63 protein-coding genes and 3 tRNA genes (2 of these 66 only partly in view) are annotated in these 55,711 nt (G+C 42.6%); 35 read left to right on the forward strand and 31 right to left on the reverse strand.

The window, feature by feature from the left end; translation table 11 throughout:
* Positions 1-796, forward strand: partial view of an NAD-dependent epimerase/dehydratase family protein gene (locus GSY63_RS15500; protein ID WP_166586715.1) — the 3' portion only. It extends 95 nt beyond the left edge of the window; 796 of the gene's 891 nt are visible here — the last part of the coding sequence; the start codon falls outside the window, past its left edge; it ends in the stop codon at positions 794-796.
* A gap of 184 nt (positions 797-980) precedes the next feature.
* Here GSY63_RS15500 and GSY63_RS25010 read toward each other — a convergent pair whose 3' ends face one another.
* The 3 genes from GSY63_RS25010 to GSY63_RS15510 all read right to left on the reverse strand — a co-directional run bounded on the left by GSY63_RS25010 (position 981) and on the right by GSY63_RS15510 (position 1,674).
* Positions 981-1,115 carry a hypothetical protein gene (locus GSY63_RS25010; RefSeq protein WP_262887366.1) on the reverse strand — a complete coding sequence of 45 codons (135 nt, stop codon included), beginning with the start codon at positions 1,113-1,115 and terminating at the stop codon, positions 981-983.
* Entirely contained in the window at positions 1,084-1,389 is a 306-nt protein-coding gene (locus GSY63_RS15505) for a PAS domain-containing protein (protein WP_166586716.1), read from the reverse strand. The genes GSY63_RS25010 and GSY63_RS15505 overlap by 32 nt, the downstream gene beginning before the upstream one ends.
* A gap of 84 nt (positions 1,390-1,473) precedes the next feature.
* Entirely contained in the window at positions 1,474-1,674 is a 201-nt protein-coding gene (locus GSY63_RS15510; RefSeq protein ID WP_166586717.1) for a hypothetical protein, read from the reverse strand.
* A gap of 435 nt (positions 1,675-2,109) precedes the next feature.
* Here GSY63_RS15510 and GSY63_RS15520 point away from each other — a divergent pair.
* Positions 2,110-2,182, forward strand: a tRNA-Lys gene (locus tag GSY63_RS15520).
* 69 nt (positions 2,183-2,251) lie between these two features.
* On the opposite strand, the gene GSY63_RS15525 is transcribed toward GSY63_RS15520, so the two are convergent.
* Positions 2,252-2,656 (reverse strand): RidA family protein, encoded by a 405-nt coding sequence (locus GSY63_RS15525; RefSeq protein WP_166586719.1) that lies wholly within the window; start codon positions 2,654-2,656, stop codon positions 2,252-2,254.
* 151 nt (positions 2,657-2,807) lie between these two features.
* On the opposite strand from GSY63_RS15525, the gene GSY63_RS15530 reads away from it, so the two are divergent.
* The 5 genes from GSY63_RS15530 to GSY63_RS15550 all read left to right on the forward strand — a co-directional run bounded on the left by GSY63_RS15530 (position 2,808) and on the right by GSY63_RS15550 (position 6,411).
* The gene (locus GSY63_RS15530; protein WP_166586720.1) at positions 2,808-3,386 is read left to right on the forward strand and encodes an HPP family protein; all 579 of its coding nucleotides are present in this window, start codon (positions 2,808-2,810) and stop codon (positions 3,384-3,386) included.
* A gap of 166 nt (positions 3,387-3,552) precedes the next feature.
* Positions 3,553-4,005 carry an SRPBCC family protein gene (locus GSY63_RS15535; RefSeq protein WP_166586721.1) on the forward strand — a complete coding sequence of 151 codons (453 nt, stop codon included), beginning with the start codon at positions 3,553-3,555 and terminating at the stop codon, positions 4,003-4,005.
* Positions 3,986-4,309, forward strand: coding sequence for an ArsR/SmtB family transcription factor (locus tag GSY63_RS15540; RefSeq protein ID WP_166586722.1), 324 nt, complete (start codon positions 3,986-3,988; stop codon positions 4,307-4,309). Before GSY63_RS15535 ends, GSY63_RS15540 begins: the two co-directional genes overlap by 20 nt.
* Before the next feature lie 11 nt (positions 4,310-4,320).
* Entirely contained in the window at positions 4,321-4,770 is a 450-nt protein-coding gene (locus tag GSY63_RS15545; RefSeq protein ID WP_166586723.1) for an SRPBCC family protein, read from the forward strand.
* Positions 4,771-4,905: 135 nt separating this feature from the next.
* Positions 4,906-6,411, forward strand: coding sequence for an apolipoprotein N-acyltransferase (locus GSY63_RS15550; RefSeq protein ID WP_166586724.1), 1,506 nt, complete (start codon positions 4,906-4,908; stop codon positions 6,409-6,411).
* Positions 6,412-6,474: 63 nt separating this feature from the next.
* Here the strand turns inward: GSY63_RS15550 and GSY63_RS15555 are convergent, their stop codons facing one another.
* Complete coding sequence (locus GSY63_RS15555) at positions 6,475-7,350, reverse strand: NAD(P)H-binding protein (RefSeq protein ID WP_166586725.1); 876 nt, start codon at positions 7,348-7,350, stop codon at positions 6,475-6,477.
* Positions 7,351-7,501: 151 nt separating this feature from the next.
* Positions 7,502-8,083 (reverse strand): HdeD family acid-resistance protein, encoded by a 582-nt coding sequence (locus tag GSY63_RS15560; protein WP_166586726.1) that lies wholly within the window; start codon positions 8,081-8,083, stop codon positions 7,502-7,504.
* Positions 8,084-8,390: 307 nt separating this feature from the next.
* Between GSY63_RS15560 and GSY63_RS15565 the strand changes: the two genes are divergently transcribed.
* Both GSY63_RS15565 and GSY63_RS15570 read left to right on the forward strand, forming a co-directional pair.
* The gene (locus tag GSY63_RS15565; protein WP_166586727.1) at positions 8,391-9,029 is read left to right on the forward strand and encodes a hypothetical protein; all 639 of its coding nucleotides are present in this window, start codon (positions 8,391-8,393) and stop codon (positions 9,027-9,029) included.
* Between the two features lie 133 nt (positions 9,030-9,162).
* Positions 9,163-9,732 carry a hypothetical protein gene (locus GSY63_RS15570; protein WP_166586728.1) on the forward strand — a complete coding sequence of 190 codons (570 nt, stop codon included), beginning with the start codon at positions 9,163-9,165 and terminating at the stop codon, positions 9,730-9,732.
* Between the two features lie 8 nt (positions 9,733-9,740).
* On the opposite strand, the gene GSY63_RS15575 is transcribed toward GSY63_RS15570, so the two are convergent.
* Complete coding sequence (locus GSY63_RS15575; RefSeq protein WP_166586729.1) at positions 9,741-10,184, reverse strand: KTSC domain-containing protein; 444 nt, start codon at positions 10,182-10,184, stop codon at positions 9,741-9,743.
* A 212-nt stretch (positions 10,185-10,396) separates the two neighbouring features.
* Between GSY63_RS15575 and GSY63_RS15580 the strand changes: the two genes are divergently transcribed.
* Positions 10,397-11,590: an anhydro-N-acetylmuramic acid kinase gene (locus GSY63_RS15580; RefSeq protein WP_166586730.1), complete on the forward strand. Its 1,194-nt coding sequence runs from the start codon at positions 10,397-10,399 to the stop codon at positions 11,588-11,590.
* Between the two features lie 138 nt (positions 11,591-11,728).
* Here the strand turns inward: GSY63_RS15580 and GSY63_RS15585 are convergent, their stop codons facing one another.
* From GSY63_RS15585 to GSY63_RS15605, 5 genes are all read right to left on the reverse strand, one after another.
* Positions 11,729-14,665 (reverse strand): FAD-binding and (Fe-S)-binding domain-containing protein, encoded by a 2,937-nt coding sequence (locus GSY63_RS15585; protein ID WP_166586731.1) that lies wholly within the window; start codon positions 14,663-14,665, stop codon positions 11,729-11,731.
* A gap of 157 nt (positions 14,666-14,822) precedes the next feature.
* Positions 14,823-15,716, reverse strand: a complete 894-nt coding sequence (locus GSY63_RS15590) for a hypothetical protein (protein ID WP_166586732.1) — start codon at positions 15,714-15,716, stop codon at positions 14,823-14,825.
* A 96-nt stretch (positions 15,717-15,812) separates the two neighbouring features.
* Entirely contained in the window at positions 15,813-17,027 is a 1,215-nt protein-coding gene (locus GSY63_RS15595) for a family 16 glycosylhydrolase (protein ID WP_166586733.1), read from the reverse strand.
* A 29-nt stretch (positions 17,028-17,056) separates the two neighbouring features.
* Positions 17,057-18,943, reverse strand: coding sequence for a glycoside hydrolase family 30 beta sandwich domain-containing protein (locus GSY63_RS15600; protein WP_166586734.1), 1,887 nt, complete (start codon positions 18,941-18,943; stop codon positions 17,057-17,059).
* A gap of 300 nt (positions 18,944-19,243) precedes the next feature.
* Positions 19,244-20,641, reverse strand: a complete 1,398-nt coding sequence (locus GSY63_RS15605; protein ID WP_166586735.1) for an MFS transporter — start codon at positions 20,639-20,641, stop codon at positions 19,244-19,246.
* A 96-nt stretch (positions 20,642-20,737) separates the two neighbouring features.
* On the opposite strand from GSY63_RS15605, the gene GSY63_RS15610 reads away from it, so the two are divergent.
* From GSY63_RS15610 to GSY63_RS15625, 4 genes are all read left to right on the forward strand, one after another.
* Positions 20,738-21,172, forward strand: coding sequence for a GNAT family N-acetyltransferase (locus GSY63_RS15610; RefSeq protein ID WP_166586736.1), 435 nt, complete (start codon positions 20,738-20,740; stop codon positions 21,170-21,172).
* 210 nt (positions 21,173-21,382) lie between these two features.
* Positions 21,383-21,745: a response regulator gene (locus GSY63_RS15615; RefSeq protein WP_166586737.1), complete on the forward strand. Its 363-nt coding sequence runs from the start codon at positions 21,383-21,385 to the stop codon at positions 21,743-21,745.
* 456 nt (positions 21,746-22,201) lie between these two features.
* A tRNA-Leu gene (locus GSY63_RS15620) sits at positions 22,202-22,285 on the forward strand.
* A gap of 60 nt (positions 22,286-22,345) precedes the next feature.
* Positions 22,346-22,429, forward strand: a tRNA-Leu gene (locus tag GSY63_RS15625).
* 33 nt (positions 22,430-22,462) lie between these two features.
* Here GSY63_RS15625 and GSY63_RS15630 read toward each other — a convergent pair.
* The 5 genes from GSY63_RS15630 to GSY63_RS15645 form a co-directional block, all read right to left on the reverse strand.
* A complete protein-coding gene (locus GSY63_RS15630) occupies positions 22,463-22,939 on the reverse strand; it encodes a hypothetical protein (protein ID WP_166586738.1) in 477 nt (158 codons plus the stop codon).
* A 3-nt stretch (positions 22,940-22,942) separates the two neighbouring features.
* Entirely contained in the window at positions 22,943-23,107 is a 165-nt protein-coding gene (locus tag GSY63_RS24690; protein WP_208094556.1) for a hypothetical protein, read from the reverse strand.
* 155 nt (positions 23,108-23,262) lie between these two features.
* On the reverse strand, positions 23,263-23,841 hold the full coding sequence (locus GSY63_RS15635; RefSeq protein ID WP_166586739.1) for a hypothetical protein: 579 nt from the start codon (positions 23,839-23,841) through the stop codon (positions 23,263-23,265).
* A gap of 24 nt (positions 23,842-23,865) precedes the next feature.
* Positions 23,866-24,774: a hypothetical protein gene (locus tag GSY63_RS15640; protein ID WP_166586740.1), complete on the reverse strand. Its 909-nt coding sequence runs from the start codon at positions 24,772-24,774 to the stop codon at positions 23,866-23,868.
* 89 nt (positions 24,775-24,863) lie between these two features.
* Positions 24,864-25,631 carry a hypothetical protein gene (locus GSY63_RS15645; RefSeq protein WP_166586741.1) on the reverse strand — a complete coding sequence of 256 codons (768 nt, stop codon included), beginning with the start codon at positions 25,629-25,631 and terminating at the stop codon, positions 24,864-24,866.
* Positions 25,632-25,756: 125 nt separating this feature from the next.
* Here GSY63_RS15645 and GSY63_RS15650 point away from each other — a divergent pair, with 125 nt between their 5' ends.
* Both GSY63_RS15650 and GSY63_RS15655 read left to right on the forward strand, forming a co-directional pair.
* Positions 25,757-26,458 (forward strand): S24 family peptidase, encoded by a 702-nt coding sequence (locus GSY63_RS15650; protein ID WP_166586742.1) that lies wholly within the window; start codon positions 25,757-25,759, stop codon positions 26,456-26,458.
* A 126-nt stretch (positions 26,459-26,584) separates the two neighbouring features.
* Positions 26,585-26,947, forward strand: a complete 363-nt coding sequence (locus tag GSY63_RS15655) for a hypothetical protein (RefSeq protein ID WP_166586743.1) — start codon at positions 26,585-26,587, stop codon at positions 26,945-26,947.
* On the opposite strand, the gene GSY63_RS15660 is transcribed toward GSY63_RS15655, so the two are convergent.
* The gene (locus GSY63_RS15660; RefSeq protein ID WP_166586744.1) at positions 26,948-27,295 is read right to left on the reverse strand and encodes a response regulator; all 348 of its coding nucleotides are present in this window, start codon (positions 27,293-27,295) and stop codon (positions 26,948-26,950) included.
* 220 nt (positions 27,296-27,515) lie between these two features.
* On the opposite strand from GSY63_RS15660, the gene GSY63_RS15665 reads away from it, so the two are divergent.
* A complete protein-coding gene (locus GSY63_RS15665; RefSeq protein ID WP_166586745.1) occupies positions 27,516-27,875 on the forward strand; it encodes a helix-turn-helix domain-containing protein in 360 nt (119 codons plus the stop codon).
* Between the two features lie 3 nt (positions 27,876-27,878).
* On the opposite strand, the gene GSY63_RS15670 is transcribed toward GSY63_RS15665, so the two are convergent.
* Complete coding sequence (locus tag GSY63_RS15670) at positions 27,879-29,141, reverse strand: metallophosphoesterase (RefSeq protein WP_166586746.1); 1,263 nt, start codon at positions 29,139-29,141, stop codon at positions 27,879-27,881.
* Positions 29,142-29,262: 121 nt separating this feature from the next.
* Between GSY63_RS15670 and GSY63_RS15675 the strand changes: the two genes are divergently transcribed.
* Positions 29,263-29,904, forward strand: a complete 642-nt coding sequence (locus GSY63_RS15675) for an HAD family hydrolase (protein ID WP_166586747.1) — start codon at positions 29,263-29,265, stop codon at positions 29,902-29,904.
* Between the two features lie 101 nt (positions 29,905-30,005).
* Positions 30,006-30,503 (forward strand): DUF2147 domain-containing protein, encoded by a 498-nt coding sequence (locus GSY63_RS15680; protein WP_166586748.1) that lies wholly within the window; start codon positions 30,006-30,008, stop codon positions 30,501-30,503.
* Positions 30,504-30,571: 68 nt separating this feature from the next.
* Here GSY63_RS15680 and GSY63_RS15685 read toward each other — a convergent pair whose 3' ends face one another.
* Positions 30,572-30,814, reverse strand: a complete 243-nt coding sequence (locus GSY63_RS15685; protein WP_166586749.1) for a hypothetical protein — start codon at positions 30,812-30,814, stop codon at positions 30,572-30,574.
* A gap of 157 nt (positions 30,815-30,971) precedes the next feature.
* Between GSY63_RS15685 and GSY63_RS15690 the strand changes: the two genes are divergently transcribed.
* The 4 genes from GSY63_RS15690 to GSY63_RS15705 all read left to right on the forward strand — a co-directional run bounded on the left by GSY63_RS15690 (position 30,972) and on the right by GSY63_RS15705 (position 32,772).
* Complete coding sequence (locus tag GSY63_RS15690) at positions 30,972-31,307, forward strand: cupin domain-containing protein (protein ID WP_166586750.1); 336 nt, start codon at positions 30,972-30,974, stop codon at positions 31,305-31,307.
* Positions 31,308-31,410: 103 nt separating this feature from the next.
* A complete protein-coding gene (locus GSY63_RS15695; protein WP_166586751.1) occupies positions 31,411-31,617 on the forward strand; it encodes a hypothetical protein in 207 nt (68 codons plus the stop codon).
* A gap of 138 nt (positions 31,618-31,755) precedes the next feature.
* On the forward strand, positions 31,756-32,268 hold the full coding sequence (locus GSY63_RS15700) for a GNAT family N-acetyltransferase (protein ID WP_166586752.1): 513 nt from the start codon (positions 31,756-31,758) through the stop codon (positions 32,266-32,268).
* Positions 32,269-32,352: 84 nt separating this feature from the next.
* On the forward strand, positions 32,353-32,772 hold the full coding sequence (locus GSY63_RS15705; RefSeq protein WP_166586753.1) for a BLUF domain-containing protein: 420 nt from the start codon (positions 32,353-32,355) through the stop codon (positions 32,770-32,772).
* Positions 32,773-32,774: 2 nt separating this feature from the next.
* On the opposite strand, the gene GSY63_RS15710 is transcribed toward GSY63_RS15705, so the two are convergent.
* From GSY63_RS15710 to GSY63_RS15720, 3 genes are all read right to left on the reverse strand, one after another.
* On the reverse strand, positions 32,775-33,683 hold the full coding sequence (locus GSY63_RS15710) for a cation diffusion facilitator family transporter (RefSeq protein ID WP_166586754.1): 909 nt from the start codon (positions 33,681-33,683) through the stop codon (positions 32,775-32,777).
* Between the two features lie 377 nt (positions 33,684-34,060).
* Positions 34,061-34,918 carry an NAD(P)-dependent oxidoreductase gene (locus tag GSY63_RS15715; RefSeq protein WP_166586755.1) on the reverse strand — a complete coding sequence of 286 codons (858 nt, stop codon included), beginning with the start codon at positions 34,916-34,918 and terminating at the stop codon, positions 34,061-34,063.
* Positions 34,919-34,956: 38 nt separating this feature from the next.
* Positions 34,957-35,619, reverse strand: a complete 663-nt coding sequence (locus tag GSY63_RS15720) for an MBL fold metallo-hydrolase (RefSeq protein WP_208094557.1) — start codon at positions 35,617-35,619, stop codon at positions 34,957-34,959.
* A gap of 129 nt (positions 35,620-35,748) precedes the next feature.
* Between GSY63_RS15720 and GSY63_RS15725 the strand changes: the two genes are divergently transcribed.
* From GSY63_RS15725 to GSY63_RS15735, 3 genes are read left to right on the forward strand one after another with little or no spacing between them, the layout of a single operon-like run.
* Entirely contained in the window at positions 35,749-36,711 is a 963-nt protein-coding gene (locus GSY63_RS15725) for a hypothetical protein (RefSeq protein ID WP_166586756.1), read from the forward strand.
* Between the two features lie 9 nt (positions 36,712-36,720).
* Positions 36,721-38,064 carry a flippase gene (locus tag GSY63_RS15730; protein ID WP_166586757.1) on the forward strand — a complete coding sequence of 448 codons (1,344 nt, stop codon included), beginning with the start codon at positions 36,721-36,723 and terminating at the stop codon, positions 38,062-38,064.
* Positions 38,061-38,876, forward strand: coding sequence for an alpha-1,2-fucosyltransferase (locus GSY63_RS15735; RefSeq protein WP_166586758.1), 816 nt, complete (start codon positions 38,061-38,063; stop codon positions 38,874-38,876). The genes GSY63_RS15730 and GSY63_RS15735 overlap by 4 nt, the downstream gene beginning before the upstream one ends.
* Here GSY63_RS15735 and GSY63_RS15740 read toward each other — a convergent pair.
* The 5 genes from GSY63_RS15740 to GSY63_RS15760 all read right to left on the reverse strand — a co-directional run bounded on the left by GSY63_RS15740 (position 38,833) and on the right by GSY63_RS15760 (position 46,669).
* Positions 38,833-40,053, reverse strand: coding sequence for a glycosyltransferase (locus tag GSY63_RS15740; protein ID WP_166586759.1), 1,221 nt, complete (start codon positions 40,051-40,053; stop codon positions 38,833-38,835). The genes GSY63_RS15735 and GSY63_RS15740 overlap by 44 nt on opposite strands.
* 202 nt (positions 40,054-40,255) lie before the next feature.
* Positions 40,256-42,547, reverse strand: a complete 2,292-nt coding sequence (locus tag GSY63_RS15745) for a TonB-dependent receptor (protein ID WP_166586760.1) — start codon at positions 42,545-42,547, stop codon at positions 40,256-40,258.
* Between the two features lie 63 nt (positions 42,548-42,610).
* Positions 42,611-42,931: a hypothetical protein gene (locus tag GSY63_RS15750; protein ID WP_166586761.1), complete on the reverse strand. Its 321-nt coding sequence runs from the start codon at positions 42,929-42,931 to the stop codon at positions 42,611-42,613.
* A gap of 247 nt (positions 42,932-43,178) precedes the next feature.
* Entirely contained in the window at positions 43,179-43,733 is a 555-nt protein-coding gene (locus GSY63_RS15755) for a hypothetical protein (protein ID WP_166586762.1), read from the reverse strand.
* Between the two features lie 101 nt (positions 43,734-43,834).
* Positions 43,835-46,669 carry a TonB-dependent receptor gene (locus GSY63_RS15760; RefSeq protein ID WP_166586763.1) on the reverse strand — a complete coding sequence of 945 codons (2,835 nt, stop codon included), beginning with the start codon at positions 46,667-46,669 and terminating at the stop codon, positions 43,835-43,837.
* Positions 46,670-46,683: 14 nt separating this feature from the next.
* On the opposite strand from GSY63_RS15760, the gene GSY63_RS15765 reads away from it, so the two are divergent.
* The 3 genes from GSY63_RS15765 to GSY63_RS15775 all read left to right on the forward strand — a co-directional run bounded on the left by GSY63_RS15765 (position 46,684) and on the right by GSY63_RS15775 (position 48,722).
* The gene (locus tag GSY63_RS15765; protein WP_166586764.1) at positions 46,684-46,848 is read left to right on the forward strand and encodes a hypothetical protein; all 165 of its coding nucleotides are present in this window, start codon (positions 46,684-46,686) and stop codon (positions 46,846-46,848) included.
* A 63-nt stretch (positions 46,849-46,911) separates the two neighbouring features.
* Positions 46,912-48,000, forward strand: a complete 1,089-nt coding sequence (locus tag GSY63_RS15770) for a sensor histidine kinase (RefSeq protein ID WP_166586765.1) — start codon at positions 46,912-46,914, stop codon at positions 47,998-48,000.
* Complete coding sequence (locus GSY63_RS15775; RefSeq protein ID WP_166586766.1) at positions 47,997-48,722, forward strand: LytR/AlgR family response regulator transcription factor; 726 nt, start codon at positions 47,997-47,999, stop codon at positions 48,720-48,722. The genes GSY63_RS15770 and GSY63_RS15775 overlap by 4 nt, the downstream gene beginning before the upstream one ends.
* A 400-nt stretch (positions 48,723-49,122) precedes the next feature.
* On the opposite strand, the gene GSY63_RS15780 is transcribed toward GSY63_RS15775, so the two are convergent.
* The gene (locus tag GSY63_RS15780) at positions 49,123-50,175 is read right to left on the reverse strand and encodes a linear amide C-N hydrolase (RefSeq protein ID WP_208094558.1); all 1,053 of its coding nucleotides are present in this window, start codon (positions 50,173-50,175) and stop codon (positions 49,123-49,125) included.
* A gap of 164 nt (positions 50,176-50,339) precedes the next feature.
* On the opposite strand from GSY63_RS15780, the gene GSY63_RS15785 reads away from it, so the two are divergent.
* On the forward strand, positions 50,340-51,902 hold the full coding sequence (locus tag GSY63_RS15785) for a carboxylesterase/lipase family protein (RefSeq protein WP_166586767.1): 1,563 nt from the start codon (positions 50,340-50,342) through the stop codon (positions 51,900-51,902).
* A 237-nt stretch (positions 51,903-52,139) separates the two neighbouring features.
* On the opposite strand, the gene GSY63_RS15790 is transcribed toward GSY63_RS15785, so the two are convergent.
* Entirely contained in the window at positions 52,140-52,346 is a 207-nt protein-coding gene (locus GSY63_RS15790; protein ID WP_166586768.1) for a YtxH domain-containing protein, read from the reverse strand.
* A gap of 486 nt (positions 52,347-52,832) precedes the next feature.
* Between GSY63_RS15790 and rpsF the strand changes: the two genes are divergently transcribed.
* The 5 genes from rpsF (at position 52,833) to GSY63_RS15815 (ending at position 55,340) form a co-directional block, all read left to right on the forward strand.
* A complete protein-coding gene (gene rpsF, locus GSY63_RS15795; RefSeq protein ID WP_166586769.1) occupies positions 52,833-53,198 on the forward strand; it encodes a 30S ribosomal protein S6 in 366 nt (121 codons plus the stop codon).
* Positions 53,198-53,461 carry a 30S ribosomal protein S18 gene (rpsR, locus tag GSY63_RS15800; RefSeq protein ID WP_074487626.1) on the forward strand — a complete coding sequence of 88 codons (264 nt, stop codon included), beginning with the start codon at positions 53,198-53,200 and terminating at the stop codon, positions 53,459-53,461. The genes rpsF and rpsR overlap by 1 nt, the downstream gene beginning before the upstream one ends.
* 18 nt (positions 53,462-53,479) lie before the next feature.
* Positions 53,480-53,923 carry a 50S ribosomal protein L9 gene (gene rplI, locus GSY63_RS15805; RefSeq protein WP_166586770.1) on the forward strand — a complete coding sequence of 148 codons (444 nt, stop codon included), beginning with the start codon at positions 53,480-53,482 and terminating at the stop codon, positions 53,921-53,923.
* 128 nt (positions 53,924-54,051) lie between these two features.
* Positions 54,052-54,741: a monofunctional biosynthetic peptidoglycan transglycosylase gene (mtgA, locus tag GSY63_RS15810; protein WP_166586771.1), complete on the forward strand. Its 690-nt coding sequence runs from the start codon at positions 54,052-54,054 to the stop codon at positions 54,739-54,741.
* A gap of 206 nt (positions 54,742-54,947) precedes the next feature.
* Positions 54,948-55,340, forward strand: a complete 393-nt coding sequence (locus GSY63_RS15815) for a group III truncated hemoglobin (RefSeq protein WP_166586772.1) — start codon at positions 54,948-54,950, stop codon at positions 55,338-55,340.
* Positions 55,341-55,455: 115 nt separating this feature from the next.
* On the opposite strand, the gene GSY63_RS15820 is transcribed toward GSY63_RS15815, so the two are convergent.
* Positions 55,456-55,711: the 3' portion of a hypothetical protein gene (locus GSY63_RS15820; protein WP_166586773.1), read on the reverse strand. The gene runs 128 nt beyond the window's last position; only the last 256 of its 384 coding nucleotides appear in the window; its start codon lies beyond the right edge, outside the window — the gene reads right to left on this strand; the stop codon is at positions 55,456-55,458.

The following is a 55,711-nucleotide window of genomic DNA, read 5'->3' on the forward strand; positions in this document are numbered from 1 at the left end:
GATGGATATAATTTGTGATCTACAAACAGACAAGCCTGTATTGCCAGCCATAAACTTAGTAGTTCATGCTGCCGGTAAAGCTCACTTTGTACCAAGAACACAAGCTGACAAACAAGATTTCTTCGCTGTAAATGTTACTGGTACCCAAAATTTACTTAATGGATTAGAAACTGCCCTGCAATTGCCTCAGTATATTGTTTTTATAAGCTCAGTAGCGGTTTATGGAGTTGAAACAGGTCGCCTGATAGCCGAGGATGCTCCCTTGTTGGCAGAGGATCCTTATGGAATGAGTAAAATACAGGCAGAGAAAATAGTTGAAGATTGGTGTGTAAAAAATGGTGTAATTTGTACAATACTCAGATTGCCTTTATTAGCAGGTGCTAATCCTCCTGGAAACTTAAGGGCAATGATAAAAGGTATAGAAAAAGGTTACTATTTCAATATAGCAGGTGGAAAAGCGAAAAAAAGTATAGTATTGGCGGAAGACGTAGCTAAGATGATTCCGGTAATAGCCAAAATTGGAGGTACTTACAATTTGACGGATCGTTTTCATCCCAGCTTTTACGAGCTTTCTGGTAAAATTGCAAAACAATTGCTTAAGGCAAAACCAGCAAGCATTCCATTATTTGCGGCAAAAATAATAGCGTTACTGGGAGATCTAATAGGAGACCAAGCCCCTATTAACTCTCGAAAATTAAATAAAATTATATCTGATCTAACTTTTGATGATAGTAAAGCAGTTAAAACTTTCGAGTGGAACCCAACCCCCGTTTTAGATCGATTTCGGATAAAATAGCTCTTTCAAATAACTGGTAATTATTCCTAATCGTCTTTTTTTATAGTTCTTTTCATCCGGGAAAAGAGCAGCATCTATAACGAACGTAAAATGGCTAAATTTACATGTGCCTCTTATACCTCCGCACTAGTCCGCTTGTAATCAAGTTAACCGCATTTTCCAGCTCTTGTGATGAGTTATAGAGTTACTCCATCAGTGTGCTCAGTTCGTCAGATGGGTTGGGGTATTCTTTGATCATACGGGCCAAGGCCAGGATGTTGGAGAGAGGGCGTCTTACCTCGTAAGAATTAATCCAGGTAACTTCTTCCAATTGTTTCATTGCGGCTCACCAATTCCTGTTTATACCGTTTTTGCTTATCAATGTCCTGCATAGCGCCAATGAGGCGGATTGGTTCACCGGCCTTGTTAAAAACCGAAAGGCCGTGGTCTCTTATATGTTTTATAGTCCCGTCTGCGCATCTAAATCGATATTCTAGTATCCAGTCTTTTTGTTTGCTGGATATAACATCCGCATATGGCCGGTTTTCTTCAGGGGAACCATAAATTTCTTCGAAGCCCTGCATCCAAGTAATTTTGTTTTCCAGCAGGGTCATAATCCCCAATTACATCATTTGTTGCCTGGTTTTCGGCTTTGTATAAATGCAGTGATTCACCAATGCGTGTCTCGTTTTAATGTTCTAATCAATATCCGTAATCATCACCAGCACCGCATCACGCTTTATTAATGGAATGTCGTGGGAATTTAACCTTACATAAAATTTCTCGCCATTCTTTTTCTGATGCAATGATTTGCCTGATTCGTCGGGTTCTTTTTCATTTCCTACATATCTCTTAAAAGATTCGTGGTATTCTTCGAGGCTTATATCAAGGGCTGTCATTTTTAAGAACCCTTTCTCGGTCTAGCCATTAAGTTTAACCATGGCCTTGTTTACATTTAATATTTTTAAACTGCCTTTGGTCATAATATAAATGGCGAGCGGGCTGCTATTAAACAGGTTTTCGTAACTCGATGTTGCCGTGCGTACACTTTTAATGTAAAACCAGACCGACAGCCCAAATAGGAACGCGATAATGGTTAACAATAATAAGTTCTTTCGAGAGAGGTTTGACGAAGCATGTTGTACCCTAAAATAGTAAGCATGGCCACTAATGAATTAGGAGATCTTAAAGTACACGAAAATTAACCGACGATCAACCTGTTTTTGTAATCTTTTGTCCAGTAAATGAGGGAGTTTTAGAAACTATAAAAAAAACCTTTTAAGGTACGGGCAATAATCCTATATTTGCACCTCCTTAATCGGAAACGATTAGATGATTCCGTAGCTCAGCTGGTAGAGCATTACACTTTTAATGTAGTGGTCCTGGGTTCGAATCCCAGCGGGATCACAGGAAAACAGAAAGCCTTAAGTCGAAAGATTTAAGGCTTTTTTGTTTTAGCCGCATAGGATTTCCGCCTTATCTCACCTTAATATTATTCAACACCGCAATGCATTCAATAGAAAACAATATGCCGCCCGGAAATGGCATTACCTGCGGTGCGCTGCGTGCAGGAGGCGAATCTGGGAAAAATTCACTGTAGTATTTATTGATAATGTTAAAAGTTGGGTCTTCGCCGCTAACCATAAAAACCGTGGTTTTTATTACGTTTGTTATACTGCTTCCGGCTTCCTCCAAAATTGTGCTGATATTGATAAACGCCTGTTTTACTTGCGACTCATAACCGCCCTCTATTAATTTACCAGTTGCAGGATCTACTCCTGTAGTGCCCGAAACAAATACGAAATCGCCTGCTATTACCGCTTGAGGAAAAACTGTGTTACTGCGTGGAACTTTGAGGGTGTTAAAGTTGTTAACTTTCATATTGTTAAGTGATTATGGTTTCTATATCAAATATAAAATATCTGTAACCGAAAAGCATAATCTTCTGGACAGCTGGTTTCGCCGGGTTTTGGTTATTTTTGCCCCCTCACATTTTTCTAACAGATCAACATAAATCTAATACCAATGTTAAATGCGCCATTATATTAAAAGAAGGTATCATAGTGCCAAAAGGATAGTGTACACCGAAACGCTAATTGATTTTAGGGAACACATATGGACTTTTATAGGGGCATTTTCGGGAATTGGTCTGATAGGGTTTTTAAACAGCTATTATTTACCAGGTGAGGCGAATATATTTTTAATCGGTTCTTTCGGAGCCTCGTCTGTGTTGATTTACGGTATCATTAATAGTCCGTTGGCGCAACCACGGAATTTAATAGGAGGGCATGTAATATCGGCATTTATAGGTGTGCTGACGTATAAAGTTGTTCCCGGCCCACCTTGGCTTTCAAGCGCACTGGCCGTTTCACTTTCTATTGTAATGATGCAAATTACCCAAACACTGCATCCTCCGGGTGGGGCAACCGCGCTCATTGCTACTTTACCGTCGGCCAAAATACAGTCGCTTGGGTTTTTATATGTACTTAGCCCCGTATTTAGCGGGGTAATGATATTATTGTTAGTGGCTATTGTTTGTAATAACGCCACTTCTCATCGTAGTTATCCTAAAAATAAGCATTGGTATAAGGTTTGGAAACGGAAGTATTAAACCGATTTTCACGAAGGGGCGCAAGCCTTAGTTTGACGATCTTCTGGTTTTTTAAACGGAACAATTGCTGGTTGCTTTTCCATATCGGCTCCAAAAAATAATTTAAAAAAATATTGCGTAACCCAGAAGTTACGTATATATTTGAGTAACTCAAAAGTTACCTATTATGACACAAGTTATCAGACATCAGTTTTTGTTCCCGCATCCGCCACAGGCCGTATGGGAATATCTAACCAAGCCCGAGTTGATGCAGCTTTGGCTTATGCGGAATGATTTTCAACCCATCGTAGGGTTCGACTTTCAATTTCGGACTAACCCCATACCGAGCCTTGATTTCGACGGTATTTTTTATTGTAAGGTATTAGAGATAGAACCATTCGAAAAGCTCTCTTATTCGTGGAAGAGCGGACCGGGTGATGGTGAGATTACGCTCGAGTCTGTAGTGGAGTGGAAGTTAGAAGCGACTGAAAAAGGGACTACGCTTTTCTTAGAGCACAGTGGTTTTGCCCGTCCTGAGAATCTGGTATTCTACAATGGCCTTGCCGATGGTTGGATCAAGAACTTACAGAAAATGGCTAATCACTTAAATACCGAAAAAGATGCCAACGCCAACGCTTGATGCTTTCCAGGTAATTGCAGACCCGAGCCGGAGAAGGATGTTGATGCTGCTATGCGACGACCGGATGACTATCAATAACCTGGCAGATAATTTCGATATGAGCCGCCCCGCCGTATCAAAGCACATTAAAATACTGCACACTGCTGGTTTTATTGGTATTGAAGACGTCGGCCGCGAACGTTATTGCACGTTGAAAAAAGATGGCTTTGAAGAACTGCAACGCTGGCTCACCTACTTCGACGCCTTCTGGGCATCGAAACTGAAAAAGCTGGAATCTTTATTAAACAACAAATTACCCAACTGAAAAATAGACAGATGACAACACCTGATTTTAATCTTACTTTTTCGGTAGATCAAACTCCTGAACAAGTGTTTAACGCCGTTACCAATGTTAGGGGATGGTGGTCCGAAAGGATTGATGGCGGCACAGCTAAACTTAACGACGAGTTTACCTATCAACGCTGGGAACTGCATAAGTGTACCATGAAGTTAATAGAAGTAATACCCAATCAAAAAGTAGTTTGGTTGGTACTCGATAACTATTTTAGTTTCACAGAGGATAAAACCGAGTGGATAGGTAATAAAATTGAGTTCGACATCTCCGAAAAAGATGGCAAAACACAACTCCATTTTACCCAATGGGGCCTGGTGCCGGCGTATGAATGCTATGATATTTGCTTTGAAGCCTGGACCGGTTACCTTAAAGGAAGCCTTTACGATTTGATTACCACGGGTAAAGGTGAACCTAACCCTTTAGAAGAATAATAGTATGGTTTACGCATTTTAAAAGGCCTTCTGTAATTGTTGAAGGCCTTTTCTGGTATATCAGGTTTTCTGCATTTATTGACAATTGTCAACTATCGGTTCTTTTTCTGCATTTATATTTGTGTTACTATGTCGATGAAAGCACAAGCAATTGATAATCAAACCACTGGACAGGGTGTTGAGCCACTCTGGGTAATTGGAAGTATTCTTTTATCGGGTTTAAGCTGGTATTTTTCAATTGGCTTAAACGGTAACTTCTGGTTGCTGTTTTGGCTGGCACCAGTACCTGTTTTATTGGTCTCATTAAAATCGAATGGAAAGGTAGCTTTCTTTGCTGCATTCGTTGCTTATCTAATTGGTCGCCTAAGTTGGTATGCCTATCTGGAACGGGTGGCTACCACTATCCCGGCAATTATATTCACCCTTTTATTACCCCTCATATTTGCCTTAATAGTATGCCTTGCAAGGTGGTGTGTGCTAAGGTTGAATGCCTGGTATAGCGTGTTTGCATTCCCCGCCATTTTTACAGTGTTCGAATATTTGTTTATGCAGTCGTCGCCTCACGGCACTGCGGCAAGCGTTGCCTACACACAGATGAATTGCGTACCGTTGATACAGATCGCATCCGTAACAGGTATTCTTGGTATTACGTTTATGGCGCTTTTTATCCCCTCGGCTATCACACTTGTCTGGCTTTATCGGCGCGAAAGAACTATTTATAAAAGAATTTTGCTTGTATCGGCAGTGTTAATAGGAGGGGTGTTCTTATTTGGCTTTATCAGGTCAACTAAACAAACTTCGTCTGATAATGTACCGGTTGGCTTGGTTGTTTTAGATGAAAAAGCGCACAGCAATTCGGACAACCCAGGGTATCAACGGGAAAAGCAAGTGGCACTGGCCTACGAAAAGCAAATAGACGTACTCGCTGCAAAAGGTGTTAAACTGATATTGTTGCCAGAACGTTCAATTGGTATAAACCCGGTTTGGGCCGATAGTTTGCAAAGCATTTTAAGTGCAGCAGCTAAAAGGAATCATGTTTATATCATTGTGGGGTATACTGACAAGGGTAAGGATCGGGAACGTAACTCGGCAATGGTTTTCGATGCTAATGGAAATATTCAGGTTAATTACAATAAAAAGTATTTAGTGCCGGTACTCGAGTCGCAATTTGCGTCGGGTAATAAAATCGGTCTGTTCGGGTTCAATGGCTCGCGCCTTGGAGTTGCTATTTGTAAGGATTTGGATTTTCCAGATTATATCAGACAATATGGCGAAGCGGCCCCGAAAGTGTTATTCGTTCCGGCCTGGGATTTTGTGGTGGACGATTGGCTACACTCGCGCATGGCAATTTTGCGAAGTGTAGAAAATGGCTTTGCCCAGGTAAGGTGTGCCCGACGAGGTAGATTGACTATTAACGACGCTTACGGCAGAGTAACGTTTGAAAGCAGTTCGGCAAATGATAAAGCCGCTAGTCTGATTGGTGCTGTTCCGCTCAAAAGTGGCCCCACGTTTTATACGCGGTATGGTGACTGGTTCGGAAAATTAAATGTGATTGCAGTTGTTGTAATGGTCGCCGTAGGATTTGCAAAATCGAGAGCCGGAAAAGATAAAAGCCGTCAGCCACAAACGGAGACTGCGTAAATTAAAAAAGCCTTCAAAGATCATAAACATTGAAGGCTTTTGGATTTCTCAACTATGCATCTTTTAAAAAGCAGATGCAAATTCTTTGGCAAAGTCTTCTATTTTTACTTTGCCCATCGATGCTGGGTTATGTGCTTCGTAATCTTTATAAAGTATCCCGCTGTGCATACTGGCGCCCATTTCAACAAAGTTTGGAATTACATGTGCCGGTACGCCGCTTTTTTCCATACCATCCGCCATCTGCTCATTGGTAAAGGCGAGCCATTTTAAATCGGGCTTACCGATAGCCTTGCCTATAATTTGGGCAGTTTCATTGGCTGTACGTACATCGCTCACAACATACCTCATCTTTTGGCCAGGACTAGCTTGCAGCTCTTCAGCTGCGGCTAGAGAAATATCTGTTGGATGCACCATTACCATTTTGTCGTCGCCACCATAGTTTGTGCCGATAATCCCCATGCCTTTAATCATATCGGTAAAGCCATACAAATTAAGGTAGAAATAACCTGGGCGAAGGTGGGTAAGGTTTACATCGTTCAATTCATTCAATATCCCCTCTACATCATGCGAGCCAAGTATAAAGCCTGTTCCCTTATCTAAGTCGGCGCCTATGCTACTGAGGTGTACCACGCGCTTTACGCCCGAAGCTTTAACGGCCTGCGCATAAGCATTGCCAATCTCGCGATAATATGCTCTAGAATCCGACACACCTAAATTTGGCGGCACCATAGCATAAACGGCATCTGCTCCGGTAAATGTAGCCGTAAGAAAATCAGCATCGTTGAGAGAACCGATGGCTGCAGTTGCGCCGAGTGTCTCAATATCCTTTTGTTTTTCTGCCTTACTGCTTATCACCGTAATGTTATGGCCTTTTTGTATCAGCTCTTCGGCCAGCGGCTTGCTAATGTTTCCTAGTGAACCTGTTACTATAATTTTCATGAGTGTTGGTTTTGTAATGCAACAAAGATCCGTGCCTCAAAGTTTACTACTGCGGCCTTTTCTGTTTAATCAATAGGAGTTTTTAGCAAATTAAAAAAGCTCATAGAACGTTGGTTATATGAGCTTTTCTCGACACCCAACTGAGACCAACTCAGCCAATAAGTTCATGTATCCTGTGCCTTGCCTGATTAATTTTGAAGGCGAAGAAGCAATAAGTAATTCCTTCGGCTATAAATGAAATGCCAATAAGCGAGATTAGAAATGCCACCGCAAAAGCGGGCTTTATCAAAATGCCTATGCCTATCAACAGGGTAATAATGCCGCCGGTAATGATCGCTTTTGAGCCGTTAACGTGTAGGTGACTTTCGTCGATACCCACACTAATTAACATGCCGCCAGCGTATAAGATATAAAAGCCAAGTATGTAGGGCAACACAACCATAGTTGTAGCAGGTGCGTTAACAAGTATTACACCAAGTATTAATGATACGAAACCGGCTACCAGATTCCAACCCCAACCGGTGAGGCTATCCCTATTGCTGATTGCAAATGCTACTTTTAAAATACCCCCTATTAAAATTGTAAAACCAAAAAAGGTGGCGAATGTGAGATAAGTTGATATGGGATAGGCTACGGTAATTACTCCCACCAAAATAAAGATAATGCCGGCAATTAATAATAACCACCAGTTTTGGGTACTGCGTTCGAGTTCGCTGATTAGCTTCTTAGCCATAATGAATCGGATTGAGTAAGGTTAATATTTAGTTAAATGCGAGAGGTTGAAAAGACCATCCATTTTGTCATATCCTTTTGTAATTGCTCACCTAAATTTACGGTAAAATTTAGTGCGTAGCGTGTTCATTATGTTTCAGTTTGTAAACTGCAACTTGTTGATAGCCTGTATTTCGCTTGGTTAATAAAAGTACTTGTACACTTGTATGTGCTTCAATCGATAATTAGAGAAGTGCATCGAAGGTCTATATTATTTCATCTAACAAAAGCGTATTAAGATGTTGTACAAAAAGTTAAAAAGTATAACAGTGCCCCTGTTAATAGGTACGCTGTTAATGGTTTGTAGCGGAGCGATGGCGCAAACCGCCGCAGTAACTAAAATTGCAACCGTTATGACGGATAGCCTCGGCTACCTGCATTTAACAGATCAGCAGAAGACGAGCGCCCTGGCCCTGAATAAAACTGCAGCGACTTCGCTTATTGCAACGGGTAAAAAGGCTAAAGCGGATACCAGTTTCCGCGGCAAGGCTCTAGCTAAAGAAGTGGTGGGTATTATGAAACAACGTAATGCAGGATTGAAGCCACTGTTAACTCCTGATCAACAGAAATTATTTCAGGAGCACAGGATGGCGCAAATAGTTGATCTGCAAACCAAGGTGATGACCGCACAGCTAAGCCTCACCGATGCACAGGTGCCGCAGGTTTACGCCATTAATCAAAAAGCTACGGCTGAAATGATGAGCGATATGGGTAAAATGAAGCAAGCCAACAGAAAGATGGCCAAGATGAAGGCTGGCAAAGCGCTAAAGAGCGATTCGAAGGATAAAAGCGAGGCTTTGAAAAAGGTGCTAACCCCCGATCAGTATGCGATATACGAGAAACATCAGGAAGAAATGAAAGCAGCTATAAAAGAGAAGATGCAGGAGAAAAAGGCCCAGAAAGGATAGTAATAAACCACAACCGACCCACGATTCGCTAACGCCTCTTTTTAAATTAGAAAGGGGCGTTAGTATTTAGTTTGTTTTAATACTGATGGTAAACTCCCTGAATTTTAGCATATTTAAGTACTAAATTCTTACTATGGGTGCATTTGACCATATAAAAACCATACTGGGTATCATTTTAGGTTTAAGTATTACCCATCTGTTAAAAGGCATCATCAAATTTGTACAGCATCCCAAACTAACCAAGCCCTATTGGGTGCACTTAATTTGGTGTGTTTATGTGTTGCTGCTTATTATGCACTTTTGGTGGTGGGAGTCGCACCTGCGTTTAATTACCCATTGGAATTTTGAGTTGTATTTCTTCCTCTTCTTCTATATATCAGTGTATTACTTTGTGTGTTCACTGCTATTGCCCGATCATCTCGAAGAATATAAGAGTTATTTTACCTATTACTACTCGCGCCGTAAATGGATATTCGGGGCACTCGGTTTAACCTACATGCTCGATTTTATCGACACCCTGGTTAAAGGCAAGGCTTATTACCTAACCCATTACGATTGGGAGTATCCCGCGCGCAACATTAGCCACATTATACTTTGTATATGCTTAATGTATAGCACCAACAGAAAATTCCACGCCGTATTGGCTGTAGCTTTCTTTGTGTACGAGCTTACTTATATTTACCGTTTGTTCTTATATTATTAGGCGAATGCTTAAGCAGTGGCTACCAGTTTGCTGGTGCTTCTGTAAACATATTCGTTAAAAATATGGCGGCGGGCAAAGCGTCCCGGAGAGTCTGAATTAATGAATTTGATATAGGCTGCTCGTGGCACATCAAAGTACTCGTAGGTATTACCGTCGGTAAAGTTGATGGTTAGGGTTTGTTGCTTATATTCAAAATCAGCAATGCCAGAGGTAGTGGTAGTAAGGGTGTAGTCAGCCAGTGTTTGCTCTAATGTTTCGGGGGCAATGCTTACCAAAAAGTGGTATGCTTCGATAATGGTTTTGCTCTTTTCTTCAGCTTCGATTTTGCTTTCGTCCTGAAATTTATCCGGGTGCCAGGTTTTCATCAGGCTGCGGTAAACCGATTTTAATTCCTGCAATTCTGCATCAGCGGTTACGCCCAAAAGCTTTCTGTAGTCGACAATTTTTTTCATGATCTCTAATCCGTATTTGTTTTATTGTCGATAAAGAACTAAGCAGGCTGCTTCCCCTCCAAAGAGCAATTTTTTTGCAAAGGTACAGATTTATAAGCAATTAACCTCATGGTTTTCAGAAATGGTTGAGTGAAAGCAGCCTGGCTTAAATTAAATTGTATGCTAATTGTATTTTGGCTATCATCGCATCACGCTATTTAACACCTATACAAATGAATCAGAATATCGAAGATCTGTACCATATTGCAGGGAAACCCGTACGAAATATTATCGGCCTCATGTCGGGCACTTCTTTTGATGGTTTGGATATAGCGCTGTGCAGATTTAGCGGTAGCGGCGCAGATACGCAGGTTAAAGTGCTGCATTTTACTACTAAAGATTACACAGCAGATTTTAAAGAAGAGCTCAAGTCAATCTTCGCGAAACGTACTGCCGACCTGGAGCGAATTACATTGTTAAACGCCTTCATCGGATCGTACTATGCCGAACTGATATTGCAGTGCCTGAACGAATGGGGTATGTCTGTGACGGAAGTAGATGCTATCGCCAGCCACGGACAAACTATTTTCCACGCGCCCAAACGCTTGCACGGATTAGCCCACTACGGCAATGCAACCCTGCAAATAGGGGATGCCGATCATTTGGCGGTTAAAACCGGAATAATCACGTTGAGTGATTTTCGGCAGAAACACATAGCTGCTGGCGGTGAAGGCGCACCACTCGCACTTTATGGCGATTACCTGATGTTTGCCGACAAACAAGAAAACCGCATTATGCTAAACGTAGGTGGTATAGCCAACTTTACATACTTACCTGCGAGTACCGCCGAAGGCCTCTTTTCTACCGATGTTGGCCCGGGCAATACGCTGATGGACCAGTTTATCCAATTACATTACCCCGGCAAATACTATGATAAAAATGCGGAAGTAGCATCTAAAGGAACTGTAAATGATGCTTTGCTTGCTGCGTTATTGGACGACGATTTCTTCGAAGCTCCCTTCCCGAAAACCACTGGACCGGAGCTGTTTGGCCTGACTTACCTGCAAAAAGCTATCGACAAATCTGGTCAATATCATCTAAGCGATGAGGATATAATGGCCACATTGGCCAAGTTTTCGGCACAGGGCATTATTGATGCCATTGCACGTTGCACCCAGAGTGATCAATCATATCAAATTTATATCAGCGGTGGCGGAATGTATAATCCCGTACTGGTAAAATATATCGAAGATTATGCTGGTAAGCCTATAAAGTCAACAACTGACTTGGGTATCCATCCCGATGCTAAAGAAGCCGTATTATTCGCGCTTTTAGCTAATGAAGCATTGGCGGGAGGTAAGACTGATTTTGGAGATAATGAGAATTTACCTTCGGTAAGTATGGGAAAGGTTAGTTTCCCGAAGTAGTTCGTCGAGTTGTGTCGTTCTAAAACCACTCGTTCTAAAATCATGTTCTTGCGAGGTACGAAGCACCCTTGTAGCTATACATATCGAAGAAACATACCACGAGTTTGCCGCGCTATCGCTCGCAATGACATATTGGGCCTATGCTAACGCGTCAAACAAAACCTCTACTGGATGCAGGGCAATTCGCTTTGTACCATCCTTGATCTGATGGCGGCAGCTAGTGCCTGCGGCGGCAATAATGGTTGTGTCCGGTGCCTTTTTTACGGCAGGGAACAATACCAGGCTGCCGATTTTCATTGATACATCGTAGTGTTCTGTTTCGTAGCCGAATGAGCCTGCCATACCACAACATCCGGAAGGAATTACTTCTACCTTATAGTTCTCTGGGAAGCTAAGAACTTCGCTGGAGATGCTCATAGATGATAAGGCCTTTTGGTGGCAATGCCCATGTACGGATATTTGCTTATTGGCCTGCGAGAAGCTTTCTTTACTGATATGGCCTTGCGCGGCTTCCGCATGAAACCATTCTTCGAACAGGTAAACGTGTTTACTCAGTTCACGGGCGTCAGCTTTAAGCTCATCTTTCACTAATGCCGGATATTCATCGCGGAATGATAATATCGCCGAAGGTTCAATCCCGATTAAAGGGGTTTCGGCAGTGATCACATCCTTTAGTTTATCAACATTGGTTTCGGCAAGCGTTTTAGCCTGATCGAGCATCCCTTTGGACAGGAGGGCCCGGCCGCTATCTGCATGATCGGGTATAATAACCTGGTAGCCCAGTTTTTCTAATAATAAAATAGCCTTTTTACCTACTTCGGCATCGTTATAATTGGTAAACTCGTCGCAAAAAAGGTATACTGTTTTTGATGATTCACAATACGTTTTCTCCCTCAATTTATACCAACTTTTTAACGTTTGCTTGGCCAACTCGGGTAATGACCGGTCAGGGTGAAAGCCCGAAAATTTATTAATCGCCTTGCGGAGCAACGGCGTATTTATTGCGCTGTTATATAAAGAGGGCACGCCTGAGGCCAGTTTCATGCTGCTGCTGAAATTGCCAATTAGCCTTGACCGTAACGGGACACCATTCTCCTTTTGGTAATGATATAAAAACTCAGCGCGTAGCTTAGTCATATCAACCGATGACGGGCATTCTATTTTGCAACCTTTGCAGGCTAGGCATAAATCTAATACCTCTTTTACTTCGTCGGCGGCTTTGCCTTTGCCCAGGGCTTTTGGGGCTTCGTTCAGATATTGACGCAGGATGTTAGCACGCGCGCGGGTAGTGTCTTTTTCATTTCGTGTAGCCATATAGCTGGGGCACATGGTGCCGCCGGTAACTTCGGTTTTCCGGCAATCGCCAGAGCCACTGCATTTTTCGGTGAGGCGCAGCATGCCTTCATCGGCAATAAAATCGAAAAGGGTTTGGGCTTCCTGCTTGCTTTGGTCGGGTTCAAAACGCAGGTTATCCAGCATGCCGGGTGTACCCGTAATCTTGCCTTTGTTAAAAACTCCTGCCGGATCGAATATGAGTTTTACCTGTTTAAACAACTCGTAAACCCGCTCGCCCATTACATAGCTAATGTATTGTCCACGAAGGCGACCGTCGCCATGCTCGCCAGATAGTGAGCCACGGTATTTTTTTACCAACGTTGCTGTCTCCGCTAATATATGTTGAAAGAGTTTTTGTCCTTCGGCAGTCTTCAGGTTTACCATCGGTTCCACGTGCAGCTCACCAGCGCCCGCGTGCGCATAGGCAGAGTAGGGCACATCGAGGCTGTGTAGTAATTCTTCGAGATCGTGGATATAATTTGGCAGATCCTCAACGGCCACCGCACAGTCTTCAATCAGGTTTACGGGCTGAACGTCGCCTTTAAGGTTTCTTAATAAACCTAAGCCGGCCTTGCGTAAGTCCCAGGCTTTTTTTGTATCATCGCCTGTAAGTATGGGGTACGCAAAGCCCAATCCTGCTTCTTTTAAAGCGTCAATTAATGTATTGCATTTATTAAATAACTCATCTTCTGTAGCACAGAAGAACTCTACTAGTAGCAATGCTTCGGGAGCGCCTTCTAAAAAGAAACGGTTGACTGCCTGCCCTGGATTTTTAATCGCCTGCTCTAATATTACATGGTCAACCAATTCAGATGCCGCACAGCCAGAGTTTACCGCGATAAGGTTGGCACGTAAAGATTCCTGCAAGGTTGTGCAATGCACAGCTACTACACCAACTTCAGCTGGGGGTAAGTCTAACAGTTTCAGTTTAGCCTCAGTTACCACGCAAAGCGTGCCTTCCGAACCGGCAATGATTGTGCTGAGGTTGATATTACCATTTTGCAAAACCATATTCAGCAGGCTATCCAGTGCATAGCCGCTATTACGCCTGGTTACTTCTTTTTTCGGGAAGTTTTTAACGATATCGTTCTGATTATTATCCAGCTCGACCAAGGCCAATGTTTTATTATAGATACGGCCTTCGAGACCATTGGATGTTCTCTTTTGGGTAATCTGCTCGGGAGTCATCTCGCCAAAAATTACTTCACTGGCATCTGATAGCAGGGCGGTAACTTCTAACAAATTATCACGTGTAGCCCCCCATATCATAGAGTGGAGTCCACAAGAGTTATTCCCGATCATCCCGCCAATCATGGCGCGGCTCGAGGTAGAGGTTTCGGGCCCGAACATCAATCCAAATGGTTTTAGGTAGGCATTCAGATCGTCGCGGATAACGCCGGGTTGTACGCGCACCCATTTTTCTTCTACATTAAGTTCTATTACCGAACGCATGTATTTAGAAATATCAACCACTACACCATTGCCCACAACCTGTCCGGCCAATGAGGTGCCGGCAGCGCGAGGGATCAGTGTTAACGAATAACGGTTGGCGAAAATGATAAGGTGCTTAATATCTTCGGCGGTGCGCGGCAGTGCCACGGCAAGTGGTAACTCCTGATAAACAGAAGCATCCGTTGCATAAACAGTCTTCACACTTTCATGCAATGTGCTGTCGTCGTAGTACAACTCGCCCGAAAAATATTTTGCTAACCCCTTAAAATCAAATGCCTTCCAATTCATTTTTATGTCCTATCAGATCGATGTACCCTGCATTATGGTATAGTAAAACACATAGCGATGCCGGATTGTGCGTATTTTGGTTCAAATATGGTAAAAAAACGAAGAGCTATAATCGCTTTTGCCGATCAATGCTATTCATTTGGTAAAAATACTACTACTAATAATGTAGGTTGATGCCTGCGGTCAAATTATAGCCATGTCGGTAAGCGCCGTTCATTTGGGTATCATTAGTTTGGCCATTTGCGAGATAGAGCCTATCAGTTCCATTTCCCGTCTCCCAATTAAAATAACTGCCACCTAAATTTACGGCTAAAAAGTGTGTGAAGTGGTACGTAATAAAAGCGTTGGCATCAATTCCATAACCATTAGCTGTATGTGTATAACTAACAGGGTGACTAAATTGTGTGATGAGATTCCAGTCAGCCGCAGCTTTATAATCGGCTTGAGTGTACTGCGCTGCAGCATCTAGACTTAATTCCGGGCTAATGTGCCATTGCGCATCCAGCTTTATATAAGGGCCTTTCCATTTAGTGGCATAAGTGCTGTTCAGGTTTCGGTACAGACCGCTTAGATCAAGCAAATATAAAAACTGACGGCTTTGTGCGTAACCGGCTTCGGGGCGAAGTGAGAGTTTGCTATGCTTAAATAACTGATAAGCCAAACCTACATTCCAATAATCGCTGTACCCTTTATTGTCGTCAAAATTTTGGTTGTAAACCGGGTTGGTTCTGTTATCTCCGCTATAGTCCGTATCATTAACCTTGCCCGAATGAATAAAACTGCGTGAGTAGCCGCCTGTTACGTAAAGTGCGCCCCAAACATTGGCGTTGATGTTTGCGGTGAGTAAGGTACCCTTTAAATCCCGCCATTTCAATTCCGAATAAACGTTGGGATTCTGGCCTTGTAAATTACCCGCAATAGACCAATGAAAGTTCTCGTTCTGATACCCGCTGCCAAAATATACTTTAACACGATCGTTATTTTGAGCAAATGATGAATTAGCACACAGCAAAGCCAGTAAAAAGAAGCAATAGGTAATAAAGGGTTTCATAAGTGGTTTACGAAGCTAAATATATACATAAAACAAAACCGGCGTTAGAGCCGGTTCTGTTTTTATTTAAGGTTAGTATAGTGTGTGCTACTGATTTTACTGATTTACACCGAAAGCTTCCCAGCCCGATGCGGTGGCTCGGGTACACGTCATAGGTTGGGTGCCGTTTTCGCTGCTGATAAATTTGCCGTTGTTTCCACGCAGGGTTACTTTGCCATCTGCGGTAGGTACCCAGTCAAATTTTTCCCAATCGCTAAATGTTGCCCGATTACAGGTAATGGCTTGCGTACCGTTTTCTGACGATACATATTTGCCCATACTTTGTAAAGCAATTTTGCCTCCACCAGCATCAACCACAGTAAACTGTTCCCATGTCGAAGCAGTAGGGCGGTTACAATTCATGGCCTGGGTTCCGTTTTCGCCACTTACATATTGGTTGTTGAAACCCTTTAAAGTTATAGTTTGGCCAATAGGAGCAGTGCTTGTATTGGTTAATTTATACACACGCACATAATCAACGGACATGGTAGTTGGCAATCCGCCATCATTAATAGTTTGGCCTGGTAAATCACCACCTACAGCAAGGTTTAAGATAATATAGAACGGTAATTGAAATGCACCGGTGTTGTTGATGTTATTAGCCGTGTTGCCGGTTACATACAAGGTATTATCTACATACCAACGGATGCCGCTGGCATCCCATTCTACAGCATAAACATGGTAATCACCAGGAGTAGTGTTAGTGCTGCTGCCATATTGCACGTGCCCATTATTATTCCAGTGCATAGTGCCCAAAATGGTGTTACTGGTATTCACATGCTCCATAATGTCAATCTCGCCGCACTGCGGCCAGCCTACCGAACCAATGTTGCTGCCCAGCATCCAGAATGCAGGCCAGGTTCCCTGTACCATCGGCATTTTAATGCGGGCTTCGATACGGCCATATTGCACCGAAAATTTACCAGATGTGTTCAACTTGGCCGAGGTATATGGTTGCCCGCCCACACTTTGCTTTTTGGCGGTGATCACCAAATTGCCGCCCGTAACTGCAGCGTTTGCCGCCTGATAATACTCTTTCTCGTTATTAACATTTGGGTTGCCATTATCTATATTCCATTTGCTGCCATCAACGCTGCTGCCGTCAAACTCGTCGCTCCAAACCAGTTGATAGGTGGCTGCGCGTGGAGTAGTACTTGTAGATTCTGCCGAGGCCGGGCTGCCTGCATTGTTCATGTCCTTTTTGCAGGAGGTGATCAACATGCCAGCCACTACAGCGGCAATACTCAAGTAATTGAAGAAGTGCTTTTTCATAATTGAAAGATTATTGTGATACAATTGGTTTATTGGTTAATAGCAAAAGCTTCCCAGCCCGACGCTGTGGCACGGGTGCAGGTCATGGCCTGCGTGCCGTTCTCACTGCTGATAAACTTACCGTTGTTACCACGCAAGGTTACCTTGCCGTCGGCTGTAGGTACCCAGTCAAATTTCTCCCAATCACCAAAAGTGGTGCGGTTACAGGTAATGGCTTGCGTGCCGTTTTCTGACGATACGTACTTGCCCATGCTTTGTAGCGCAACTTTGCCGGCACCCGCATCAACCACTAAAAATTGCTCCCAGGCAGAGGCGGTTGCGCGGTTGCAATTCATGGCCTGTGTGCCATTTTCGCTACTTACGTACTGATTGTTAAATCCTTTGAGGGTAATGGTTTGGCCAATTGGAATTGAGCTGCCTGTTGATTGTGTTCCTGCCCATTTAAAGGTAGCCACAGCACCCGCAGGCAGCGTATAGGTAAAGGATTCGCCACCCCATTTAAGTTTGAAGCTTTGGCTGGCCGTGCCGGTATTAATGGCAACTACCACCTTGGTCCCATCACTGTTTTTAAACGCTACGTTTTGGATATTGCCAGATAGGTTTGACGAGATCCGTACCGCGCCCGGACGCACAAATTTAGAGGCATGACCTATTACATAATAACCCGCATTGCGTGCAGTTACTGATGAGCCACTGATAGTGATGCCACCCAAACAAGTGCTGCAGCCACCGGCGGTGTGCGGATTATTGTTAGGATCGGCCGCCAGGTTCCACTCAATTACGTTGCGACTCCAATTGCGGGTTGCGCCAATAATGAGCGTGTTTACATGCCATGACAGATCGCCACCGAAATTACTTGGTGCGCCTATCCATTGTTCAGTAAAGTAAATGTTTTTGTTAGGGTAGGCATTATGCACGTCGCTTAACGCACTAATGTTACCCGAGTACAAGTGAAAAGCGGAACCGTCTACATAAGGGTTAGCGCCACCATCTGCCAATACAGCTTCTGGATAATCGGGTCTGTCGGCATTGTGGTCATAGCAGATGATTTTGGTTGATAAACCTGCTGCGCTTAATTGCGGGCCAAGGTTGTTTTTGATGAAGTTAGCTTCTTCATTAGCCTGCATAACCATGCTTGGGTTATTGTTAGGGTTAAGCGGTTCATTTTGTGGCGTAATAGCGTCAATGGTTATGCCTTGCGCTTTCATGGCCTGTATGTATTTTACAAAATAGCGGGCATAGGCATCGTAGTAAGCCGTGTTAAGGCTTCCGCCTGTGAAGCCGTTATTGCCGGTGGTATTTACTTTCATCCAAACCGGGGCTGTCCATGGCGTGGCCAATATTTTGATGTTTGGATTAATGGCGATGATCTTCTTCAGCACCGGCACAAGGTCAGTCATTTCCTGGCTGATGCTGAAATTGGTGAGGCTGTTGTCTGTTTGTCCGGCCGGCCTGTCATCATAGGTAAAGTCGGACGAACTCAAATCAGATGCCCCGATGCTGATGCGCAAATAGCTGATGCCTATTTGCCCGGTGCCGGTTGCAAATAGCTCGTTCAATAAATTTGTTTGGGCAGATCCCATGCCGTTAATCAACTGGGCGCTGCCACCGGTAAGGCAAAAGCCAAAGCCGTCGATACCCTGATAAGAAGTATTTTCGTCGACGGTCACTGTTGTCGAATTGGTGCCGGCATCTGCAGCAAAGTTAATGTTGGCTTGGGCTTGCAGCAGTTTGCTCTGGTCGCTGGTGGTCATCCACACGTTAACCGTTTCATTAGCTGCACGTGCCACGGTGCCCGAAGATTTAAGCTCGGGCGAGCCACCTTGTACGGCATCCTTTTTACACGAAAAGTTAAACATTGCCGGAAACAGTAATGCTGCCAGCACCCTAAGTTTTAGCTTGTGATTGCTTCTCATAATTTATTAAGTTGATTTAAATAAGTGGCAAAAATTGGTGCGTAAAATTCCCCTTATGCTGGTTAGGCATTTAAAAAAGGGAGTACAATAAACGGAGAGTTTATAATTGGTTGTAACAAACTTATAACCTTGCATTGTTATTTGCAATAGCCGAAAATCTGTTAACGTATGATTTATTTTTTCGGACTTTTGATTATTGGGTTTTTGTTACCTTAAAAGGATTTAGCAGTGAGATGAAAAAAATAAAAAAAAGTGTAAGAAAAACACTCAGGATAGTTCAAGTATATTAATATCAATAGATTATGCGTTGTGCTTTTGCCGGGACAATGACTTTTCGGACGAGCTTTTTGCTCCTTTGGCTGACCTTTCCTCCTGAAACCGGCTAAAGAAAATAACTGCCAGTAAACAGAGTACACACCCGCACAAACCATTAAGCCGGAGGCCGTAGTCGTTACCCGGATCTTTGCCATAGATGGTTAAAAAGGTGAACAAAGCAATGCCTAATGTTTGCCCGAACTTTACAAAGAGGTACTTAACCGCAAAGAACATTCCCTCCCTGTTTTCGCCCGTGCGTTCGGCATCTTTTTGGGCTATTTCTGCCAGGATAGCATTAGGCAGAATTCCTAATGAAGCCAGCGGGAAAGCAGCCGCAATTACCAGGATGTATACCTGTAAGACTGACGATAGCGGAAATTTCCCCAGGAAATAAATGGCTACAAAGATGATGCTCAGCAGCATGAAAGAGAATAATACTATTGGCTTTTTGCCGATCTTTTTAGATAGGTAGTTCACTACTGGATAGAAGATTAACGATATTAAAACCATTGTCCCCATTAAAATACCACCCATTGATTCGGGCAGGTGGAGTAACACAGTAACAAAAAATAGTAATCCGCTCGAGATGATGCTAAGCGCCATGTAGTACGAGAAATCGGATATCAGATAATATTTAAAATTACGATTGCTAAAAGTACTGCGTAAGGCAGGAAGCAGGGGGAGGTGTGTGGGTTTGCTACCGGCATATTCCTTTTCGTTTATGCATACCACCGGTACAGACATCATTATTCCAGCAAAGCCTGCGAGCCCCCAAATGGTGTATTGTAACGCGTTATCTCTGCTGGCAATATTGAAAACGAGTTGCAGACCATCGGCAAAATTGTTTACGGTTGCTGAAAGCACAATGCCAATCACAAACCCCACTTGCTGTAACGACGACAGATTGATCTTTTCTTCGGCGCTTTCGGCCAATTCGGGCAGTAGTGCATTGTATGGAATAATGTAGGTGGTAGCTCCCATAAAAAAGCCGATTAGTGTAAAGGCCAGCCACCCGGCATTCGACATGCTTTCGTGATTAACAACCGGATAAAAGGTTAAGCAGCAAAATATCACCGCCGGCACAATCGCTTTTTTCATAAAAGGAATACGCCGCCCCTCAGGATTCTCGCTCTTATCACTTAGCGAGGCAATAAATGGGTCGTAAACAGCATCAAAAAAACGCCCTGAAGCTGCAATTATAGACATGATATTCAATACTCCGAATACAAGCAATTGCGGTATAAATGGCACTAAACCCCGGTTTGCCGGAGGTAGATAAAAAAAGGGAAGCATTACAATAATTAAATTGGTCATGATACTCCATCCGGTCATTCCGCAGGCGTAAGCAAGCTGTTTACTTAAAGGTAGTTTAGCAACCGGCATTTAAAATATTGTGCAAATAATAGTAACAAACAAAATCCGATTCGAAAGAAATAACTTTGTTCATTATTTTAATACTATACGCATAAAGTATTGATTATGATTTACAGAGAAGCACAAATAGTTGACATTCCACAAATTTCAGAGGTAAGATTATCCGTAAAGGAAAATGTGCTTTCGAATCCGGCTCTGATAACATATGATGATTATGTTGAATTTTTAACGATTCGCGGAAAAGGTTGGGTTTGTGAAGTATACAAAAGGATAGTAGGTTTCTCTGTTACAGATCTTAAAGATCATAATGTATGGGCGTTATTCGTACTGCCTGACTATGCCGAAAAAGGGATAGGAAAACAATTACATTGCTTGATGCTCGATTGGTATTTTAGCCAAACAACTATGCCCATATGGTTGGGGACTGGTTTTAATACCAAGGCGGAAACGTTTTACCGCAAACAGGGATGGGTAGAAATAGGAACGCACGGTACCAAAGAAATTAAGTTTGAGATGAGCTACGAAAATTGGGTGAGATAAAACAAAACGCGAAAAAGTTTTTTGTACTTGTAACAAACACGATACAATTTACGTCATTAATAGATGTATCGAGAAGTAGTGTGGCAAAAACTTTGTTTATCGATACATCTGTTTTGTTTACCGATACACTTTTGTAATAGGGGTAAACGATGCGGAAATTGTCTTCATCAAAAATTAATCTTTAAGTACAACATTTGCCTTATGGAGAATATGGATAAAAGAATATTATTGCTGGATCGGGATAATGACATCCTTGGCCTTGCGCATGAGATAATGTTTTATGGTTATTCGGATATGCATATTACTTCCGATCCAGACGCAGTATATAAAATCGCTAAAAATTATAAACCCGATTTGGTGATACTCGACTATGTATTGGCCGATGAGAATTTTGATGTGATATGCCAGTTGTTCAAAACCAACGAGCAACTGAAAAATATACCGGTAATTGTGGTGTCGAAATCATACAACCGCATCATTAATAATGATACTATAGACGAAGCTGCAGTTTTTATAAAGCCAGTTGACAATAAGGACTTCGCAACCCAGCTTAGCTATCTGATGGCATCTTAAAAAGCTTTTCCAATAACAACAAATACGTACGCCGTATACATGAAAATGTATGCGGTTTTTTCATTAAAGAGGTGCTTGGTCGACACAATCGACCTGTTAGGCGATACAATAATTACAATCTCAACTCAATACCCCAACTTAGCACCAGAGATTGAGATTAAGTTGCATAAAGGGTTCAAAAACTAGGTGAGAGACAGTTAATGAACCCTTTTTAACACACCTATTATGAAAAATATATTTTATTGTTGCCTCGGGCTTTTTGTATTGATTATTGGTTGGGTCTGGCAATTATTCAGTGGTAAATAATATTCGCAACTTCATTGCCAGTGCATAGAAAGGGGCAAAATACAGTTCAAAATCCGAATTTTCCATTAGAAATTAAATTAAAATAGATGTTTGGGCGATTAATACAAACTTCTATATTTGCACCTCGCTGAAGTTATTTCGATAACATCGGCCCATGTGGCGAAATTGGTAAACGTTGCGGTCTCAGAAGCCGTTGAGAATTGTCTCTTGAGAGTTCGAGTCTCTCCGTGGGCACATTGAAAAAAGAAATAAAAAGGTTAATAAATTTATTAACCTTTTTTGTTGAATATCCCTGCCCAGGTGGCGAAATTGGTAGACGCACCATCTTGAGGGGGTGGCATTCGTAAGGATGTACGAGTTCGAATCTCGTTCTGGGCACTAAATATATTAGTAAGCAGCCTCTTATGATATTTATCCTGCACTTATATCAGCTTGCTGTTTATATTTATGCTGATAATACCACTCGATAATATAAATAGCATCTGACCATTTTAAGGTATTGTTTTGTGCTTTCGAAATCTCTTGGGCAATTAGCACACTTAAATCGTGCATAAATGCATTTTGCACATTGGGATCCAGGTTCTGAATGGTTTTAACGGCGGCAGCAGTTATTTCGTCAGGATCTTTAAGTGCCGAGATAGAATCAACTAATCTTAATGCCGTTAACACTTCCGGGAGTTTCGCCCTTAACCAATCTTTTATTTTATTATCGATATCACCTGGTATAAGGAGTGTGAGAATATCAGCTGCGGGAGAGTCTGTAAAGTTTTTAATATTCTGTGTAATGACTACTGCAATGTGCGCTGCAGACTGCAGTTCGTACGGAAGTTTATCGAAGATTGACTTAATGCCTGACCATATTTTGGACAGAAATGATGTTAAACTCATATATTAATGTTTTTGAGATTGGCTATATTTAATATCGTCGATTTGTTGTTGGAGCAGATTTACATGGTCTTCCAGCACCTTTAATCGAATTTCTGTTACTCTGTTTTGTGTCTCTTGGATAGTTCTCACGTCGCGGATATCCTCCTTCAACTGAAAATAGGAAGTCATGACGGATACCACTATGCTAATAGTAACAAGTCTTCGTTAAAACCCTCATTGTTTTGAATAGGCATAGTTTTGTGTTTAATATGCCAATTGGCATAATTTGAGATTAAAAAAAAGTGCGCCTGCACTTTTTTAATTTAAAGTCTTTTTAAACTTAATTATTGGGGTGAATTACTTAAAAACATTGGTGCAATATAATAGGTATTATTTGCCCAGGTATATCCTGCTGGTAAATCTGGATACTTGAGGTAATAAGAATCTATTTTTAATGCTTGTTCTGTTGGGTGTATAGTATAAAAATTAAGAACAGCGTGTTGATCTTGTAATCTTAATTCTAACATTTCGTGCGAAATATAAGTGCCGATTAAATGCTGTTTCCGGCCTACCGCAACTTCATCGTGGGTAGAGATAAGATAGGGTTTTAACGAAGGATTAAGCTTTAGTTTCAGTTCTGCTTTTGCACTGCTGCTTAAGTTTAATGAATCAACATCATGCTCAGTCATTGGGCGTATCAGGCGGCATAATTTGAAGGATGCACTATCAGTTTTAAAAAATTTACTTTTTATATATACATTATCGCCAGAGCTAAAATGGTCGAATTGAAATAAATACTCGAACGTTAATTTTACAGAAGTGAAATTTGCGAGCGCTACGCCACCTAATACGATAAGGGCAATTAAGCCGATTAATAGTCCTTTGTTCTTTTTACCGGGGTTACTATTTGTTTGGTTATTCATTTGAAAAGTTTGGTTGTATATATTTTAATTTTGTACTGCCTTTAACATGCCTTTTTCTATATAATAATAAGATGAGTTGCCATATACCCATTGCTCGTGATCTCCGTAAGCTGTAGTTGCGGTATTTATTCTGTTAGGAGGGCCGATAATTACCTTCAAGGCTTTGGCAGGCATGCCGATATATATATCGCCTTTTTCGACAATTTTCCACATCGCGGGTGAAAGGCTATAAGCTGATCTCGGATTTTCTGTATAAAAAATCTCGCTGAACTCATGTTTCTTATACTCTGCATCAATTGTTGTTGAGTTGCCGGCTACATTAGTACCGCTAATATTTACGCTCAGAATTCCTGTTTCGCCTTTTGAGGTTTTTAGTGTGAATTTAACCGGCGTACTGCTTGTACCCGGTTCAATATTTATTACGGTCACAGGTTCGTATAGTCCGATATATCGGTACTGGTTTCCCTGTGATACTTTAAATGCATGGGATTTTAACCAAAGTGTTTGGTGCAGATATAAACTTCGGGCCTTATCAATATCAGCATACGGAATAACATAAGGGATAATGCCATCAGATATATTTAGTGTGTAATTAATCCCGGCCGAGTCTTTTAAAAATACACTTCCCGATTTTAATACAGTAATAAGTGTTAATTTCTTTCCTGCCATTTCCCTGCTCGAAAGATCGATGCCAGGTTGATCAGCGTTGTGGAAATTATTGTAAGTTTGGGAAGGTGCGTATAATGCCAGTACTAAATATTGTTCACCAATTGTCCCCCTTAAATCTCTGTATGGTATATATTGCGGAACTGGATTATCATCTCGCGTAGGAGGAGGAAAATATGGTTTATCAGCCGCGTTTGTTTTCTGGGTTTGGCAGAAAGCGAATGTTGTAGTTAGAGCCAGAGTTATAGTTAAAATTAGGTTCTTCACTTGTGATAGGTTTACTAATATTGTTAGTAAAAATAACTATTGGTTTTCGTAATGTCAAGCATGTCAGAAAAAATATTTGCACTGTAAAATTATCCCAGTTTTACCAGTTCTACCTTAGTTGGCTGCCCTTTGCGCCAACTATCTATTTTGTTGATATAATAGTAGCAGCTATCCTGTTGCAGGTAAACCGGTATCAGCAGATCGAGCTCCATAATATCGCGCGGTGTGAGTAAAAGCCAGCGAACTACTTTTTTACTCTGCTGCAATATCTTTTCTAATTCGGGATAATATTTAAGGCGAAGATCATTAAACCGCAGATTATCTTCGGGCAATCCATCGCGGTAAAAGTAGGGTACTGATATAAAGTCGTTATTTAAAATCCTGGTGGTGCCCCCATCTGTAAATGTTACGGGGGTAGTTACAAAACGTTTCTCGTCAATTAAGATGCGTGGCTGGGTACCGATACTAAAATCGGCAGCGTTGGCATCGGTGCTTGTATCTATTTTGGTTATTTGTGCGATAGTACCACCCAACCACGGTCGGTTAAGGGTAGGGGCAAACTGACTTTCAAACAGATTTGCGCTGGCAGGTAAGGTGGTGTCTTTCACACTAATTTGGCTATCGGCAAAACCATTAGGTAATACATTATCATCTTCCTTGTATTTCATGTAGTTTACCTGTGCATATCCACCTAGCTGAAAAGAGATTGTTTTCCCTTGGTCGAGGCATTTGGTGCTCCAATCGAGCGCCTTAGGTATGTTGTTCACAATGTCCCTAAAGAAGGCAAAGTTTATGGTTTTGGTGGTGTTATCAGTTTGACAAATTACACCAAAGCGTTGCAGCGTATCTTTTAACAAGTCCTTTTGGCCAACGTCTGGAAAAATATCCTTTCACACTTGTGATTGTTCCGCTAAGCAGGGTATGGCGACGTTGTCGATCCCTGCCAAATTAAAGAAATTTTCTGTAAGAAGTTATTAACATTATGGAAGAGCCCAAAGTATCAAAGATTAAAAACATCCGCCCGGAAACGCTTGAATTTATCCTATTATACAATCAATTGCGTGGAAGGGCATTTAATGGCAATGCGGAATTGGCCGAAATACTGGGGTTTAACTCGCCAAGTTCTATTACAGAAATAATAAAGAGTCGGCAAAATATAGATCCAGAAAAATTCAGAATTTTTAAAGAAAAATTTGCTGAATTTCTTGACGGGCAAAAACCGGCTACTGCTGAAAAGAAGCCCGAAGCTGGTATTAGGCCCTTTGAAGGCATCCCGATGTATGAGGTTACTGCGACAGCATCGGGCGTTGAAGTGTACAACGACCTTAATGACGCCGCTCCGGTAGGTTATATGAACTTCCCCGGTATTGAGGAATGTGATTTTGCATTGCCGGTATGGGGCCACTCTATGTATCCCTATTTAGAAAACGGCTGTTGGGTGGCGCTTAAAGTAATTCACGACAAAAAGATATTACCCGGTGAGGTGTATTATATTGAATGGGGCGACTACCGGATGTACAAACGCCTGCTTGCTGGGGATAGCGACGATGAGGTGATAGCCCACTCCGACAACACAACCGAAATGATTGGCAACCGGCTTAAGTACGCACCGTTTGTGATCAAGAAATCGGAGATCAAGAAACTTTGTTTAGTGAAGGATATTCATAAAAAACACAACCATTAAGAACTTTTAGGAATGTTTTTTTGACGTTTATCTTTAGTAAATATTTGCCGCAATATTTGTAATATTATAACCAATAAATAGCGGCTTCGCTGTTAAATTCTTGTATCATTCAGATTTATCGGGTTAATGGATTTCAATATTGTACTTATTTGTACCGTTTTTTTAGGGGCTTTGGCGCTGATTATTAATTTCTTTAGAAATAAGGCAGTTGATAAATTGGTGGAACAAAATAAAAATACCCCGCAGCTTTTTTTGCAGAAAGCAGTTGACAATAAGCTGCGCACTATTCAACATGCCCTGCGCCAAACCATTACCGACGATATTGGCGACGACCCCGAGATTACCAAAATAAATAACTTTCGCCTGGCATTAGGGCAAGAGCTTAATGCGCTCAAAGAAAGTTATAAAGAAAAGCGAATTACCCTCCGCGCTTACGATCATAAATTAAGCGTTATACTTCAGAAGTTAAATCAAAACGTAATCTATTAATCAGATCAGGCTTTTAACCAAGCCGGTAAGCCTTTCGATATCAAAAGGTTTTTCGATGTAAGCATCAGCTCCACATTTTGCGGCAATGTGCTCAAGCCCTTGCGAGGCAGACACCAATATTACGGGGATATGCTTAAACTCGTCGTCGCTTTTTATTCGTAAACATAATTCACTGCCTTTTACGGAGGGCAGCAATTCGTCCATAAGTATTAAAGCTGGCTTAATGTTTTTTAGATTGTTAATAGCCGAGCCATCTGCACAGCTTACAACATCATAACCATCGTCGATCAGGATCAGGTTAAGGACTTCTAAAATATCTTTATTATCCTCGATTACTAAAATTTTCAAACTTCGGGTCGTTTTTAAGCTTAATTGATAGTTTACAAATATACTTATTTTTATTAATAGTATAATAATTGTCCTAATTATATAATATTGTTGTCTGGATGGTAGATGTCCTTTCGAAATCTAATATGTTAAAATTTAGCTGGGTAAGCCAAAATATCATATTATTGCCGATGCAATAGCAGCTCTCGAGGCTGGCAACATCTAAAAATATTGACTTGGTATGACAGACGATGGAATAGTTAAGCGGATGAAGGTAATTGTGAAGGATCACGGCGGGCAGCTGGCCTTAGCAAATGCCATCGGAGTAGATCAGGGCTTTATCAGCAAGATAGTGAACCAAAAGCAAGAAATGAGCTACTATCTTATCCGTAAGTTATGTTTCCAGCTTAAGTATTCGCCCGAGTGGCTGATTTTGGGTACAGGAGATAAGAAGATAAGCAAGCCCGAATCGGCCAAACTAATAACCGAGATCCAGATGCTGCGCACCGAGGTAGATATACTTCATGCCCGCATGCGTGCTTACGAATTGGAATTAAAAGAGGTGCGCGAAGGTTTTGAGCCTAATCAAAAGGTTGGTTGACAGTTACGCCACTTTCTTCTTCAATGTAATTGTGGTAACCTCCGGCCATATCCCAACCCTGCCCGAAAATGCCAGAAATCCGAAGCCGCGGTTTACATACAGGTAGCGGCCATCATTTTGTGCCAACCCTGCCCAATCTACATAACGATATTGCACGGGGCTCCAGCGTATACCGGCAACCTCTACGCCAAACTGAGCGCCGTGCGTATGGCCTGCCAGTGTTAAATGGATCTTAGTTGGATTATAGCGTACTTTCTCCTCCCAATGGGTAGGGTCGTGCGAAAGGAGGATTTTGAACGCATCCTTGTCAAGCCCCTCCATCGCCTTATCGAGATCACCTATCTGTATAAAACCTTTACCCCAGTTTTGCACGCCGATAAGGGCCAGTTTTTGGCCGTCTTTTTCCAGCATCACATGCTCGTCTAAAAGCAGGCGATACCCTAAGGTTTTATGATGCTGTTTCAGGGTTTCCAGGTTCTGCGCCTTTTCAGCCTCGCTATCCCAATGGATGTAGTCTCCATAATCGTGATTGCCCAAAATAGAAAACTGTCCAAATGGTGCTTTTAGTTGGTTGAAAATATGGAAATAGGGTTCTATTTCCCAGGCAGCGTTGTTCACCAAATCGCCAGTAAAAACAAAAAGGTCCGATTTTTGGGCTTTGGCTAAGTCGACACCGCGCTGCACGGCATGGGCGTTATCAAAGCTGCCCGAGTGTATATCGGATAGTTGGGTAATGGTAAAACCGTCAAAAGCTTCGGGTAGATCTTCAAAGTAAATGGTTTTGTGATGTAATTTATAGGCGTACTTGCCTTTAAACATGCCATAAAGAAAACCGGTAAAGGGAAAGGCGGCTAACAAGATTGCCAACTCACTAATAAATTTGCGCCTGCCCGGAAAATAGGGATGCGTTTGCTGGCTGGTCGGCTTGGTAACATTAGTAGCAATGCCTGTAACAAAACGACCTAGATCGCCCAGGGAAAGCACGATAATAAATACCAGTTTGGTTACAAAAAACGTCAGGAAAAGACTTAACATCCATTCGTGGAATGGTGTCATCCCCTTGGCGGTAGTGAGGCTTCCGATACCGATCAGAAATACCACAGTTACACCAACTGATATTAGCAGGTAGCCGTAAAGCATTATAACCCTGGCGCGCTGGCTCCAACCCATGCTCAGCGTACGTAATCCCGAAAATACATACCAATCAAACAAAAGGGTGATACAGGATACGATTACAAAAAAGGTAATGAAGCCGCTGCGATGCATAGTAATGGTTTAAAATGAAATGTTAAACTGCTGATATCAGCCCGGTTAACAATCACAAGATAAAATTTTTAGTTGTTGATTTCTATCCGCCGGTATATTAAATGCTATTTTTGACACTTCTATGGATACACTTAAAAATAAATACGACAGTATAATCTTCGATCTGGATGGTACCCTTTGGGACTCTACCGCTAATGTGGCCGAGGCCTGGCAGGCAGCCAAACAACAGGTAAACTATATAAAGGATGATGTAACTGTTGCCCATGTAGCTTCTATAGTGGGTATGGCTTATGATGCCATCTTCGAAAAACTGTTCCCATACATAACCACCGAACAACGTAACGAGTTTAAGGCCCTTGCTGCCAAAAGCGAACTGGAAGTGCTCGGCCGTAAAGGCGGTACCTGGTACCCGCAATTATTGGAGACTTTAAAAGAACTGGCTACCCGCTACAAGCTGTTTATTGTAAGCAATTGCCAAAGCGGTTACATCGAAATGTTTTTAAAAATGGATGGCCTCGAGGGGTTGTTCTTAGGTCATCAATGTTATGGTACTAAAACGCAACCCAAATGGCAAAATATTGTAGATGTGGTTAACGACTATGGACTGAAAGCCCCTGTTTACGTAGGTGATACCATGGGCGATTATGAATCTGCAAAGAAAGCCGGCGTGCCGTTTATATTTGCTGCTTTTGGTTTTGGCGTGGTTAAAGAAGATCAGGTGGCGACCATTAATGAGTTTGTCGAACTGAAAAATATTTTGTAACTATCTCATTGTTAATCCAAAATAAGTCATAGCTTTATTAAAGTCATTTTATTGTCATTTATATGGCATTAAGATTGCTTTATTTAGCTAAACGGGCTTATATGGACACAAGACTAACGCTGAGGGGACTAGGCATAATGCTGTTGTTTACATTGTTTGCAGGCAGTGGCATGGCAAAGGGGGGAGTGGGCTGTGACCAGATCGTAGGAACCTGGATTTCGGAGCAACGTAACTTTGTAGTACAGGTGTATAAGGAAGGGGACACCTTTAAGGCATCTGTATTGTGGTTTGACGACTCGGATGACAAAAGCCGACCCATGGACACCCGTTTGGATGATCATAATCCAGACAAAACTTTACGCATGCGCAAGGTTTTAGGCATGAGTGTTTTGCGTAATCTGGAGTATAATGCCAAAACTAATACTTGGGAGAACGGCGTTATTTACGACGCCAAGAACGGTAAGGAGTGGACATCATGTGCCGCTTTACAAGACGACGGTACATTAAAGGTAACCGGCTATTGGCACTTTAAATTTATTGGTAAAAGCATCAAATTTAAAAGACTATCATCAAGCGACAGAATGTTGACCGCGAGATAACATAGTTCTTAAAACATATAACAAAGCCCTTCAATATTTATTGAAGGGCTTTGTTGCGTTATAATCGCTTAGTATCTGCGATACGGGCGACGATACGGGCGACCATGACGATAATAAACCGGACGGCGGTATGGCCTGTAATAAGTGCGGCGATATACACGGCGATGGTAATAACGCGGATGCGCCGGACCGGTTCTCACAACAATTCTTTGAAACGCTGCCGCAGGTTTTGCCTGGGTAGGTGTAGTATCGGCTAATTGAAATGCAATAGCGATAAACAGGATAGCTAATAAGCTTTTGATGTTTTTCATAAAGTATTTAAATGTTATTCATAAGTACGACGTGTATCTAAACCAGTGGCTTAATTTTCGGTTTGTAACATATTTGTGTAGCGAAAAGGATATTGGTTGCGTAATTACATTAACCGCTTATTAATTGCGGTTTCAAAAAGGTTATTTTGCAAATACCATGAGTACAGCATTTTTTAAACTTTTTAGTGATATCGCCGTAAAAGAGATCGCTCCGGGGTATCTTTCAAAATTGATCCATACCACCAACAATACTATCAATTTTATTAATGTAAGTGCCGGTAGCGCGGTTCCTAATCATCAACATGTACATGAACAAATGTCGTTTGCATTGGAGGGACAGTTTGAGTTAACTGTAGACGGTATTTCGCAGGTATTGGATAAAGAGATGTATGCTGTAATACCGTCAAATGTGTGGCACAGCGGCAGGGCTATAACAGATTGCAAACTGATTGATGTATTTAGCCCGGTAAGGGAGGATTATAAAAACTTGTAATCCGGAACTTTAAGGGGAGCCGTTCTAAATTACAAAAAGTTATTTCTTTTTGTAAAAAACTTGTTACCTTACGCTACCTGATTTATTTAAATTTTAAACAAATATGAACCCAGAATCACCGACCAACGCTTCATGGGGCTTCACGACCCCTGATGGCCATTTTATGCCAATGCCTTCGTTAAAACTTGCAGGCTTTGAGTATCTTTCTAAAACAGTTGCAGAATTACAGGATCTTATTGCAGAATACATCATTGCCGAGGAGTACGAAAAGTGTGCCCTGATCCGCGATGAAATTGCAAAGCGCGTGTAATGCTTTCTTTTTTGCCTAAATAATTTAGTTGTAATATCGGGCGTCTTGTACACGGCGGCGTACTTGCTATCCCATATAAAATATTCAAGTTTTTTTAAATAACCAGCTAATTTTGGCTGGTTATTTTATTTTTGAGGCATGTCTATCTCTAAAGCAACAGTTACCGATACCGAAGAATTAACCGCACTGGTAAACAGCGCCTATCGTGGCGAAACATCTAAATTGGGTTGGACTAGTGAATCGCACCTACTGGACGGCCAACGTGTGGATGATTTGATGTTACTAAGTTATTTGCAAGACGAGAACATCTCCATACTTAAATATGTTGACAATCAGAGCCGCATAACCGGGTGCGTATATCTGGAAATAAAAGGTGATAAACTATATCTTGGTATGCTTACCGTATCGCCGTTAGAACAAGGCCAGGGCATAGGCAAAAAACTATTGGCCGCCGCCGAAGAATACGGACAAATATTGGGACTGACGGCAATAATTATAACCGTAATTACCACTCGCGATGAGCTTTTGGCCTGGTACGAGCGGCATGGTTATCAAAAAACAGGCGAAATAAGACCCTTGCCAAATGACGAACGCTTTGGTATCGCTAAACAACACATAGACCTTTTTGTAATGGAAAAGCCAATTTTGTAACTAAACTTTTAAACGATTAGTTAAAACAAAAACCTGTTAAAGCAGTATTTTTGATGCGGGATGGTTTCAACCACCTTACTATCCATGAAATATCTGATCTACATGAGTTCGGCAGTGAAGCCGATGAGTGACGACCAATTGCTGGACATTTTAACGGTGAGCCGCGAGCGGAACGCAGTTAAGAATATAACCGGCATGTTGCTTTACGGGGAAGGCGCTTTTGTGCAAGTTTTGGAAGGAGAGGCCGATGCCGTTGAAGAAATATACGAATCTATTAAAGCCGACCTGCGGCATAAAAGATTAATAGAAGTAAGCAAGGGGGATTTGCGAATCAGGAACTTTCCTGATTGGTGGATGGGATTCAGGACTATAAATAACGATGTGGTAAGTCAGTTTAAAGGATTTATCAATGTTAAAAAAGACGGCTTTCAAGCTAATGACGAGATGCACCCGGCGTTAATAGTGCTACGCACATTTGCTGATACCAGTAATCTGCTGCGTTGAAATTAGACAGGTTTAGTAAGATTCCCTGCTTCAATATAAATGCGTTTAATATCCGGGTATTTATTCCGGATGATACGTTCCAATCTGCTGATTACTGAAGTAACCTGCTTACCCGACATATCTTTAAATTGTACATCCAGCGCCAATAGAATATCGTCCGGTGCCATCTGCATGGTTAGCGGGCGCCGCACCTGCTGTACATCAGGATCGGCCATTACCAGTTCGCAAACATTGGTTACCATTTCAGACCGCGCACTTTCGCCAATTAGCAGATCGCGGCTTTCTATTACCATAATAATAGCTACAAAGGCTAACACCAAACCAATAATCAACGATGCCGCGCCATCAAATAACGGATTATTAAAATAGTGTCCCAGAAATACCCCCAGAAAGGCAACGATCAATCCTAATAATGCCGCCGCGTCTTCGTAAATCACCGCAAAAGAGGCCGGATCTTTACTTCTACGTAGCTCGGTCCAAAAGCTTCCGGTGCCTTTCTCTTTATTAAAATTGCGAATAGCTAACACAAATGAGGCCCCTTCAAAAAGAAAGGCGCCACCCAGAACGACATAATTCCAAAGCGGGTTGCCAAAAGGTTCGGGCTCGCGCAGGTGAATAATTCCTTCATATATAGACATGCCGCCGCCTAATCCGAATATCAATATAGAAACAATAAGCGACCAGAAATAAACTTCCTTGCCGTGTCCAAAAGGATGTTGTTCATCTGCCGGGCGCTTACTGCGGTTAATCCCCAACAATAACAACAGGCCGTTACCCGCATCAACCGTGCTGTGTATTGCTTCCGACAGCATTGCTGAACTGCCACTTATCCCGGCTGCTACAAATTTTAGAACGGCTATGCCAGTGTTTGCGGCCAGCGCCCCATAAACGGATGATTTAGATTCGGCCATGATGCTTTAAGATGGTTGATGAGTAGGTGTAACAGCGAAAAGCAAGAAAGGTTGGGGTTGAGGAGAATCAAGAAGCCTCACCCCGCCCTCTCTGGAGGAGGGGGGGAGAAAGAAGGATGTAACTGCTCGCACAGATCTAACGTCACCTTAAAAATGCGGCATCAGCATGTTCGGATAGCGGAAGCGTTGCCAACGCACTAACTTTCATAGAACAGGGTGCAGCCGCGACTTTTCTTTTTGGTACTTTTTCTTTTGGGAGAAAAGAAAAAGTACATCCACTGATGATCGTAACTCACAATACCCTTCCTGATAAAAAACGGATCAGGCAGGTGCAGGCGAGTTGAGATTGCTTCGTTCCAATGGTGCAATGTGCCTTTTTACTTCTCTAAATACTTAATAACTGCGATTAGATCCTCTTCGCCAAGGCCACTATCCATAGCTGCTTTGTAGGTGTTATACACCGGCCCAGCTAGGGGGCTGTTGATACCCTGCTCAGTGGCGAGGCGCAAATCTTTGGCGATGTGTTTTAAAGCGAATGCTGCCGGAAATTCGTTCTTTAAAATAGGATCAGTTTTAAGTTTGGTGATCCCGCTGCCTACTGCGCCTTCGTTAACAATAGTAAGTATGTTTTCGGTGCTGATGCCGTTGGCTCTAGCAAACAAAACCGTTTCAGCAAGGCCTTGAAGTGTTAGCGCCAAAAAGTAGTTGATGGCTAGTTTAGCTGCCGCGCCTGCTCCAACCGGTCCGTTATGCACGGTTAGTTTACCTAGTACATCTAGTATTGGTTTAGCTTTTTCGATGTCGGCATCCTCGCCACCAACTAACATAATTAAAGTGCCATCTGTCGCCGGTTTAACGCTGCCCGATACTGGCGCTTCTATAAATGAAGCGCCTTTGGCCTTGCAACTTTCATTTATAAACTTCGATGTTTCTGGCGATATGGTACTTACACTGATAAATAGTTTGCCTGCGGCATTGCCTTGCAGTAAACCTCCTTCACCATTAAATATCTCTTGAGTAGCCTTGTCGTCAGATACCATAACCAGTATAATATCGCTGATATCAGTCAGCGCAGTGAGCGATGCTGCCGAAGTTGCTCCTGCTTCAATAGCTTCCTGCTCTTTATCTTTAGTGCGGTTGTAAACGCTTATTTCAAAGCCTGCTTTTAGCAGGTTTTTTACCATGGGGGTGCCCATGTTGCCTAAGCCGGCCCAGCCTAATTTAGTGTTGCTCATAGTAATGCATAGTTACTGCTAAAACCTGCTTTTTGCAATTAAACTTCAACAGAATCCCCTAGCGGTTTAATGTTTATAAATTCGATGCCTTTTTGCTTAAAATGTTTGGTATAATTCTCGTAGCGTTGTTTCAGGAAGAAATCTTTGGCAAAACCATCATGTACGGGCAGTATGCGTTTGGGTTGCAGGCGGTCGGCAAAATCGGCTATTTTTAATTCAGTGGTAAAAGGGGCCATTGTAGGTAAAATTACCAGCTCGATCCCTTTATATTCCAGAAGCTTTTCTTCGAACGAATCTACCGGGTGAAGTACTTTCCCGTTAATCACAAAAGCTGTCATTTGCGGAGTTGGGTTATCAAGCAATGGCTCGTGCACAACGGGTATTGCTCTCAGTTTAAAAGGGCCAACGGTATAATTGCCTTCTTCTATCAGCTCGGCGTTCATGCCAATTTTCTGAATCTCCGCAGCTACCTCACTATTGGTATAAAGCGCGGCACCGCTAATGTCGATGATCTTTTTAAGGTTCTCGGGGTCGATATGATCGGGGTGCTTGTGGGTGATGATCACAGCGTCCACATCCTTAAACATTTCGGGGGTAACAGTACCTTCGGCAAAGGAAAATGTTCCCGGGTCAAACAATAATTTAAAATCACTCTGCTCAAATACAAGGCAGGAGTGCAGATATTTGGTTATTTTCATCATAAGTGGTATGTCAGAATTTTAACCTTTGGGTTATAGAAAAGTTTCTTTTAGCGATAAATTATTGATAGGTAGATTTACTGGACTCAGATATATTTTGTACTTCGCCCTAAAAAATTAACTTTACAGTATATGCCGTTAACCCTAACAAATAAACTGTTTAGCTTATACGTGAGGTTGCGCTATCCGAGCGTGCCACCCGAGCTGAGATACTTTTACAGGGACACTTATAACTGCGAAATGGCGCAGCTTAAGTATGTATCAAAAGACTATATTTTTAAGCAGCCATACAAGGATATTACCTTCAGCGGGGAGTTTGCGCCAGAGCTAGAGTTTGTGCTGCCGTTTGCCTACTGGCATTATAAGAACGGCACTTTAAGAAGCACACATTCGGCAAAGTACACCAAAGAAATTTATTTCTTTTCGCCCGAGCACCACGAAGATTTTGATGTACGCAGTAACGAAGGGAACTACAATTTCGAAACCCCGCGCATATTGTACAGCCATGATTATGATATAAAAAAGTGGCTGCCTGTGCCCATGAAAGCCCAGTATCAGAATGATATTTATGTGTATGATAAGCCAATACTCGTTATAGCCAACCGCTATAATATGGAATGGGACGGCCCACCAATAAGCTATTACAGCATTGAGGCACTGGATTATATGATCAGTAATCTCAAGAACGACTACACCATTATCTACAATCGCCCACGACCGGAAAATATCACGATGGATAACAGCGATATTTACGATCTGAACGAGTTTGACTGGCTTGCCGAAACCCATCCGGAAGTAATACTGATGAAAGACCTTTGGAAAGAGAACAGAGCAAAAGCCAATAACTTTAATCACCTGCAATTAATGGTTTATGCAAATGCAAGCCACTTTATATCAGTGCATGGTGGCACGGCTGCGTTAGCCAGTTACTTTGGCGGCGTTAACATTGTAATCTCTAAAAAAGGGCCCGAGCATCATTTTAAATGCTTTGATATTTTATATCCCAAACTGTCGGGAGCTAAAGTTTTGCACGCCAAAACCGACGATGAAGTTAAGCAGTATATACAGCAACATTATATAGTTAAGCCGCGATAGGTAGTTTAAATGGAAGAAAAAAAGAAAGACCGATACTGGCTTAAGTCGGCTATATTAACGGTGCTGCAAAGCATGTCGGGTGTATTGCTGGGGTTTGGGAGTTTTTATATGCTGGTGCGTGTACTCACCAAATATGAGTTTGGCGCCTGGACATTGTTTACCGCTACTACAACCATTCTGGAATTTATCCGTAACGGACTGGTGCAAAGCGCGCTGATTAAATTTTTAGCAGGGGCAAGCAAAGAAGAACGCCCCAAAATTATCTCTGCTTCATTTACCATAAGCGGTGCACTTACCGTTTTTTACGTGATCATTAGCTATGGTCTGGCAGTATTCCTTTCACACTTGTGGAAACTCCCCGAATTGCAGGCTATGTTCTTATTGTTTACGTTGGTATTTATCTGTTCGGGGTTTTTGACCCAGTTTCAGTCTATCGAGCAATCTGGCTTTAATTTTAAGGGAATCTTTATCAGCACGCTTATCAGGCAGGGTGGATTGTTCCTTTACATATTGGTGGCTTATCTTGGCTACGCCAAGATGGAACTGATTAATCTGGTGTATGTGCAGATTATCAGCACGTTTATCAGTGCTGTTGTGTCTTATTTCTACGTTCGAAACATGTTTACCATTGCTATGCAGTGGCAGAAGGAATGGATGCTAAAATTATTTAATTACGGCAAATATGCCTTTGGTACAACTATTAGCGCCATGCTATCAAACAGTATCGATCAGATGATGCTGGGCGGTATTCTTTCTGCAGCATCTGCTGGGGCTTATAACGTAGCAGTGCGTATTACCAACCTGGTAGAGATCCCCACAAGCTCTATTGCCACTATCGTTTTCCCGCAAAGCGCAAGCCGTATGGAGAGCCAGGGTAAAGAGGCTGTTAAGTACTTGTACGAAAAATCGGTAGGGGCTGTACTAGCCATCCTGATGCCGGGATTAATCTTTCTATTCTTTTTTGCGGGCTGGGTAGTTGATATTATAGCAGGACAAACTTACGCCGATACCATCCCCGTACTGCGGGTTACCGTTCTGTACTGTATACTGATACCTTACGGAAGGCAATTCGGCACTGTGCTCGATTCGATGGGCAAACCAAAACTCACTTTTATTATTGTAATGATAAGCGGCTTTACCAACGCCTTGCTTAATTACCTGCTTATTAAAAAGCTGGGTGTTATGGGAGCAGCCTGGGCAACGCTGGCATCCAATATTATTGGTTTTGTAATAGCCCAGATTATTTTAAAGCGCGAACTTGACATTAACCTCGGGAATACCTGGCGTTATGCTTTTGGTTTTTACCCCGAGATGTATAACAAATATGTTAAACCGATATTTAAGAAGGCATGACAGGAGTAACATACTGCGGGCGATTAGGCAACCAGTTATTTCAGTTTCAGTTTTTTCAGTATGTAAAGGCTACCAATAAAGGTAAATGGATCTTTATGCCTAATCCGCGGCACTCGTCTGTTTATAAATATTTCGACGTTGGCCCCTATAACTACATGGGCAGCAAATTTTATGCTGCTTTGGGTAAGCTGTTATATAAGTACGGCAAGTTTAAGGAGGTGTATATCCAGAACATAGAAGTGCCTAAGCCGTTGAAAGTTGCCGATCGTACCCTGTATCATGGATTCCATCAAACAGATTTCTATGTTAGTAATATGCCCAACCCGGTTATCCCTAAAATTAGGCCGAAGTTTGTAAAGCATTTTGATGACCAGTATGGCGAATTGTTTCGTAAGGAGAAAACCATTGTGATGCACATACGCCGTACCGATTACCTGAGCTATGGCAAACGGGATATATCATTACCAGCGGAATATTTTAAACAAAGGCTTGCAGCTATCGAGAACCAGGACGACTACAAGATCATTTTCTGCAGTGACGATATGCCGTTTGTGAAAGAGAATTTTCCCGCTAAGCCCAACTATATCTATTCTGATAATGATGAGATCACCGACTTTCAGTTATTAATGAATGCCGATATAGCTATTATCTCTAACAGTACATTTGCGTGGTGGGCTGCTTACATGTGCGAAAAGAAAAATCGGGTAATAGCGCCTAAAAACTGGATGGGTTTCCACATCGGCAAAGAGCACCCCAAAGGGGTAATGACTAAGCGGTTTGAGTGGTACGGGCTTGAAGATGCGAGTCTATAATATCTGCAATATCCTCGGTACGTTTTTCCCAACTGTTTAATTTGGCAATGGCAATGCGGTCTGCAATCTTTTGATCATCATTGGTTACCAGCGCTTCGTTAATTGCAGCGGTAAAATTAGCCGGGCCATCTGCATAGGCGACCACGTTATCTGTATAATCTTTCAGATCTGGGTTAAAATCGCTCACCACTACAGGTTTACCGGCACTCAGATATTCAAATAATTTTAGCGGAAAAATAGTTGTGCTTACCTCATCCTTTTTAAAAGGGATAATGGCTACATCAAAACCTTTGATCAACTGAGGCGCTTCGTTATAGGGTATAGGGCCTATAACATGCACATTGTTTTGGCTCGTAATAGAATTCGGGATATAGTTATCCCAAACAGGGCCAGCCAAAACAAAAGTTTTGTCGGCGTTGGTTTTTACTACTTCCTCCAGGAGGGTATAATCTATACGGCGCTCAATAGTACCCAGATAACCAATAATGGGCTTAGGCAGCTCTTTTATTTTGGCATGTACCGGCATATCGGCACTTAGCGTTTTGCCAAAATAGGCTACATCGGCAGCATTGGGCACAAAATAAGTATTGGGGTTGTCGAGTTTCTTTTCGTTATACAGGGCTTTGCTGGTGCAAATAACCACATCACTTTGCTTTACCAGTTTATCTTCTGATATAATACCATGTTTCATATCATAAGGCACAATCATGGGGTCTACACACTGATAAACCGTTAGGCTTGGCTTAATTGTTTTGGCAATGTCGGGATAATGGAAATTAAACGAGTTAATGAAGATAAAATCCTTAACCCCGGCAGATTTTAAAACAGTGTTGATCCTCTTGGCTATAATGGCCTCGTTGGCTTTCAGTGCCACCCTGAAAAGCTTGCCTTCCGGTAAAAAATTGATCGGCACAACAGGCGGGCAGATAACTACCTTGAAATTTGGCAGGTCTGTATTGATGAGCCCGTCCGCAGAAAACGGAAACTTTGATTTGCGCACCTGAAGCTCTTCAGAATTGCGATACGTGAGGTAGTCCTTAAAGGTAAAAGGATAATCAACAAAAAAAACTTTGTTGTTTTTGGCAAGGTTTCGCGCCACGAATAATGACGTAGCCTGTATGGCACTATCGAAACGCGTATTACCAAATATTACAATTGTTTTATTTGTCAAGCTCATAAACAAGACCTCAAAGTAGTTATTTTTTTGCTTAAAGTACGGGAAATCTGCGTTTTCAGTTGTAAGAATTTACAAATCGATTAGATTTTTAATCATTGCTTAACTCTTTTTCCTGAGGGGTTAATCGTTGTAACCACTATAAAAAAATTGAGCCTCCTGAAACATCAGAAGGCTCAATTTTAATTCTAAATAACTTATCCTGCTACTTAATGTTGAAAGGCAAATAAACGCCGAACGTAACATTACGGCCTGGGTTAAATACCCCATAAGTAGGATCTTCCTGCGATAGGCGACCTGGACGTAACCTGCTCAAAGCATCGTAATACTTTTTGTTGGTAAGGTTAGATGCGGTTACATAAAGTTTTAGCGGCTGCGAACCTAAACGCAGTGTTGTACCAATGCTGGCATTAACAAGCGTGTACGAATCAGTAGCGGTTTCGAATGTAGGATCGATACGGGTTTGTTTAAAGAAGTTATCTAAACCTGCCGATACATAGAAATCTTTCAAGCCTTTAACCTTAGGTTCAAAGCGTAGAGTGTTATGAATAACTCCGGCAGGAATCAAAGGCAATGGCCTGTCGAATGATTCATTCTGCGCGTGGGTATAGCTAAAGGTGTTATCGAGGTGCAGGAAAGAGGTAGGGTGGATATTCAGGTTACCTTCAACTCCATATAAGTTAGCATTAACCTGTCCGTAGCGGTAAACATCATAAGTTTGCTCTTCGCCGGCATCATTGGTAAGGGTAATCTGGTCGCCTTTGGCACCCGAAGCATAAATGTAGTTGTGGATATAGTTTTCGTAAATGCCGATGCTACCGGTTACAATGTTTTTGCCAAACTCTAAAGCGGCATCTGCCTGGAAGCTGCGCTCGGGGTGCAGATCTGGGTTACCCACTTCATAGCGCGATGTACCTTCATGCACACCATTAGAACCTAGCTCGGCCGGGTTTGGCGCGCGGAATGCAGTACCCGCATTGGCTTTGAAGCTGAATATATCGTTAAACACGTGGGTGTAACCTGTGGCACCACTTACATTGCTGAAGTTGTTTTTAAAGCCCGTGAACTTCTGTTCGCCATCAATAAATAACTGCTTGCCGTTGTTGTTAACGTAGTCGAAACGTAAACCTGCGTTAAAGGTGTTTTGCCCCCATGTTTTTTTAACATAGCCAAATGCTCCGGCGCTGGTTTGGTCGTAAGCCGGAATCAGGAATTCAGTACCCTTGTTTTGGCTGTGTGCATCGCTGGCACTTACACCAAATATCGGCTGCCACCCGTTGCTCTCTGGCAGGTAATACTTAGCATCTAAAGAGTAAGTGTTTAGGTCGAAGAACAGGGCAGGGGTCGGCTCGTCTAATTCACGGCGCTGATTTTTCTGATAGCCCAAATCCAGTTTTAAAGATCCGTTTCCGATCAGGAAGTTATTGTTCAACGCAATCTTATACTGGCGTATGTCCTGACGAGGGAAGTCGAGCGTGCGATCTGTTCCTTTACCTTCGTACAATGGGTCGCCCGGATCAGAGTCATAGAAACCGATATTGTTTTTAAAGTATGAGAAGTTTAAGTGCGAGTAGCCCCAGCCTTTGTTAAGACCCAGCATACCGCTAAAACTGGTGTTGTTGTAACCACTGTTAATGTAGTAACCACCCGGAGTGTTAAATGAATAAGCGTTTTGGTACGAACCGCGTCCACGCCATACAAAGCCGTTTTCGTTACCGGTTAACATTACCGAGCTGTTGCTTAAACCGTTGTTGGTAGAGTAGCTCGATAATACTTCGCCCTTAACAGTGCCCGATGTTGGCGCCAGAGGTTCCAGCACGTTAATAACACCACCGATAGCGTCAGATCCGTATAATAAAGATGCAGCACCGCGAAGTACCTCAACGCGGTCGGCCTGGTTTTGGTCAATCTCGATACCGTGCTCGTCGCCCCATTGCTGGCCTTGTTGTTTAACACCGTCCATCAATGTAACTACGCGGTTGTATCCTAAACCACGAATAATAGGTTTTGATATGCCCGGGCCGGTAGTGATCTGGCTTACCCCCGGCACTTGTTTGGCCAAACCATCAATAAGATTTGATGATGGTGCAAGCAGGTCTTCCCGCGACACGCTGGCCGCCGATGTGCTGTTAAATTTGCTGTTTGCCGCAATAGGCGTACCTGTAATTACCACCTCATGGGTTTCCACATTGCTGATCTCGAGTGCAAAGGTTAATGCTCCGGGTACATTAAAGTCCACCGTCTTAACCATCGGCTTGTAGCCTAACGAATGTATCTCTACCAGATATTTACCTTTTGCCGGTAACGATTTAATAATAAATTGACCTTTGGCATCAGTAATAGTAGTAATGCGTAATTGTTGAATAGTAATGGTAGCGCCAGCGATGGATTCGCCGGTTTTAGCGTCGGTAACCTTGCCGGTAACTTCGGCCGCCGCAAAAAGGTAAACAGGTATAAAAAATAACAGCAATAAGCTGAGTAAGGTCTTAATGTTCATGAAAAAAATCTTTGAAAAAATTATATAATAAGCTGTAAGGCAGTATTAAACTGCTTGTAAAGATTAAGATATAACCGGCGGACCCCTGTTACAGGATTGGAGCAGCTTAACGCTGTAATAACTATCCTGGTAGTATAGATATGATTTTATAGGCGTTACAGCAACGTAAAACAGATCTTGCTGTTGCTGATAGAAAAGTTGTGCATGGTTGTTTTGCGCACAGGTTTTACACTTTTCGTCAGTATTGTCTTTTTTGGTCTGACCCTGATGTGTATCGTAGCCTTGTTTATGACTGTGGGCAATAACAATGAGCTGACCCAATAAAAAGGTCATCAGTAGCATAGATGCCACTAACGTTTTGGTTGCTCGTTGTTTGATAGTCATATCGCACCGCAAATATGGGGATTATTATCTGCTTTGTTATCGCAACTTTGTAACATTTAGCTTGAGATAAGCTCATTTCCCTGATATTTTACGCATAAACGGGCGAATTGTTTTTGACATTAGTTGTCGGTTGTCAGTTATCCGTTGTCGGAAAGAGAAATTCAAGTTAAACAAAAAAGGCTGCCAAAGGCAACCTTCTGATGGATCGGCAAAGTATTAAATTAGGGGCAAGTATGCTTTATGATTATTAATTATTATTGAAGGAGGTGTTCAAAATAGAAGGGATACGTTTACCACTAATGTCTTTGTAACTGCTTATGGCCATGTTTGCCGGTATTTTCAACGTAAATGTATCGAAAGACTCGTCGGCATGGGTCAGCATATCGTGTAACGACAAAACCAAATTGTCGCCAATAACCTGGTGCAGTACATATGTGCCGGTGATAAATTTTATGCCTACTTTATGGTTATTTTTTTGGCTGAGATCTGATTCTATCAGGTCGAACACAGCATTTTCATACTGCAGTTGATTCCCCATTGCATCCAGCAAAACCGGGATCTTATTATTTAGCGGAATCAAAAAATGTAGAGCCGCGAAACCGATTTTATAGTGCAACGAATTAGCCCTGATATCTTTTTCCCTAAGCTGGCTAAAGGTGCTCAGGTCGCCGTCCAGGTTATAGGGTTGGGATTTAATCCTGAACTCCTGGTACGTTGCCTCAAAAACGTTCCGTTCAAAATCAGCCTGCGCTGTTGCGTCTATTACATGTTTATAGGTTAACTTGATGAGTGCAAGCGCCATAGTTTAAATTAAAGGGTACATCAACAGAAGTACCCAATTTACGTAATTAAGAGTTTCGCAGATTAATGTATCGATAAACATTGCTTATGTATCGACGAATATTACTCGCCACCCGGCGGCGGACCTCCAAAACCACCGCCCGGAGGCGGCCCGCCACCCGGAGGGCCTTCAGGGCGCTTACCTGCAAACTTCTGTAGTTTGAGGGTAAACGAAAGCAGGTAGTATCTGCCTAAACGGTTGGCCTGAGTTTGCGTAGTATAAGTTCCTGTACCCGATGACGTATAACCTGTATTCTGGTTAAACAAATCAAAAGCCGACAGGCGCAGGGTGCCAATGTTGTTTTTCAGGAAACGTCTTTCGGCATACACATTTAAAATATTGGGGTTGGTAGCGCCGGTATAGCCTTTATAAATCACTTTACTGTAATCGTAGCTAAGGGTATAATCTTTAAAGAAATAGTTTTTGCCGTTTAACCCCAGGTTAATGGTGCGGAAGTTATTGTTGACGTTGGCAGAGCTGATAGAGTTATCGGTGTGGTTAATGCTATAGCTAGTGCTTAGCTCGGCATCCACCACATCAGTAATATCCAGCCTGAACTTAGCGCCTTGTGTGATCACCATGTTTTTAGCAATGTTTTTCTCGGTGGTCATGTCGTAGCTATCGGCCGCCACATTACTGATATACGAGATGTTATTGTTGTAAGCAATATTGCCCGTTAAAAACAGATTGTACTTGCGTTTCTGCCACGGTTTAGCAAACACATAGTTGGCGTTACCACTGTAAAAGCCGTCGGCGTTTAAGTATTGGGTTAAAATAGTACCAGCCAGTTTGGGGTTAGGGGTATACACGCTTGGGTAACTGATGGTGTTGGCTACAATCTTATTATCCGTTTTGGTAAACGTTAAGTTGGTAAACAAAATATTGCCCGATGCGAAGTTAAACTGGTTGTAACGCAGGGTAAGGTTGTTGTTAAACTCGGGTTTCAGGTTGGCATTACCTTGTACGGGGTATGATGCGTTGGAGAAATCGGTAACCGGTTGCAATTCGTTATACGTAGGCTGGTTGCTGGCACCATTATAGTTTAAGCTCAAACTTTGGCTGCGCGAAAAGTTATAGATAAACCGTGCAGTAGGCGCAATATTAAAAGTAGTCACGTGGGTTTGTTCGCCCGTAGTCAACGAATTACCATCCAATGTTGCAGGCTGTGCGGCGATACCCAAAGTATAATTATACTTTTTCTGGATAAAGCGATAGTTAAGTCCGAAACGATTAGTGACGAAGGTGTAATTATAGCTGTTACTTAGCAGATCGTAGCGGTTACGGTTGTTCAGCGAGGTAAGCGTATCGGTTTCTTTATCAGATGTGGTGTACCCATGATGATAAGCGTAATTCAACTCTAAGTACGAACCTTTGCCCAGTGGCTCCATGTATGATAGTGAAGTACCCACGGTATCGGTGCGAACATTAGTATTGATCAGCTGGTTAAGCGGAGCTGTTGCTGTGCCGGCCAAATAAGTATAAACCGGGTTTTGCGTCTGATCTATCCTTGCAGATCCCGCGCTAACGTTAACACTGAAGTTACGCCCTTTGCTATTGAAACGGTGGTTGTACAGCAGGTTAGCACCATAGTTAGGGGCTGATGAGTTAAGCGTTGAGAGCAAATTATAATTAGACACCGTTTGATTGTTTTGCGAAAACAAGCTTGAAGCCGATTGATCTGTGTTAACGCCTGCATATGATATGCTCGGTACAAATTTTATGTAATTAACCGTATCCGGTTTGTACTCCAGGTTGAAGTTGAAGCGATGGTTAATCTTCTCGTCGGTTTGGTTGCTGCTTACATTGTTGATAAGCGGGTTGGTTAACGAGGTGTTGTTTTGTATCGTCGAACTAATAGTGTTTGTGGTATTATCAGAAAAACTATAACTGCCATAAACGGTAACCTTTTTACCCCATTGGTCACGGTAGTTAAGGCCGATAGAACGTGCCGTAGTAATACCATTGGTATTTGACGAACCTCCCGCGCCAGGCGGCGGTCCCCCCGGACCGCCACTGCGCGGGCCACCTCCACCGAAGCTAAATAGGTTGGTGTTAGTATTGTTAAGGTTGCCCAAAAATGCCAGTTGTCTGTTACCGCTAAAGCTAAATGCCGTAGCAGATGCCACATAACGGTTATCTTTCTCCTGTGGGATGGCGTCTGCGCCATCGCCAACGGTTGCCTGGCCAAAGTAGCCGTAGTTTTTGTTGGGTTTTACCGTAATATTTAGTACTTTCTCCGGTTCTCCGGTTTTAATGCCGGTGATGTTGGCCTGGTCGCCGTAATCGTCAATAATCTGGATGTTTTCAACTATATCGGCAGGTAAATTTTTGGTGGCAGTCTTCAAGTCGCCGCCAAAAAAGTCTTTACCGTTTACGCGTACCTTGGTTACACTTTTGCCCTGGGCGGTCATGTTGCCGTCTTTGTCAATATCAACGCCGGGTAGTTTCTTCAGCACATCTTCAACGGGAGCATTGTCGCGCACTTTGTAAGCATCGGCCTTAAACTCCACCGTGTCTTCTTTAAGTTTTACGGGATTGATATCACTAATGGTAACACCCTTCAGCATGTGCGATTCGAACTTCAACGTAATCACACCAAGGTTCACCGGCTGCACGTCGTTAGCAGTGATCAGGTGCCTTTTCAATGATTGAAAGCCAATCGATGAAAAAGTAAGATCGAACGTGGCCGAAGTAACGTTATTAAAAGTGAACGCGCCGTTTGCGTCTGTGGCCGTGGAGATGCTATCAGTGCCCGCCTTTAGTTTTACGGTAGCGCCAATTACCGTTAACCCGGTTGAATCTTTAACAACGCCATGAACCGTTTTGCCTGTATCCGCCTTACTACTTGCAATACCAAAGCCCAGAAAAACGAAGAGAAATATATAAATAGCTTTCATTCCCAAATTAGTTGATGCTGCAAAACAATAACTTGCCATCCATATATAAAAAGGCGATAGACCATGAGCCTAAAAACGTAGACGGAAGCCCGAAAGCGCTCGATAAGACGGTTGAATGGATGTGGAGAAGTACTCAGCCCCGGGTTTTTAGCCCTTCGTCGGCGTTTGCGTTCGGTTGATAGATTTTAATTGCAGTTGCCCGCCTTTAACCTTAATATTGATTTGATTTAATATTTTAAAGGATGACAGAAACCACAGGCGGCGGGTTTAAAAGATCTATTTCGGTAATAGTGCTCGTTCATGTTTTGGCGTGGACGGTAATTGGTTTGGTGCTGTTTGTGTATCAGCCATTGTCGTTAAACATAGTTGTGCCTATACAACTCTGGATAAAACAGGCCATTGTGCTTACATTGGTTATTACTACCTACTATATAAACGCCAATGTTTTTGTACCCAGGTTTTTGTTGCAGAACCGCATGCGCGATTTCTTCATTCTATTGGTATTACTAACCGGAACGGTGATATTCATAAGCACCTTTGTTGATCCGCTGCTGCACATACCTGAAGTAATGGATAAGGCGTTTCATCATCATGGCCCGCCAAGAGGCCGCCCCGGTGACCACAGAAAGGATTTTCCGTTCTTTATGCTGATGCTTACTTCGTTGGTTTTGGGTATCAGTACCAGTATTTCAGCCGTGCAGAAATGGCAGAAAGATCAGCAATTGCGCCAGGATCTAGAGCAGGAGAAAACAACGTCTGAGCTTTCATTTTTAAAAGCACAGATCAATCCGCATTTCTTTTTTAATACCCTTAATAATATCTACGCCCTTACCGCCATTGACGTAGTGCAATCGCGCGAGGCCATTCATAAACTATCGCGTATGATGCGCTATTTATTGTACGAAACGCAGCATGGCACCACGCTGTTATCAAAAGAAATAGGTTTTGTGCACGATTATATTGATTTAATGCAACTGCGCCTAACAGATAAGGTGACGCTTAAATTTAGCTACCCCTCTGATTTAAAGGACGTGCAGATTGCGCCGATGCTGTTTTTACCCTTTGTAGAAAACGCATTTAAGCATGGTATTAGCGCAACCTTGCCAAGTTACATTGCCATTGTTATTGAGCAAAAGGAGGATGAACTCTGTATGGATGTAACCAATACTATTTTTGAAGACCAGCAGTTATCAATGGAAGGCAATAGCGGCATTGGCCTGGCTAACACGCGCCGCAGGCTCGATCTGATGTATCCGGGTAAATATAAACTCATTATAGAACGATCAACCAATCAACATTATATGGTTAAACTAAAGCTCAATCTGGCATGAAACTAACTTGTATAGCCGTTGATGACGAACCATTAGCTTTAGGCCTGGTTTGCTCATTTATTGAACAAACGCCATTTCTGGAACTGAAAGGTCGCTCATCGAGCGCGGTAGAAGCCTTGAAGCTACTTAACGACGAAGTGATCGACGTGATCTTCCTCGATATCCAAATGCCAGACCTTAACGGTATTGAGCTGGCCCGTGTACTGGATGCCCGCGCCAGCAAACCCCGCATAGTGTTTACCACGGCTTATAACCAATTTGCGCTAGAGGGCTATAAGGTTGATGCATTAGATTACCTGCTGAAGCCCTTTAACTACGAAGAGTTTTTAAGAGCCGCTCAAAAGGCGCTCAATTATAAAGAGCTGATCAACAAACCTGCTGTCGCGGAAGCCAAATCGGAAGATGAATACCTTTTTATTAAGGTAGAATACCAACTGGTGCGTGTGGCGCTAAGCGATATCCTCTATATCGAAGGATTAAAAGATTATGTAAAAATTTGGCTGGCCAGCGCGCCAAAGCCCCTGCTTTCGTTAACCAGCTTAAAAGCGCTGGAAGAACGATTACCCGCTCGGCGTTTTATGCGTGTACATAGATCTTTCATCGTGTCACTGGATCAAATCAACTCCGTTACCCGTAATACCCTGCATATTGGAGATATTAATATCAGCGTTGGCGAGCAGTACAAGGATGCTTTTAACGGGTTTATTAGTAAGTGGAACTGATTAGAAACAAGAGTGAAGAGACAGGAAACAAGAAGTGATTTTCCTCCCTCAATCTTAGAGGAATGAACTTTGTCAGGCTGAGGCTCTCGAAACCCCCGGCTTACAATGAGCTATGCTTTGTTCAACTATAGTGTTCTGTTAAACGTCGGTCTGCTCATAGCCGCAGGGGCTTAGTTACTTTTGGCTTGATCCAAAAGTAATCAAAAGATCAAGATGTAAAAAAGCTTCACCGCACAGTCTTACCTCGGCCCCGCTTTTGCGTCCGGGCCACCACTCCCCCAAAAACGTGTCATTGCGAGGAGGTACGAAAGCCTGTCCCGAACCCGTTTCGGGAAAGCAACCTCGTAGTTTACAGAGCGAATTTATATGCGATGAGACCACGTCTACGCCGCAATAACTTCTACAACCCTGCAAACACAAACGCCGGCGTTACTTTAAAATCCTTACTTGCTTCCCCGGCATGTATTTCGCCGTTGGCAACCAGCAGTTTCTTTACACTGGCTTTTTCAGAAAAGTCGATCTTTTTTAGATCAATCCAAAAGGTGTTGGGCGATAGTACGTTTTCGAAATAATAAATCAGATTTTTCTGATCAGATACCGTCCGCCAGCGGGTACTCGAAATGTTGGGTTGTCCCGGTGTGGTAATACCATAAGGTACAGAGCAATTTCTGATCACGCTAAACATGCTAGCAGTGGCAATGTGTATGTCGTCTGTTTGAGGGATGGCGTTTGCGTAAAAGGATGCACGAACAAAGCGATCGGCAGCACGATTGGTGCCCGGTAACATGGTTGTGCCTCCAATTTCCTTCCAGTACTCATTTAGCGCCAGTTGTTTTTCAAAAATGGGCGAATTGGTCATTACACGGTAGGCGCGGTCGTGATGGATATCCAGTTTGCCATTCACATATTCAAATATGGCGTTATCGCCCGATGGGTCTGAAATAGCCAGGTGTAAATTGGCCATGCGCTCGGTACCCGGTACGTTGGCCGTAACAACGGTGAAGTTTTCTTTAGCCAAATCGGTAACTGCCTCGTCTACGGTCTGGTAACTATCCAGTACATATTGCACCCATGCCGAAATGGCCAGCCCCGGCTTTTTGCCGTCGTATTTTTCGTATTGCGATTCGGCCAGCCAAAGCAGATTGGCAACCAATCCCTTTTCGTTCATGCCATCTGTACTGCAGATATCGTAGCCCGAGGTAATTATGCTGCCATATTTCGATTTCCATTTTAAAGAGTTAGGGCCTGCTTCGCCGCTTCGTGCCATTCCGCGGGGGAAGAGCCATAGGTTACTTTGTATGTCATCGCTCCAGTCCATCGAACGGGCTGTTATTATCGTATTGTTAGGCCCCTGATACATCACCCTTGTGCAGGCAACAGAATCGATGGTTTGTGAAATGATCATTAACAGCAGCAATGCTATCGCCGATTTTTGTCGTAGTTTTTGGTTCATAGATAAGAAATTAAGAGCTGTTCCTGTCAAATTTGGTCGGAATTAACGCAAACTCAAAATTCGGGATGTTTCAGTTTGGAATATGAAACAATTAGTTATACAACAAATCCTGCTTGCTGAGTAAACATTATTAATTAGCTTTAGTTACCAATTTAAATCAGCCGATGAAAAAAGCTTCTACCACAATTGTTGCACTCATTATAATAGCAAATGCCTTGTTTGCGTCTAAGCCTGCGGCAGCGCAAAACTTGCCTACTGTTAAGGTTGAAGAAGGAATGATTTCGGGTACCAGCAGCGCGGATGGTGCAATCACCGAGTTTAAGGGAATCCCATTTGCTGCGCCGCCTGTGGGTAACTTACGTTGGAAAGCTCCGCAACCTGCGGCACATTGGGATGGTATAAAAAAATGTGATGCCTTTGGCCCCAGCCCGATGCAACCCGAACCCAAGCCGTTTTTTGTTTGGACGAGCGAGTTTCTGATACCCAAAGCGCCCATAAGTGAAGATTGCCTCTACTTAAATGTATGGACCAATATGGCTGCCCAACGGTTAAAGCCTGTGTTTGTTTGGATCTACGGCGGCGGTTTCAGCAGCGGCGGCAGTGCCGCGCCTATATATGATGGCGAGGCGATGGCGCGTAAAGATGTGGTGTTTGTATCGATAAATTACAGGGTAGGGGTGTTTGGCTTTTTTGCACACCCGGAATTAAGTAGAGAATCGCTGGTGCATAGCTCGGGAAATTATGGCTTGATGGACCAGATCGCCGCACTAAAATGGGTGAAAAAGAACATAGCGGCCTTCGGCGGCGACCCGGATAACGTGACCATCGCCGGGCAGTCGGCAGGTTCGATGAGTGTTAATTACCTGGTGGCCTCGCCCAAAGCCAAAGGGTTATTTAACAAGGCTATTGCCGAAAGCGGCTCAATGCTGATCACTAATTCGCGCAGGCACATGACTAGTCTTAACGAAGCCGAAGCGCAAGGTGCTGCAATTGCAAAGGCAGCCGACAACAGTTCGCTGGCCGATATGCGGGAGATGAATTCGTTACAAGTGCTCGAAAAACTAAAAGGGAATTTTACACCTATAGCCGATGGTTATGATGTGTTGCCCGAACCGGTTTACCAGATCTTCGCCGAAAATAAGCAGAACAATGTACCTCTGATTACTGGTTGGAATGCTGATGAAGGAATGGTGTTCGCCGCTAAAAATAAGGAGGATTATATTAAACAGATCCGTACCGAATACGGCGCTGATGCTAATGATGTATTAAAATATTACCCGGCCAGCACGGATGCAGAAGCCGCCGACTCGCAGGTGCAGTTGAGCCGTGATTTGTCTTTCGCATTGTCGGGATACCAATGGGCAAAGTTGCAAAGCAGTCGTAAAAATAAGCCTGTTTATGTTTACAATTTTACCCGCCGTCCGCCTGCCACAGCCGATTTTGTGAAATACAAGTCGTTCCATACGGCAGAAGTGCCCTATGCGCTAGACGATCTTAAATTCCTGAACCGCCCACTGGAGGCAACCGACCGTCAGTTGAGTAAAACCATGTCGGCCTATTGGGTTAATTTCATCAAAACCGGAAACCCTAACGGAGCCGGTTTGCCGCAATGGCCGCAGTTTAACGAGCGGACCAATCAGGTAATAGTATTGGGAGATAAAATTTCGGCGCAAACCATATTAAATAAGCAGCGATTAGACTTTATGCTGAAGTTGCTGAACAGGTAGCCCCCTAACCCCCTAAAGGGGGAACAGAAGATTTGCACAGTCGTCCCGGTTGTCATCGGAATGGTTCCGACTATCTTAAGTAAGCTGGAAGCTTACAACAAACAAATCACAAGTTACGCTGCGCTAAACTTGCGATAGCTAGGTGTTGTAAAATAAGAAAGGCTGCGATATTTTGCAGCCTTTCTATTAATGTCTCGATTCTTGACTCTCTTACTCCCCCTTCAGGGGGCTGGGGGCTTAAAAGCTTGCTTTAGCTTCTTTAGCTTTGTCTGTTATTTGTTCAAGCGCGTCTTTGGCGTAGTTTTTTAATTTGTCTACTAAATCGGGCGCTTTGTCGGCCAGATCATCAATTATTGATTTAGCGCTGCCTTCATTTTTCTTCGCTATGTAACTAATGCCGTACGCAACTGCTGCGCCAATGGCAATATATTTTAATAGGTTCATTTTTGTTGTTTTTAATTATTTGGTATAGTAGTGCAATGTTGATGCCAACTATTTAGGTGAATGAGTGAATGATAGAAGGAGAGAATGTTAAAATAACGGAATTGTAGTTTGTCATTCACTCATTCAAAATTCATTCATTGACTTACCTAAACCTGGGTGAAGCGGATACCGGCCTTGTGGCTAAGGCTTGTGCAGTATGAGCGGAACACGGGGCCGGCTTTGATAGTAGTAGTGTTCTTGCTTTTCCAGAAAATGAATGGAGGAGTGAATGATAGAATGATAAAATAACGGAAATGTAGTCTGTTGCTCACTCCTTCTATCATTGACTCATTCTCTCCTTCAAAATTAACTTATTGCTAACCACCCTCAATCACTAAATCACAACCCGCTCATTCAAAACTAAATTGCGTTTTGCTAAATAAAATATTATTTCTACATTTGCGTCCCCGTTAAGAGCGGGTAAAACATTAAAAATCAAGTATAATAATGCAACAGTACGAAACCGTGATCGTTCTAACCCCGTTGTTATCAGAAGAAGTAGCTAAAGAGGCAATTGCCAAATACAGCAAACTACTTACAGATAACGGAGCCGAAATTGTCCAAGAGGATAATTGGGGTTTGAGAAAATTAGCGTATCCAATCCAAAAGAAAACAACTGGATACTATCACTTAACTGAATTTAAGGCTCCGGGTGATTTAATTAACAAACTGGAAGTTGAATTTAGACGTGATGAGCGCGTATTGCGTTTCTTAACTATCGCCCTTGATAAACATGCCATTGCTTACAATGACAAAAAACGCAGCGGCGCTTTCAACAAAAAATCAGCTAAAGCAGAGGAGGCAGGAAACTAATGGCTACAGAACAAATTAAATATGTTACTGCTCCTAAAGTGGAGGATAACCGCAAAAAATATTGCCGTTTTAAAAAGAACGGTATTAAATACATCGATTACAAAGACGCTAACTTCCTTTTGAAGTTTGTTAACGACCAAGGTAAAGTATTACCTCGCCGTTTAACTGGTACTTCATTGAAGTTTCAGCGTAAAGTGGCTCAAGCTGTTAAACGCGCACGCCACATCGGTTTATTGCCATACGTAACAGATTCGTTGAAATAATCACAGGAGGCTTAAGAAATGGACATTATTTTAAAACAGGATGTTAAAAACCTTGGTGAGAAAGACGAAATCGTTAAAGTAAGACCAGGTTACGGCCGTAACTTTTTGATCCCTCAGGGTGTAGCTATCTTAGCTACCGAGTCGGCTCGTAAAGTATTAGCTGAAAACTTAAAACAAGCTCAGTTTAAACAAGACAAAATCCGTAAGGATGCTGACGAACTGGCTACTAAATTAGAGAACGTTAAGTTAACTATCGGCGCTAAAGCTGGTGAAACCGGTAAAATTTTCGGTGCTATCAACACTATTCAGGTTGCTGATGCATTGAAAAAACAAGGCTTTGAAGTTGACCGTCGCCGTATCACTTTTGATCAGGATCCTAAATTTGTTGGTGAATACACTGCAAACTTAAACCTGCACAAAGAAGTGAAAGTGAAAGTTCCTTTCGAGGTTGTTGCTGAGTAATTAGCACACGTCTAATAAATATTATAAAAAGCTCTTCTCTTTGGGAAGAGCTTTTTATTTTAGAAGACTTTTTAATTTAAACTAATCAAATCATCATCTCTCCCGCGGGGAGGGCTGGGGAGGGGTAAATGCGAGGCATATTTAGACTCATACTGCGTATTCTTAAAATTTTTGTGATCGCTTTTTTTGCCATCACCATTTTGTGGGTATTGTTATACCGCTTTGTAAACCCTCCGGTTACCTGGTTAATGATTACCCGGGGCTTTGAACGGAAAGCAGATGGCAAAGATTGGAAGATAGATAAGCATTGGGTAGCCTTTGATAGTATTGCCGACCCGATGAAACGCGCCGCAGTGGCGGCCGAAGACCAGAAGTTTTTAAACCACTTCGGGTTCGACTTTAAAGCCATGGAACGTGCTATTGATAAAAACCAGCACAGTCATAAGCTAATGGGTGGAAGCACCATATCTCAACAAACAGCCAAAAATGTTTTCCTCTGGCCAGGGCGTTCGTATGTACGCAAAGCATTTGAGGCCTACTTTACCATGCTGATAGAAGTAATGTGGAGCAAGAAACGCATTATGGAAGTTTACCTCAACGTAATAGAAATGGGCGATGGTATTTATGGCGTAGAAGCCGCCGCGCAGAATTATTACCATAAGCATGCTTCGCAATTAACTACGTATCAGTCGGCTGCTATTGCATCAATATTTCCTAACCCGCTCCATTGGTCGCCCACTAATCCGAGCGATTATCTGAGGCATCATCAGTATTTGATCCGGAAGAATATCAGGAGGCTGGGGCCACTGGATTTTTAGACCCCTAACCCCCTGGAGGGGAGATTTTCTCAGCAACCGTTGTCCCGAACTTGTTTCGGGATCCCACAAAAAGCTACTTGCTGAGTATACTTTAAACTTAGCAAGTGGGTTGCCGAAACAAGTTCGGCATGACGTGTGGGTGAAGTTTGTTTGCTATTTGACCCGCAAATTACCGCAACTCAAATTGCCTGTTGTACCTTTGCATTATGCCTGCAAACGAAATCCTGTCTTTGAACGACGTTAAGCTTCTGGTGGATACTTTCTACTCAAAAATACAGAGGGATGCTTTGCTGAGTCCTATTTTTAACGAACGCATTCAGGATCGCTGGCCGCAACACCTCGAAAAGATGTATTCTTTTTGGCAAACACTGTTACTCGAAGAAAATACTTACAACGGCCGCCCGTTTCCGCCGCACATGAACCTGCCTGTAGGGCATGAGCATTTTGAGCATTGGCTAAGCCTGTTTACGCAAACTATAAACGAACTTTTTACCGGCGAAAAAGCCGAAGAAGCCAAATGGCGCGCAGGGAATATTGCGAAGATGTTTGAAAGTAAGATCGCTTATTTTAGGGAGCATCAAAAGGGTTTTGTGCAGTAAGGTTTCAAACCATTCATGCGGAGATTGTCATACAGAGCTCCGTCGAAGTATGGTGGGTACGGCCCTCTACACCATCCTTCGAGTGCCTCAGGATGACGGCCCTCTCGTTAGGAAACTAATCCTCCTTCTTCATATCCTCCTTCACATCAGCTACATAATCTTTATAGCCGTTAACGTGCGGTTTATCGAGGTTGAGCATGCTCTCTAAGCTGGCATCGTAGATCTGAAATTTATTCTTTTTCGCAAACTCAACCAGCGCGAAAAGTGCAGGTTCGCCATCAAGGCTCAGCAATAAGTTGTTAGCGGGTTGATCGCTGTATTCATACTCAATATTGCCATCTTCCACCTCAATTATCCTGAATTGCTCTTCC

This window comes from Mucilaginibacter agri, assembly GCF_009928685.1.
GTDB classification, from domain to species: Bacteria; Bacteroidota; Bacteroidia; order Sphingobacteriales; family Sphingobacteriaceae; genus Mucilaginibacter; species Mucilaginibacter agri.

Coding starts and splice junctions, on each gene's coding strand:
- GSY63_RS25010 (WP_262887366.1), bottom strand. CDS start 1,115: ATGAAACAATTGGAAGAAGTTACCTGGATTAATTCTTACGAGGTAAGA.
- GSY63_RS15505 (WP_166586716.1), bottom strand. CDS start 1,389: ATGACCCTGCTGGAAAACAAAATTACTTGGATGCAGGGCTTCGAAGAA.
- GSY63_RS15510 (WP_166586717.1), bottom strand. CDS start 1,674: ATGACAGCCCTTGATATAAGCCTCGAAGAATACCACGAATCTTTTAAG.
- GSY63_RS15525 (WP_166586719.1), bottom strand. CDS start 2,656: ATGAAAGTTAACAACTTTAACACCCTCAAAGTTCCACGCAGTAACACA.
- GSY63_RS15530 (WP_166586720.1), top strand. CDS start 2,808: ATGCGCCATTATATTAAAAGAAGGTATCATAGTGCCAAAAGGATAGTG.
- GSY63_RS15535 (WP_166586721.1), top strand. CDS start 3,553: ATGACACAAGTTATCAGACATCAGTTTTTGTTCCCGCATCCGCCACAG.
- GSY63_RS15540 (WP_166586722.1), top strand. CDS start 3,986: ATGCCAACGCCAACGCTTGATGCTTTCCAGGTAATTGCAGACCCGAGC.
- GSY63_RS15545 (WP_166586723.1), top strand. CDS start 4,321: ATGACAACACCTGATTTTAATCTTACTTTTTCGGTAGATCAAACTCCT.
- GSY63_RS15550 (WP_166586724.1), top strand. CDS start 4,906: ATGAAAGCACAAGCAATTGATAATCAAACCACTGGACAGGGTGTTGAG.
- GSY63_RS15555 (WP_166586725.1), bottom strand. CDS start 7,350: ATGAAAATTATAGTAACAGGTTCACTAGGAAACATTAGCAAGCCGCTG.
- GSY63_RS15560 (WP_166586726.1), bottom strand. CDS start 8,083: ATGGCTAAGAAGCTAATCAGCGAACTCGAACGCAGTACCCAAAACTGG.
- GSY63_RS15570 (WP_166586728.1), top strand. CDS start 9,163: ATGGGTGCATTTGACCATATAAAAACCATACTGGGTATCATTTTAGGT.
- GSY63_RS15575 (WP_166586729.1), bottom strand. CDS start 10,184: ATGAAAAAAATTGTCGACTACAGAAAGCTTTTGGGCGTAACCGCTGAT.
- GSY63_RS15580 (WP_166586730.1), top strand. CDS start 10,397: ATGAATCAGAATATCGAAGATCTGTACCATATTGCAGGGAAACCCGTA.
- GSY63_RS15585 (WP_166586731.1), bottom strand. CDS start 14,665: ATGAATTGGAAGGCATTTGATTTTAAGGGGTTAGCAAAATATTTTTCG.
- GSY63_RS15590 (WP_166586732.1), bottom strand. CDS start 15,716: ATGAAACCCTTTATTACCTATTGCTTCTTTTTACTGGCTTTGCTGTGT.
- GSY63_RS15595 (WP_166586733.1), bottom strand. CDS start 17,027: ATGAAAAAGCACTTCTTCAATTACTTGAGTATTGCCGCTGTAGTGGCT.
- GSY63_RS15600 (WP_166586734.1), bottom strand. CDS start 18,943: ATGAGAAGCAATCACAAGCTAAAACTTAGGGTGCTGGCAGCATTACTG.
- GSY63_RS15605 (WP_166586735.1), bottom strand. CDS start 20,641: ATGCCGGTTGCTAAACTACCTTTAAGTAAACAGCTTGCTTACGCCTGC.
- GSY63_RS15610 (WP_166586736.1), top strand. CDS start 20,738: ATGATTTACAGAGAAGCACAAATAGTTGACATTCCACAAATTTCAGAG.
- GSY63_RS15615 (WP_166586737.1), top strand. CDS start 21,383: ATGGATAAAAGAATATTATTGCTGGATCGGGATAATGACATCCTTGGC.
- GSY63_RS15630 (WP_166586738.1), bottom strand. CDS start 22,939: ATGAGTTTAACATCATTTCTGTCCAAAATATGGTCAGGCATTAAGTCA.
- GSY63_RS24690 (WP_208094556.1), bottom strand. CDS start 23,107: ATGACTTCCTATTTTCAGTTGAAGGAGGATATCCGCGACGTGAGAACT.
- GSY63_RS15635 (WP_166586739.1), bottom strand. CDS start 23,841: ATGAATAACCAAACAAATAGTAACCCCGGTAAAAAGAACAAAGGACTA.
- GSY63_RS15650 (WP_166586742.1), top strand. CDS start 25,757: ATGGAAGAGCCCAAAGTATCAAAGATTAAAAACATCCGCCCGGAAACG.
- GSY63_RS15655 (WP_166586743.1), top strand. CDS start 26,585: ATGGATTTCAATATTGTACTTATTTGTACCGTTTTTTTAGGGGCTTTG.
- GSY63_RS15665 (WP_166586745.1), top strand. CDS start 27,516: ATGACAGACGATGGAATAGTTAAGCGGATGAAGGTAATTGTGAAGGAT.
- GSY63_RS15670 (WP_166586746.1), bottom strand. CDS start 29,141: ATGCATCGCAGCGGCTTCATTACCTTTTTTGTAATCGTATCCTGTATC.
- GSY63_RS15675 (WP_166586747.1), top strand. CDS start 29,263: ATGGATACACTTAAAAATAAATACGACAGTATAATCTTCGATCTGGAT.
- GSY63_RS15680 (WP_166586748.1), top strand. CDS start 30,006: ATGGACACAAGACTAACGCTGAGGGGACTAGGCATAATGCTGTTGTTT.
- GSY63_RS15685 (WP_166586749.1), bottom strand. CDS start 30,814: ATGAAAAACATCAAAAGCTTATTAGCTATCCTGTTTATCGCTATTGCA.
- GSY63_RS15690 (WP_166586750.1), top strand. CDS start 30,972: ATGAGTACAGCATTTTTTAAACTTTTTAGTGATATCGCCGTAAAAGAG.
- GSY63_RS15695 (WP_166586751.1), top strand. CDS start 31,411: ATGAACCCAGAATCACCGACCAACGCTTCATGGGGCTTCACGACCCCT.
- GSY63_RS15700 (WP_166586752.1), top strand. CDS start 31,756: ATGTCTATCTCTAAAGCAACAGTTACCGATACCGAAGAATTAACCGCA.
- GSY63_RS15705 (WP_166586753.1), top strand. CDS start 32,353: ATGAAATATCTGATCTACATGAGTTCGGCAGTGAAGCCGATGAGTGAC.
- GSY63_RS15710 (WP_166586754.1), bottom strand. CDS start 33,683: ATGGCCGAATCTAAATCATCCGTTTATGGGGCGCTGGCCGCAAACACT.
- GSY63_RS15715 (WP_166586755.1), bottom strand. CDS start 34,918: ATGAGCAACACTAAATTAGGCTGGGCCGGCTTAGGCAACATGGGCACC.
- GSY63_RS15720 (WP_208094557.1), bottom strand. CDS start 35,619: ATGATGAAAATAACCAAATATCTGCACTCCTGCCTTGTATTTGAGCAG.
- GSY63_RS15725 (WP_166586756.1), top strand. CDS start 35,749: ATGCCGTTAACCCTAACAAATAAACTGTTTAGCTTATACGTGAGGTTG.
- GSY63_RS15730 (WP_166586757.1), top strand. CDS start 36,721: ATGGAAGAAAAAAAGAAAGACCGATACTGGCTTAAGTCGGCTATATTA.
- GSY63_RS15735 (WP_166586758.1), top strand. CDS start 38,061: ATGACAGGAGTAACATACTGCGGGCGATTAGGCAACCAGTTATTTCAG.
- GSY63_RS15740 (WP_166586759.1), bottom strand. CDS start 40,053: ATGAGCTTGACAAATAAAACAATTGTAATATTTGGTAATACGCGTTTC.
- GSY63_RS15745 (WP_166586760.1), bottom strand. CDS start 42,547: ATGAACATTAAGACCTTACTCAGCTTATTGCTGTTATTTTTTATACCT.
- GSY63_RS15750 (WP_166586761.1), bottom strand. CDS start 42,931: ATGACTATCAAACAACGAGCAACCAAAACGTTAGTGGCATCTATGCTA.
- GSY63_RS15755 (WP_166586762.1), bottom strand. CDS start 43,733: ATGGCGCTTGCACTCATCAAGTTAACCTATAAACATGTAATAGACGCA.
- GSY63_RS15760 (WP_166586763.1), bottom strand. CDS start 46,669: ATGAAAGCTATTTATATATTTCTCTTCGTTTTTCTGGGCTTTGGTATT.
- GSY63_RS15765 (WP_166586764.1), top strand. CDS start 46,684: ATGCTGCAAAACAATAACTTGCCATCCATATATAAAAAGGCGATAGAC.
- GSY63_RS15770 (WP_166586765.1), top strand. CDS start 46,912: ATGACAGAAACCACAGGCGGCGGGTTTAAAAGATCTATTTCGGTAATA.
- GSY63_RS15775 (WP_166586766.1), top strand. CDS start 47,997: ATGAAACTAACTTGTATAGCCGTTGATGACGAACCATTAGCTTTAGGC.
- GSY63_RS15780 (WP_208094558.1), bottom strand. CDS start 50,175: ATGAACCAAAAACTACGACAAAAATCGGCGATAGCATTGCTGCTGTTA.
- GSY63_RS15785 (WP_166586767.1), top strand. CDS start 50,340: ATGAAAAAAGCTTCTACCACAATTGTTGCACTCATTATAATAGCAAAT.
- GSY63_RS15790 (WP_166586768.1), bottom strand. CDS start 52,346: ATGAACCTATTAAAATATATTGCCATTGGCGCAGCAGTTGCGTACGGC.
- rpsF (WP_166586769.1), top strand. CDS start 52,833: ATGCAACAGTACGAAACCGTGATCGTTCTAACCCCGTTGTTATCAGAA.
- rpsR (WP_074487626.1), top strand. CDS start 53,198: ATGGCTACAGAACAAATTAAATATGTTACTGCTCCTAAAGTGGAGGAT.
- rplI (WP_166586770.1), top strand. CDS start 53,480: ATGGACATTATTTTAAAACAGGATGTTAAAAACCTTGGTGAGAAAGAC.
- mtgA (WP_166586771.1), top strand. CDS start 54,052: ATGCGAGGCATATTTAGACTCATACTGCGTATTCTTAAAATTTTTGTG.
- GSY63_RS15815 (WP_166586772.1), top strand. CDS start 54,948: ATGCCTGCAAACGAAATCCTGTCTTTGAACGACGTTAAGCTTCTGGTG.